This window comes from Candidatus Lokiarchaeum ossiferum (assembly GCA_025839675.1).
Classification (GTDB): Archaea; Asgardarchaeota; Lokiarchaeia; order Sigyniarchaeales; family Promethearchaeaceae; genus Lokiarchaeum; species Lokiarchaeum ossiferum.
Map to the genome: position 1 here is coordinate 2,998,917 of CP104013.1, position 56,473 is coordinate 3,055,389.

The window sequence follows — 56,473 nt, forward strand, 5'->3', positions numbered from 1 at the left end:
CATTGATGCATCTAAATTTTCCCCAAAATCATGGACTTTTTTATATATGGACGAAAGTATTTTAAAGCATCCGAACGTTTACCAAAAGTATGACACTAAATATGCGAAAGACGTTGGATGAGGACAAGACGAAAATGTTAGAACTCTTCCAGTATAGTTACGGTATGGCTCCAACCAATTTGGATCGCACCTTTGATGTTGTAAAGGATGAATATTACTCAATAATTCAAGACGACGAGGTAGTAGCAAATATTCGAGCTATTCCTTTTGAACAAAATATCCGAGGCACCTTTAAAAAGATGGCGGGAATTTGTGATATTGTATGTGATCCTGTTGCACGTCGGAAAGGTTATATTCGGGAAGGTTTAAAGCAAATTTTTGCCGATTTGCATGAAGAAGGAACAGCAACTTCAACTCTCACCCCTTTCAAGGATTCTTTTTATGAAAAAATGGGTTACATTAATTGTGTTCCCTACCGCAATGTAATAGTACAAACTAAATGGCTTCAACACTGGAATCAGCTCCCAAAAGGTTATACTTTCAAAAAGATGCGATTAAAGGATGGATATAAGTTAATAAAAGATTTTCATCGAACTGCGATTTCCAAAATCCATGGAGGTGTTCCCCGAACCGATAAGCGGTGGAAAGAAGCATGGGGTAACAGTGATCGGTGGTTAATAGTTATTTACAACCCTGAAAAAGAAATTGAAGGAATAATGCACTACGCCCATAAAGGCTATGGAGATCGACTCTTTGGAGAAGATAACATCGGCACAATTTCAGTGTTAGATTTTTATCCAATTACCCCGGCAGGTAAGCATGGGTTATTACATGTGTTATATTTGAACTCAGATCAAATAATCCAAGTTAATCTTCCCCTAAATCCCCATGAAGAAAATATATACGCATGGTTTTCTGGTTTTGCAAAGACTAAAACACCACACCATATTGTCAATATGGCCCGAATTGTTGATGCGATTGCTTGCTTGACAGATCTTCCTGTAACGCACCAAACATCAGACATAATTCGGTTTCAACTGACCGATCCCGATTGTGTATGGAACAATCTCCACTTAGCACTTTCTGTTCAGAATGGAAAAATTCATGTTGAGAAGTTGGAGGGAGACACTCCTAACATGAAAATTACAATCCAAGGATTAACCGCAATAGTCTATGGAGTGATGTCTTATCCAGAGTTAATTTATTTCAAGTGGATTCAAGATGCAAGTGCTCAAGATCTTGCTATTTTGAAATTATGGTTTCCTCTCTCTCCAACCTGGTTAGCGGAATTCTTTTAGATTATTTCACTCTTTTTTTGTTTTTGTTTTATTTCTTTTTTATTCCTGATGCAATAATTTCTTAATGAACATCGACGACATTGGACGGCTTTGAATTCTTTGAAGTTGCTTTTGGTGTACATTCATAGATTGCATCCATGTTTGATGAAGTGCACTTAAATACTCTACTCCATCCATAGTTAAATCATAAATGCCATAGGTCGGTTTTTGAATGAGTTTCACACTTGTTAATTGCACTAGATGGTTTGCTAGGGCGGTTTTTTGAAGCTTCGATTGCAATAAAAGAGTTTGAAAGGAAATTGGCCCATCGAGAAGAGTGACCAAAATAGAAAATCGTTTGATATTACCGATAGCTTTGAGAATTGGGAAGAGATCTGCTGTAATATCTTGAAAGGATTTTTTTAATGCTTTTCTAGCCAAACTCATCGTTTTTTCACCGGAATCATCCATTCAATTTCCGAAGCAGGATCTTCTAAACCCTTATACATCGGACCATATTGTTGAATTACATAAGGATAGGATTGGCAATAGTCTGATTTTTCTGATACGAGCCAATCTTGGAAGACATACTCTGTCTTTCGTTCAGCCATAGTGGTAGTAAATTCCACATATTGAGTAAGAGGTAATTGTTTAACCACCATTTCTAATGGGATTTCATCAAAATAATCAATTTCAATTCCTACAAACACGTAATATCTACGTGTTTTCGCATATTCGGAAGGTTCAATATGGATTTCAAAAGCAAAATGGGGCTTTGAATTCAATTTTTCTAGAATAAATTTATATTTCTGAGATAATTGGCCAAATCTTTGCCAGAGTTTTCCTATTTCATTTTCATATGACCATTCCTCACTGTTAAGAAACGGATCGCCATAAAATTCACAGCCTAAGAGACGGAATTGGAGTGGATCGGTAATTTTTGGAGTAAAATCCTGAGAAATTTCATCCATGATTGAATTTAGTAAGGGAAATGAGAAATAAAAAGATTCCTAAATAAAATGAACAAATGCATATTATTTAAATATAAAAAATGAACTAATATTCTTACTGCTGATCCAACAGGTATTTGCAGGTATTAGAACAAATTTATGTTTAATTTTTCATGAAAAATACCATTATAATATTGAAATAGAGAATATTGTTGAGATTTGCACCACATTACAAAAATAAACTCAAGTGTGAAAAAAAAAATGACAGCAAAAAAAGAAGAAATTGTTTTACATCCGATTGGAGAAGTTAAATCTAAAGAAGGAAAAACTTGGATAGAGGTAAAAGAACAATATAGACTTGCCCTAAAAGAATTAGAAAAATTCACCCATGTCAATATCGTTTGGTGGGCACATAAAAATGATACCCCCAAGCGACGAGCGGTATTACTATCAGAAGAATTACCCCCATTTTATGGAAAAGACGCACCTAGTATGGGAGTTTTTGCCAATAGATCGGAATTTCGTCCCAATCCAATATGTGTTTCTGCAACACAGATAATTAAAGTGGACCTGAAAGAAGGGATAATTCAGATCCCATGGACAGATGCGTTTCCAGGAACTCCAATTGTTGATATTAAACCATATCTTCCAATGGCTGACATCATTGAAGGGGCGGATTATCCTAATTATCTCCAACATTGGCCTAAAAGTCAGGAAGCAGCCATGAAATGGTGGGCTGAAATGGAACAAGAGTGATAATTTGAATCACCAAAATAATTCTTTTTTTTTATAAATCTATAAATAACTGAAAAGGATAAGTAATTAATAGGATTCGATTTGTATTCTGTGAATTCATAATTAATCGAATATCTCCAATTTGAAATCAATGAGATTTAAAATATGGTTCAATCTAAAAAATCACAGTTATTTGACATCCTTTTGCATTTAACTAAAATGAATCTAGCGACTCGAAAACAAATCGCGGATTACGCTTTGAATGAAGCGATATCCCTAACTTTTAGCAAGATTTCATTTATTGGGTTCATAAATTCAGAACAAACGATAATGCGAACTCATGCATGGTCCGAATCTGCTTGGAAAAATTGCCAAGTGGAAGATCCTTATATTGATTTTCCAATAAAAAAGGCAGGATTATGGGCAGAAGCAATTCGACAACGAAAATCAATTATTGTTAATGACTTTGAAAAACCAAATCCTTTGAAAAAAGGATTTCCAGAAGGACATTTGGCATTATCTCGCTTTTTATCGGTCCCGATTATTGATGAAGATCATGTAATTGCAATTATTGCAGTAGGCAATAAAAGCACGGACTATTCAAAGCTTGATATTCAAAATCTTCAGATACTTCTATTAACAGCTTGGCGGATGATACAGCGCAGAGATGCATTTGAGGCACTTGAACAAGAACGGATTAGATTTAAATTGATCCTCGATCAGGCGGTTGATTGGGAGATTTGGAGAAAAAATTCGACATATCTCTATATTTCACCTTCATGTCAAGCAATAACCGGGTATAGTGCAGAAGAATTTTATACTAATCCAAATTTAAGGAAAGAAATTATTATAGAAGAAGATCACAAAGTGTGGGACGATCATGAACAGCAGAATTTGAAGGATGAACAGCAGAGCACTATCGAATTCCGAATAAGAAATAAGTCAGGAGATGTGAGATGGATTGAACATCGATGTTCTGTTGTCCCAGAATCAATTTCTCCGTTAGGAGGACGACGAGAAAGCAATCGCGATATCACTTTGCGTAAAATTGCGCAACAAGAAATTAAGAAATTGAAAGGTTTGCTCCCAATTTGCTCATCTTGTAAAAAAATTCGTGATGAAGGGGGTAATTGGCAATTAATAGAATCCTATATTCATGATCATTCAGAAGCGGAGTTCACGCATGGAATGTGTCCAGAATGCATTCAAAAATATTATCCAGATTTAGCTGAAAAGTAAAGAAAGTTTTAATAATAACTTCGGTTTTTCTTTTTGGAAATAAAAATGGCTTCAAAGACCCTATCATATTTCATAATAGGAGAAAGAATTGCTTTTCGACCATTAAAAGAAAAAAATATCCATCTCTATTCCAAATGGGTAAATAATCCGAAGAATAGAGCATTTATTCCATATCACTTTCCAACCACATATGAAATTCGACAGAAGTGGGTTCAAAGGCAACAATTTAATGGTACTACATCGAAAATAATTTTAGAAATTTGGCATTTACATGACAAGCAAGCAATTGGATATGCTCAATTGGATGAAATCTCATGGATCGATAGAAAAGCGACGATGGGATATATTATAGGAGAAAACCAATATTGGAAAAAAGGCTTAGGAACTGAGACAATTCAGTTATTGGAGACTTATGCGTTTGAAGAACTAAATCTCAGAAAATTGAAAGCTTTGGTCATTCGAGATAATTTAGCTTCTGTTAAAGTGTTCGAAAAGTTAAAATATAGATTAGAAGGTGTTTTGGAAGGAGAAAATTTCTATTTAGGCAATTTTCGGGATGTTTTCATCTTTAGCAAATTCAAAAATATTGAATAAATTTTTTTGAAACAATGTTTAGAAAAACGATGAGAATAGGCAACCTCCAACCGTCTGATTTTAATTTATTTTATCTAATTTGTTCTTCTGTAAATATTCTAAAAACTATTTTAAATCATGCAATTAATTTAGCTAGAAATAACAAAAGTGGGTTGAAAAGAAAAGCGGGCCATGAGGGAGTTGAACCCCCGACCAACGGATTAAGAGTCCGCCGCTCTACCTGGCTGAGCCAATGGCCCGTGATTGGTTACCCGAATGGGTAAGAAAAAAAAGGGATAATTATTTATTAAATTATCGGTTTGACTATCTTGTCTTGCGCCCACTTTGTCGAGCGGCAATCATACCAACCTTTCGCCCTGGAGGAGCATTTCGACTTGTGGTAGTTGGTCGACCCGACATTTTCTTGCGCCCACCTCCAAATGGATGTGAACAAGCGTTCATACCACTGGAAGTAATAACTGGCCAATTGGTAGCTTTGGTACGCATTTGATGATATTTATTACCTGCCTTTAAGTAAGGCTTGGTAGTACGACCACCACCGGCAACTACACCGAGAGTAGCTCGAGAATTTTTGTGAATTACTTTTCTTTTTCCGGATGGGAATAAGATTTGAACTCCTTTTTCAGAACGTGTCATTAGAGTGGCAGTTGTCCCACCAGAACGACATAATTTGCCTCCATCACCAGGAAGAATCTCAATATTGTAAATTAAAGACCCTTCTGGGATATATTGGACTTCCATGGTATTGCCTACCATAATTTCGGTTTGAGGACCAATTTGGAATCTATCATGTAAAAAGATACCTTCTGGAGGAAGCCAGAGAGAACGTTTTTTATTGTCGAATTCAATTCGAGCAAGAGGAGTTCCACGTCCACCTTCGTGGATAAATTCAATTACTTCAAAATTCAAAACATCATTATAATTTCTGGGGATGTATTTCACTGCACCACGCTTCCGATGTTTAGGTGATCGGAAGTTTTGGGTACCTTTTCCCCTACGTTGGACTAAGATTCTACGACCCATTATAATCACTTAGAGCGCATCGCGACCTCACTGGGTGAGATTTATCGCACTCTACGAAGAAGTAAAGGTAGCATGGTAATAAAATTTTATCATCAAAAAGACGGATATTTGTGAGTTACGCGTATGGACAAATGTTTAACTTCTTAAGTAAAGAAGACCATAAAATAAATAAAGCAAGACTAAAATGTAGTATATTATCGTGATATTATAGAGATAATATGATCAAATCAATCAAAAAGGGAAAATAATAATGAAAGTCAGATTTACAGCCGATAAAAATGGAATTGAGATCGAAATAGAGGATAATGATAATAATCAAGAATATTTGGAAAAAATCCTTAATCAAATTGATCAAATCGTAGATTCTAAATATAATTTGCTCGAAGTCTTAAGAAAGGAGCCTATTTTGGAAAAAAGCACAAGCAATGAAGGGGAAAATAAGGTAATAAAAGAAATCATAAATACTAATTCAAATACTAATCAGACTGAAAATATTGATACGATAGCTGAGTCTATTGATCAACCCATTAAAGATTTCGCAGCTCAAGTTAAGGTAGATCCATTGAAACTAAGCCAAATCTATGATTTTGGTTATAGCAAATACACAAAAGGAGAGATGGAAGTTCCTCCTATTCTTCCAGATGTATGTTCCGTTTCAAAATCACGTTCAGATACTCAAAGACAGGCACTATTACTATTGTTACTTGCTACAAATGTGTTAAATGGGAATGATTCGTTAAGTTCAAAATCATTAACAATGATCTTAACTGAATCATCAATAGATTCAACTGATTTATCAAAAGTAAAATCCACAGATTTTAATAAATGGATTAAAATAGATGGTAGATCCTATAGAATTTTTCCAGTTGGGGTGATAAAAGCAAAGAAATTCTTGAATGAAAAAATTGCATCATTAGGTGAGTAATATCTCTAAGTTTCAAGATTTATTATCAAAACATATACCAAAGAAATATTCTGAACCAATAATTGACGAATATGCTAATCTTGAAAAGGCTTTTTATGTTTTCGATGCTGTAAACTTAGGAATAGCAGCAGGTCATTTATGTGAATTAATTTCATCATTAATATGTTTTAAAGAACTAAATATTGTGCAAAACTTGAATAGAATTGATTTTAATCCAAATTATCAAAAAATGATACAAGCCCCAAAACCAAATTCTGATGCTGAAATTCTCATGAATATTATTCCAAATATATTAAAGGGAATTTATGCATTCAGAAGTAGAAAAAGAGTAGCACATTTTAAACTAGCTATTCCACAAAAAATCGATATTAAGACAGTAAAACAAAATATAGATTGGGTCATATCACATCTGTTAATGTTATATTGTAATGTTCAAGATCCTTCTTCAATGATGATTCTAAAACCATTTGCAGAGATTGATATTCCATTTGTTGAGGAATTTGAGAATGGTGAAATATTATTCCTAAAAAGAGATGTAAGCAAACCAGATAAATTACTTTATGTTATTGGAAGAAATCGTGATAAAATTCGCATTACAAAAGAAGAAATTATTATTCAGGTTCCAGAGCTAAAGAAAGATTTTGCACAAAATATACGAAGATTGAAGGAAAGGACATTAATCCATATTACTGATAGTGGTTTTACTTTAACAAGAATAGGTAAGCAAAAGCTTTCTACTATCTATGAAAAATTATCTTAAGTTTTCTGAATTTTTTGACTATCCCATTTTTTAAAATTTCGGTCAAGTTCCTCATTAAAAGTGGTGGAAGGATATTTGATAAATTGCATCTCGCCTCCCACCCTGACCCAATACTGATTGTTTGCTTGATTCATACTGTATTTCAGGAAAAACAAAATAAAAAAACTACCGCGGGTGAGAATATATAAAAAATTCTTAAATTGATGATCTAATTTATTATTATGTCAGATACAGTGCCAATACTTGCAATAATTTTTTCATTTCTATCTACTTTAATACTTTTCCTTTCAAACTACCTTAGGGAAACTAAGTTTAAGCAAACTTCTAAAATATATCAAATGAAACTTGACTTTTATTTAGAATTAATGGAAGAAATTACTTCAATAATATATCTCGGTTGTAATATAAAACAAAATATAAATAAATTATACCAAAAAGCTTTGATTTTATCTTCTGATCAGGTAATCAGGGAATATAATTCATTACTTTCAAGATTGGATGAAACAAAATGGGAAATGAAAGAAAATAGTGATATAAAATTAGCACAAAAACTTTTAATTGAATATAGAAAAGATTTAGGATTAAAAACAGCTTTATCCTCCTATGAAATAAAAAAACCATTCAATTAACCAACCTGGATTCATAGAATTATATAAATATAGTTCTCGTAGTAAATACTCATGATAGAATATAAAAAGTTGATAAAATTTATATAAAAAAATTTATCGTAAAACATTACGCATTTGGACTTTTTGCATTTCATTTTTTAAGATACTAATTTCATCTTCTAATTCCTTGATCTTTCGGTAAAAAAATATGTCTGTTTCTTTAAGGATGTTTCTATTTCTTCGATCAAAAGACAATCCAATATTATATTTAATTAAGTCTATTGTAATATTATCCAATTCCTTTATATCATATTGTTCAAGAAGATAATGAACATTGTAATCAATTACATCTTTACTTTCAAAATTTTGATTGCAATTATGACATTTATATACTCCACCAAATAAATTGATTTCTTTCTGACATTTTGGACAAACGGTATACATGATGTATTATAATTGATCTAATTGCTTAAAAATCTTTTAAAAGAAAAAAAAAAAAAAAGATTATGAATAATTTTGCTCTTCTTTCATGAAAGATATTATTTTTTGTTCAATTTCGTTATAAGATTCGACAGTAAATTCGGAACTATAAATTTCGTTTGCGATTAGTTTAATTGTAGTATTGAATGAAAACTTTGATCGAATTTGGCGATAATTACCTGTCCAGAATATATCAGGAAAGAATAATTCGCAAGGTATTGTCAAATTATTTGATTGTGTCATTAAAATACGACCTCTGACAAATATTTACTTATAAAATTATTGTAAATCATTTTCTTATACTTATAGGATAACATAGAATATTTAAATGTTTGGAAATTGACAAAAATCAAGAAAAAAGTTGGAAGAACAACCGAATTCATGAGTAAACATTTAAAATTTGAAGATATCCTGACAAAAAAATCAGACTTTAGATGCAAGATCATCTAAAAATTGCTGATCCGCGTTAGCAGAAATTCCTTGATCTTTCGGTTTTTGACTAATGCGGGCATCGCTAACAGATAATTTGCTCGTTCCACTTGTAAAATCATAGATGGACTTATTCACATAATAATTTGTCATGGAAGCTAAAGTACTAACTTGCGAAGCGAAAGGCGCGTAAAGTAAGCATATCTGTTTTCCAATTTGAATTGGGGGTTTTCCTAAAATCTTAAAGGTGGCTTGAAAGATACTTTGTTCCTTTGCCCCGCCGATTTGTTCTGCCAAATCATCTAAATCACTTTGCACGATGATTTCGGGAAAATGATCACTGTAAACTAATGATCCAAAATTGTTGGTCTTATAGATAGATGAAAGGCGTTGATTAGATGTATCATACCCTCCTGTTAAGTTAACTACACTTACAGATTGTTTCTGGGTTTAGTATCCGAAATCCCACACCGCATCGTTTGTCGTAGTCATATCTACTATTATGGACACGCCCTGGGTAGTAGTCATATCATCTGCGTGAATAAAAAGGTTAGATTCTATTCTAAAGCCCCAATTTTCATATGTACACAAAGTTCGATAAATTTCGTTAATTGTTTTCAGTTGGGCAATTGTGAAAATTGCATCTCGTTTTTTTGCATCACGTTCATCTAAGGTCAGGGATCGATCGGGGGTGAATTTATAATGTTTCAACTTAGGAATAGGATTAAAATAGGCGATATTTTGGGATCGATAGTAGTCCTCTACTTGATCAAAGAAGGAATGTAAAATAGAAAGATTATAGCGTTTAGATGATTCCTTAAAATTATTAGGATGGGTATCTAAATAATTAAGATAATTCTCTGCATCAATACGGTTAATTTGTGTAACATCATAGATATTAATGTATTTTAGGAATCGTGTAATTGCACTTCGATACCCTGATTCAGTCCCTTTCCCTGTTCGCAATTTCTTAGTCAAATAGCTTTGGACAAGTTCCTGACTTTCAATTGGCATTAGACCTTCTAATTCAGTTAAAATCATTCAATTAGCCCCCATTTTTTACTTTTAGGCTTAAATTCAATCCCTTTGCAATTTGAAAGAATATTATTAATCATTTCACTATCTACATCTAATAATTCACGCAATTTTGTTCTCGATTGATCACCAAATATTTCTAAAGTCTTAAGAACTTGTTTTTCATAGTCCGTGGTAGGGATATTGGACATGTTTTTCTTCATTTCCTGCATCATTTCCCCTAGCATCATACGCATGTTGATTTCCATATCATCTATCTTTTGATCCACTTTTTCGATTTCATTTACAAGGGATTCCTGCTTGGTGGTTGTTTGCTGTTCCCCATACACTAATTTGTTCATAGTATTTCGAACAATTTTAGATAAAGGGATGTTGGATTTAGTCGCATAGTCTTTCCATGCAATTAAATCTTTAGGCGATACACGAATGGTATATTTTTCCTTTTTTTCTTGATGAACTAATTTCGGCATTGTATCCTCAAACAGTAATTACCTGCAAAAGTATATAAAAGTATGGACAAATCATATCAATTGACCATACGTTTGATCTTGTTAATAAAATTTTATGAAAAAAAAAAAAATGGATGTTGGTTAATTGGGTTAAATTTGGTTTCAAACGATATTAATCATGAACCGGATATATACAGTAGGGAGTTATGATGTACCGACGGTATAGGTTGGTTTGATAATAATTATTGCTTCGATTCGACATGACTATGACAACTCATTGTATTATGTAATACATAATATTTTTTGTATTACAGTAAATAATAGGAAATTCAAATATATAAAGTAACACATAAATTTTTTCTGTATTACCTTCGTTTATTATATTATGGGAGGAAAGCCCAATCAAAAAACTCCATCGAAAGTATTTACAATTCGAATCGATGAACTGACTCTCGCCGAATTAGAAATGATCAAGAATATTCAATCGGTGAAATCTACGGGCAAGTTAATTAAGCAAGCAATAAATACATATATTGCAATGAATCCCTATAATCCTGAAAGACCAAATCCAAAGCTTATTATGAGCTATAATATTTTTAAGCCTCTTATGGATCTTGCTTCAGATGACGTTTTACGAGAGATGGCCCAAATTTCGTATGACAATGGGGTTTCCGATACAAAAAATATCCAACAAGAGTTATTACGATCTGGATTGAAATATGAACATACATTTAAAGACGAAGTGGAACAGGTGATTCATGTTTTAGATTTTGTTCTAAAACCCCAAGGGCAAAATTGGTTTTACAATGCATCTTACCAGCTAAAAAACGATCAATTTTTTATCAAAGGAGAGCACGCCTTAGGAAAAAATTTTTCTATTTTCATTAAATATCTCCTTCAAAACTATCTCAAGGAGGCAAATATGGAACTAATTCAGGAAGACTATAGTGAAATTCAAAGAATCCAGAAAAACATTAAAGGAATTCCCACAAATACTATAATTAATGGGGTAAGTTTTTTTTTCCAGCAAAAAACGACTCAAAATGCAGAACCTATAGAATAGACTAGAACTTTTATATTCGTTTTAAAAATTTTTATTTTTAGCAAAATCTTGAATTCCTATGTGAGCAATGCTCATTTTCAGATCCTTTATGTGGGAAGTATCATTGTACTAAATAACTAACTGGTATAGAAGGGAAGGGAATTGAAAAAAATGCGAATTATCAGAATTAATCAAGAAATTTGTACCAGATGTGGTCAATGTTTATCTCAATGCTCTTCACGTCTACTATCATTTTCAGAAAAGGAAGAAGGATCTAAAAATTCGACGAAACTGATCTTTAAGGATCCTACCAATTCATGCAGTTTATGCGGACATTGTCTAGCAGTATGTCCCACAGAAGCAATCGAATATGATAAAGGAGATCCATGTTTTACTTCTGCAGCAATTCTGGATCCAAAACACTATTCCTATGATAATATTCTTGAAATCTTACGAGCTCGAAGATCTATCCGACAATATCATGCGAAAGCTGTCTCCCGGGAAGATATAAAAGCAATTTTGGAAGCAATGCGATATGCACCGAGTGCCAGCAACGAGCAAAACTGGGAATATCTCATACTAACGGATTCGAAGCAAATCCAAGAATTTTCCCAGAAAGTTCTGAACATGATCCGACTCACCTATAAATTAGTTTCTAATTCTTTGATCAATACATTGTTTCTCTGGGGACCGACTAGAAAGCTGGCTCGTGATCCTAGCTTCCTCTTTTCCATGAAAAATCTTTTGAACCGAGCAGATCGAGGAGAAGATCCCATATTCTTCAAAGCTCCATGCATAATTTTATTACACTCTCCCATTTATGGAAACTTAGCAGGGAATGATGCAGGAATTGCTTTAACTCATGGAATGCTGGCAGCCCGATCCCTCGGACTTGGAACATGTTGGATCGGAATTGCTCAGGAAACCATGCAAAGGATTGGAAAATTTAATCGCTGGTTAGGAATCCCTAAAGGAAGAACAGTTTGGGGAATGTTTACTTTAGGTCATCCAAAAGAATCATTTCAACGGGCACCTCCTCGTGAACCTCTTAGAATAGTATGGAAATAAGAGAATCAAAAAAAAATGCTAACCATAGGTCTCTATAACACCTATATCTTTTTTTAATCAAATACAGTTATATAGAATAATTGCAGGAATCACTCATGTCTACAAAAACACACCACTCCCAAAAGAAAGCTTTGATCACTGGAGCAAACGGATTTGTCGGGAGTCATCTTACCAAATTCTTGGCCGATCAAGGGATCGATACCTATGCTTATATCCTGAAAGGAACAAATTGCGATTTACTGAAAATTTTACACCCTACCTTAACCAATGTGACAATTATTGAAGGAAATGTGCTAGATCAAGCTTCCCTTGAACAGCACTTCCAGGGAATGGATTATATTTTCCATCTAGCAGGGGTGATTACGGGATATTCACAAAAAGATTTTGATCGCATTAACCTTCAAGGCACACGAAATGTCATTAAAGCATGTATGCAGGTAATTCCTGATCTAGAACGCCTTGTCATCATCTCATCACTCGCCGCTGCAGGTCCTGGAACAGCCGAAGATCCCCAATGTGAGGATAAACCCGCTACACCCATATTGGATGATTATTATGGAGTATCAAAATTCAAAGTTGAATGTGTTGCTAATGCATGTATGGAAGATCTTCCAATTTCGATAGTTCGTCCTTGCACAGTTTTAGGACCAGGAGACCGAGTTTCCTTGGATCTCTTCAAATCAGTAAAATCCTATGTAAAAGCTTATGTTGGAGGAGCTCGTAGAAAATATAGTACGGTGGATGTGGGAGATCTAACAAGAGGGATCTATGCATGTGCCACTAATCCAAAAGCCATTGGAGAAATCTTTTTCTTCTCTAGTAATGGAACAATTACTTGGGACGAATTACATGAAGTCATTAACGCAAAAGTTTTTCATCGAAAATATGGGAGTCTTATCAATATCGCCTTTCCAAAATGGATGTTTAAGATATTAACGGTGGTAATGGAAGCAGTATATAAAATTGCCAAGCAACCCGCGCCCTTCCTAAATCAATCGAAAATGCTTGCCGCATCGGCCCCAGGCCAATGTGTCAGCAATGAAAAAGCCAAACGTCTACTCGGATGGTACCCCCAAGAAACAATTATTTCAACCGTGGTTCGTGAAGGTCTATGGTTTCAAGAACAAGGATGGATTTAAATGACAATACAATTACCAGAAACGGACAATTCGCATGTCCCAGCCCGAGAATTACTTTTATTGGCAATACCCGTCTGTCTTATCTTTGCGGTTTCGGGAATGGATTTTGTGGGTTATTTTATCAATAAATTAGCTGCAGCCGATCCTTACTCGCGGAGTTTATTAAATGTTTTACTCGGATTTCTCTTTACTACCTTGGCACTAGTAGTTCTCCCAATAATCGTGATTAAAAAACGATGGCAAAAACCTCTTTCCTACTTTGGAACCAAGCCGGGTAATAAAAAGTGGGGCATCATTATTTGCCTAGCTTTTATCTTGGCAACCCCCATCTTTTATTTCAGCTCAAATGATGCTAATTTAATTAACACCTATCCATTAACCAAGGACGCCTTATCTTCATGGGGATTTTTTGTCTTCTATGAACTTCTCTATGTAGTATTCTACTATATTCCTTATGAATTCTTCTTCCGAGGAGTCTTACAGTTGGGATTAAGTAAAACATGGAAAAAATGGCAAAGCATTCTTTTTGTCACTATCCTTACAACTTTCCTACATCTGACTAAACCCTTTACTGAGATCATAGCTGCCGCTTTCGCAGGGATTTTATTTGGGATCATTGCGGAAAAAACCGATTCTTGGTATTATGTCTTCCTATTACATATAACAGTTGGGATTCTTACCGATACATTTTGCGGGATGCGCTTTTTAGGAGTGATTTAAAAGATGGTCATTCCAGATGACGTATCAATCCGGCCAAAAGTGCTCATTACAGGTGCCAATGGTTTTGTGGGCAGTAATTTAACCAAGTATTTAAGTCAAGATACCAATCTGGATGTTTATGCAATGGTCCGACCCAATGCACCGGTCAATTTTTTATACGATTTTCAAAAACATCCACAAACGGGTGAAAATCTATTCGAAATCGTGGAAGCCAATCTTTTAGATGAGAGATCCATTGAAAATGCGGTGAAAGGCATGAATATGATTGTACACTTAGCGGGTTTTGTCAGTGATTGGGGAGATCGGTCCCGTTTTTGGGAATTTAATGTCAAAGGAACCAAACGGATCTTACGAGCCGCTTCTAAAGCGAAGGTTTCCCGTATTATTTATCTAAGTTCTCTAACAGTTCACGCGATGAACGGGCATACTTACGCGGATGAAACAACCCCACGGGATGTGAAAAATTTTGCGTATGGAGAGTCAAAAAGAGAAGGGGAGGATCTCGTCACAGAATGGGCAACTACAGCACCTTCCAATGAAAAACGAAAAGTTGCCATAGTACGTCCTGGTTGGATTATTTATGGCCCTTACGATACAAATTCTTATATTACAGCTTTGGATGGCATTGTTACTGGTAAATTTGGTTTCGTGGATAAGGGGAAACATTTGGTTTCTCATGTGTATGTTGAAAATCTCTGTTATGGCATTGGGCTATTACTTCATGCTTCTCATATCCACGGTGCTTACAATATTTTAGATGGTAATATGACATGGAAGAAATGGGTTCACCAATGGGCAAAGGTAGCAGATACGAAAATTCCACGATTAAGTGTTCCATATTGGTGTATGGTGCCTGTTGCTGCGATTCTCGTGGGAATTTATAAACTCTTCCGAATTAAAACCTCACCTATCCTCAATTTTTACCGCATCCGTATTATGCATCGGGATTTAGCGTTCGTGAATACCCGTATCTCTACAGAAGTGGGGTATGAAATGCCTGTGCCTTTTAAAGAAGGAATCGAAAGGACCTTGGCGTTTTATGAAACAGTATATGGAAAAATATAAAAAAAATAGGAAAATTTACTCTTTGATTTTTTCACTTAATTCAGCCTTCTTCTTTTTATCCCTGATATATACGAGTACGTTAGCAAGTATTAACATGAGAACTAAAACTCCGAAAATAATGTAAAAAATCATATTGAACATTCCAGATTTTTGATCTAATTGATCGAGAGTCATTTTTTTAATATCATCACTAGTCATATCTACAAATATGATACTCCCCAAATAAGAAAAAAATAAAGCCCGAGGAACCGATCCGACAGCAGTTGCAATGTAATATTGTTTGGCTTTAATGTTGGATAACCCTGCAGCATAAGAAATAGGATCAAACATGATCACGGGAACTGCACGACCAACAATAATGGCCCAAATTCCCCATTTTTCGATCCATTCATCCATAATTCCAATTATTTTGTCGGCAATACTGAGTTTGTCTCCTGTTGCTTCTAAAATTGATCGACCACCTTTATTTGCTACATAATATGTGATTGCAGCACTGAGCATAGATCCAATCACCCCTAAAACTGTTCCTTTCCAAAATCCAAAAATGATTGAACCGGAAAGAAGAATCAATTCGGAAGGAATGGGTGCTATTAAACTTTGGATCACCATTAGGGCTAAAAATATAAAATAAGCCCAAAATCTCAAATCTATTAAGGGAATAATGAAATATTTCAAAATGGTTTCAAATAGAAAGGTCTCTTCTACAATAGTAAGAATAAATACTCCTACAGAAATTATTGCAATGAGGATAAAGATGATGGCCATGAACGCTTTTTTTTTGGTCCATTCAAATTTGTGTTTATCTTGATTTTCTATCATTATTCTTCAATTTTTTCTTGAATTTCTTGATGCGATTCACGATTATTCTTCTTTTCTCTTATATAGACAAGTAAATTGGCAAGTGCTAGCATCAAAACGAGTACACCGAAGATAATATAGAAGATTGTATTAAATTGCCCAGATACTTCTTCCAACCTTCCTGGAGGCAAATTCCGAATATAATCTGGATCTCGATTATCACCGAAGACTTGATTTCCCAAGAAAGCAAAGAAAAAGGCGCGAGGAATGGAACCAATAAGAGTTGCAATATAATATTGTTTGGCTTTGATATTTGACAATCCCGCTGCATAGGATACTGGATCAAACATAATTAAGGGGACTGCGCGACCAACAATGATAGCCCAAATACCCCAGCTTTCGATCCATTCATCCATAAGTCCAATCATTTTATCAGCAATACTCAACTTATCCCCAGTAGCTTCTAAGATAGCACGTCCACCTTTGTTTGACACATAATAGGTAATTGCAGCACTGAACATAGATCCAATTACGCCTAGTACAGTTCCCCACCAAAAACCAAAAATTAAGGATCCGGAAAGAAGAATTAATTCAGAAGGTATCGGAGCAATTAAGCTTTGGATCACCATAAGAAATAGAAAAACAAAAACAGCCCAAAAACCGATTTCCAGTAAAGGTACTATAAAATAATCCCTTATTATAGTAAATAGGAAGGTTTCATCCATAATGGTAAGAATAAAAACCCCTACAGAAATAATAACGATAATTATAAAAATAATGGCCATAATAACTTTTTTTTTTGTCCATTCAAACTTGCGTTTTTTGTGATTTTCTGACATTGACGTAGGGGAAATAATATAGGTTTTTTAAATATTTTTTTGAATCAAATAATGTCGGATTGGAAAGGGGAAAAAAAAAAGAAAAATACCACTCATAAGCATATTGTCATTGGACCATTATTCTTTTTTCTCAATGACATAGACTAAAAATTCTTGAATCTTTTGAAAACCTACTTTTTCGGCGAGTTTGACAGATGCAGTGTTATTTTGGAAACAATACCAATGAGGAGTTAAGTTCTTTTTATATGACAGAGAGATCATTTGATTCGCAACATGTGTGGCTAAACCCTTTCTCCAGTATTCTTCCACGGTATCAATGCCCAATTCTGCACAGGATCGGGCAATATTGCCAATGATCGCCCATGAAGCGAGTGAATTGGTATTTTCATCAATCACACAATATCCATACCCTCCAGATAGAAATTTTTCGAGTGACCCCCAATCCGATTCAATCTCTTCTTGCAAATCGAGAATATATTTTAAGCCCGAGTTCTTAAAAAGCTTAGAATCCATCGGATGCCCCACAAATGGTGCAGGCAGCGATTCCGAAGACTTCATTGGATCCGAGAGAGTATGAGGACGTTCATAAAAACAAGCCACTTCGGGCTTAATTGTCCATTTAGATGTAAAAAATGAAATTATAGATTTATTCCACTGCTCAGAAGAGGTATATATTACAAATACGGGTGATTTCGATCGTTTTTCTGCATCTGGAATAATTTCGTCTTGGAACAGCTTTTGAATCATTTCGCACAATGGCTCAGAAAATTCTTTACTAACTAAATACACCCCATCTGCAAAGTCCCATAACAATGCAATTGTTGGGAGTGTAGGATCATCTATCCATAACGCACCTTCTGAAGTACCGTCAAGTAAGGCTTCTACTGCAATAGTGAATTCTAAGGGTTTGAAGAATGTTAAGAGAGTTTTCTTATCAAACTCTGTAATTCTTTGTAAGGTCATTAGGGAAAAGTAAATTATTGCATTTGAAAAACTCTTGGAAAAAAAAGTTAGACATTTTCATAAGGGAAAAAACAAAAAATGAACTTATTCTAAATTTACCAAACTTTAACGGTGCCTTCGGCGAGTTCTTTTCGGAGGGTCAAATAATCGTCCAATTCTGCTTGTAAAATCTCTTTAGCTCGTTTTGACACCACATCAAAGTTTACATTAGCAGCCGGAATTAATTCGATGTCACCCATCCATGGTTGATTTATTGGGTGCCCAATTTGGCTGACAATTCGGATTTGGCATTCAACAACATCACCTTTCAATTCCTTGATAATGCTGCGAGCGGCCCGATTAGACATGAGCGAATAGAGTTTTCCAATATGATTGTTACTATTTTTTCCTGCGGCGGCTTCAAGAGTTTGAACACGTCCAGGGGTAATTAAACCATTTGCACGATTTCCACGCCCTACTTGTCCATCATCTCCCGCTTCTGCGGAAGTTCCTGTGATGGTTAAGAACATTATATCTTTTTCAATAATATCTCCAGTATTCACGCTAACCTTAACACTATGATCTTCCTTTAAGCCATCACACACTTTCAATGCAGCTTCTTGGACTTGAGCTACTGCGTTAATGTATTCAGATCTATCATTTACATATTTAGACACCATGGCATTACAAAGAGTTATTTCAATATCCTTGCCATTACGTAAGCCCATAACTTTGATATCTTCTCCAGAAGCTGGACAAAGATCTTTGAATTTACTGGAGTTCAAATAAGTTTCAACATCATAGACCATTTGATCAGTCGATGAGAATGGTGCAAACCCAACTCCAAAACTGGTATCATTGGCTAAGGGAATATGATCTTGCCCGTTTCGTTCTTGATTATATAAGCCAGTTAAATCAATTGATCCACTCTTAGTTCGAGCGTCAATAATAACATGCTTTTCTAAATCAATGTTACGGAAAGTATATTTGAATACATCTTGAATCGCAGATCGACAAATGGTTCTGACGGGAATAGGAACTAATTTCCCCCCAACGATGGCTTGATCAATTGCCCTTCCAATTATTTCAAATTCTTGAGGTTGAAGAATTTTACCCCCACCAAACTCTGGAGCGGCTTGTCCAGCGACGTAAGCGGCTTTATCTACATTATGATGGAAATAAGTATCAAAATTTTCAATATAATATTTTGTCAAAGCACGGGAACATGCTTCGGCACATTCATCAGCTACACTATCAGGATGCCCTTTTCCTTTTCGTTCTACCATTTCTGGAAAATCAGCTAGACCAACAGGGACACGGTTGGATTTTGTAATATGTATCATATTTGCTGTCCTCGAATATTCCTAAACAGAATTTCTTAATATGATAAGGAAAGGATCTTTTATTAATTTTTTTTTCTAAAACTTACAAAGGGTAATTAATGTTAATTATTTCAAAAGTGGAATGCTACTTTTTCACGATCTATTCCATGATTTGTATTTTTTGTTAAAGAAATTTTGTTAACATCGTGAGAACTTAACTTTTTTTACTCCAAGAAATTTTGAAAAAAAATAAATCATCCTTTTTTTATAAACTAAGAATTGAGTATTTAAACAAAAATAAAAAAAAGAAGACTACTGAAAGAAATTTAAAGCGCATGAATTTTACTTTGTCATTTAAGAAGCTTGTGAAGGTGGATTTTGAACTTCCAAGTAATAATAAACAATTTATATTTGAATATAAAACTTCACAAATTGATTCTGAATGATATGAAATTGAGGGTTTTTGATCACTAATCACATCACGATATCATGCACATCCTAGCCAAATATCACTAACTGAAAGAAAATCTAATAAATCCACACTCTTTCTCCTTTTATATGAGTTTGATGACGATAAAGAATTAAGTCGAAATTATTCGATATATAGTAAGGTGAAAACATGGCTGAATCAAAATTGATGTGGATGAAGCAAAATGAATCGCGCTATTTAAGCCCCCAAAAACCAGGAAAGTATAAACGTCCTTCTCGAGGGAACGCAAGATTGCGCCATTTGTCAGTTCCTCAGCAGAAAGAGAACTCTCCCCAAACTACCATGGATAGCTTCTTAGGAACAAAAAAATCTGAAATATTTGATGAAGAATTTTCCAAAGCCGATTTTCAATTACTCACGGCTCGATGGAAAAAAAAATTTTTAGAAGAAGTGCCTGCAAATTAATTTTTTCTTGCTTCTTGCGTTTTCCTTTAGATATCATATACTATTTTAATTTCTGTTTTTTGTTCTGCTTCTTTGATTTCAAGATAAGAATAGGTAATTGCCTTAACCTCAGTATCGGGAATATATTTCTGAGAATCAAAAATATCACCATAACCTGTTCCTTTTAGCATAAAATGACCATTCTCTAAAGGAACGATTGCTTCAAGAGCCACTCGATGAAAAATTAAACCTTCCGTATCAAACAAAAATAGAAATTCTGTAAGAAACGCAATTAACAGCGAACCTTTTGTTTCTTCAATAATTTCAAACTGATAGGTTTCATTTTCTTCGATAGAGTGATAATTTTCAATCATTGTCTCCATCAACCCATACACACATTGTTCAAAGGCTTGTTCCAAAGCGGGACCCCATGCATGCACCCATACATCTGCCGTATGATCCAAGTATTCAAACCCCGCTGTGGAGGAAGAAACATCTGATCGACTCATATGTTCTTGAATTGAAGAAAAGTGATAAATTTTTTCTTTTCTTAGGGTTTTTCATAGACAAGTGATTATTTTGAAAAATCGAATAATATTTACTTTAAATCCCTCTCAATCACGTCGATTAATTGCTAAGGGAATCGTCGCCCTTCCAGAAATACAGCATGCATTGGAAGATGGAAAAATCTTTGTATCTCGAGGATCAACGAATGCTTATGTCCTAGAAGAACTCTATGCCTTGAAAAATATTCAAGAAAATTTTAATAAAGGAGATTACAATGCGGGGCAAATTGTTCCTCGAGAAAATACGATGAGTCTCTGGGTTAATAAGGGAGAGCGCAAACAAGAAGTTATGTTTTCCAAAGGGGAAAAAATTGATGTAGAAGATCATGTAAAAACCATCGAAAAATTCAACCAAAATGACATCTTTATTAAAGGGGCTAATGCACTTGATATAAAGGGCGTCCCTGCAGTTTTAGCAGCAGGAAGGGGCGGAGGTACAATTGGAAGAGCACAGGGTACCCTTCAAGCCAAAGGAATAGAGGTTATTTGCCCCATTGGACTCGAGAAAATGATTTTGGGGAATGTTTTAGAACTTCAGCAATTGATGGGAGTCAACAATCTAGATAAACCAGCCCAAGGTTTGCCTTGTGGACTAATTCCTATGCCTTTCGCATCCACGTTCACCGAAATTGATGCTTTTGAAACCCTTTTTGAATGTGAAGCCTATCATGTAGCTTCAGGAGGGGTAGGTGGTGCGGAAGGAAGTGTGAGTATTTTGGTGGATGTCTTTGATGATGCTGAAATGAAAGCGGTTAATCAATTGATGGACAAAATTATGCAGGAACCGGTCTACAAGCCGAATTTGGATTAAAGAGCAAAAAAAGATTTAACAAATTTGCTATGTTTTTATTCGAAATCTTCAATGGAATCCTTTAAAGCAGCCCACATTGCATTAACTTCGGCTCGCTCTTCAACCAATTGTTCCCATTTCTTTTCCATTTCTTTTTTACTGCGTTCAAATTCTCTTTCAGTATCTTTTAAAGCATCTTCAGTTTTAGAAAGGGAGTCAGCGGCTACCATTTTATTTTTTTCTTTTTCAATTCGTAAGCCGATTTCTACAATTCTTTTTCTAATTTTCGCGTTATTCACAACAAGTTTGTTGTATTCTTCCATTCGTTTAACCATACCTTTCTTTTGAAGGGCCAAATCCTTGGTACGATCGTAATATCCTTCTAAAGCTTTAATCTGATCAGTTACTTCTGCCACGCGCTGTTTATAGGCTTTAACATCGGCATCATCAACGCCAGAATTTTCTTCACGGGCTAAAACTTCCATCTGCTTCGATTTATCCTTCATCTTTCGAACATAATTACTAAGATCTTTTGTATAACTTTGATAAAGTTCTCCCATCTTTTTTTCCGCAGATGCAATAGTTTCGATTTTCTTGGCGATTTTTCCAAAATCCGATGCTACTTCAACATCGATTTTTGCAAGTTCGATTAAGTCTTGGTGTGTTATAATTGGCATTTTTCTTTCTACCTTCTTAAAATAAAATTTCTTATAATACTATATTTGGATACGAGATAAATAAACTTAGTGGGCGAATTCCAATTCTATAATTCAGAGGTTAAATGAATAGTTTTTTCCACAATATGAGCAAATTGAATTAAAGAATTGATAGTGGCACGAAAAGCAGTAGCATCTTCAGCATGAATATGAAATTGAATAACAGAGGATTCAGATTTGGGAGGATTTACTTGCCAATGAGATCGTTTTAATGGCATATCATTGAACTCTGGTAAAAATGAAGCATAAAAAATCTGAGCGTCTTCGGGGGAATCAAATTGAAAAGAGATTTGCGTAGATATCTTCACGATTACTCACTGTCTCAGATTTTGGTTAAATTAAGAATAGATTAAAAAGATGGAGATTGAAAAAATAAAGCAGAATGAAAATTAATGAAATTAATTAAGTACTAACATTTATTTTTTTTCAACTTCAGCAGCTTCCCGACTTAATCGAGAGGCAATACGAATCGCTTCTTTTCCACGTGGGGTAGCACTTTCCCAAGCTCCACCGGTCCAAGTAGCATCACATTTTTTACAGTGCCAGACACCAACAGATTCTCGCATATTTCGAACTTTTGTTTCACAACGTGGGCATTTTACTATACCTTTCTGTTTCTCTGCAATAACATTCCATTGCTTACGGGTTTTGGCACCATATCGAGTTCCAAACTTTCCGGAAATGCCAACTTTTTTTGTTTTAGCCATCTAAATCATTTTTCCCCATGCTTAGCATGATCTATAAATCGAATATAAATTGAATAAAGAAGCAAATAAAAAAAGTTTTACTAATTTCCACCGAATTAATCAAGTTAAGGGTGAAAAAAAGGGAAGATTTTGAAGTCTTCTTATTTAGCTTTTGGAACGTATTGTCGTAAATTCAATTTTTGTCGTAAACTATCGCCAATTTCAATTGCTTTCTTAGAGAGAGTTATAATTTCTTCAACGGTCCACACGGCGGAACCGTATTTCTGAATAGAAGTGACTTGTTTCTTTTCATCGACTGCAAAGGCAATGCTTCCATCTAGACAAAGTTCTTCCGCAATGATGGGATCTACAAAAGTGACACCATCAATTTTTCCAAAAGTAATGCTTAAAGGAATTTCTTTGATTGGAAGAGGAGCATACGTGCCGTCCCATTCGGGATCTCCAGACTCACCTACTTTTGCACCAGGTAAATTTGTACTTAACAAGGCAGCAATAGCGGCAATAGCGGAAGCATCGGTTAAATTTCCAAAGTAATCCATCATATAACAATCCACAAATAGAATGTAAACATGCTCGTAAGGAACGATGCACAAAGCTTCATAATCGATACAATCCGTATGTCGAATTCCACGATCAACCACACGTGCTAACTGAATAGAATCTTCTCCAGGTCGTCCAGGTTCAAACATGGAACTCGCAATTGGAACAAATTCACTCATCACAGTACACACTCCTTTATCAGGATTATCTCCAAAAGGTCGACCAATATCATACTTTACACCGCACATGACTCGGGTTTCGCCAAGAAATACATCAGCGGAGCCTTCAGCTTTAGGGACAAAATTAGTTGTAATTTTAACTTCACGGAACTCAAACAACTCTCGCCCATCAATACGTTTTCCTTGTCGGAGTAATTTGGAAATATATTTTTTTTCTAAGGAACTAACTACTCTATGAACATCCATCTTAATTGTCATCTCCCTGTTTTGGGGCTTCAGGAGCCGGAGTTTCAGGAGCAGATGCTTCGGAAACAGGTGTTTCTGGAACTTTTTCAGATGATTCTCCTTGTTTCTCGGCAGGAACATCTACAGGTGCTTTAGGTGTAGCAGGAACTGCTTCAGAAGATGCTTCTTTAGTTTCTGGTACAGCAGAAGTATGTTTTGCAACTTCTACATTCTCGATCTTGACTTCATCAGAGATTTGCATATATTTACTCTTTAAAGCTTCTAATTGTTTTTGATAAATATCTTCGGCACCTTTCAGAATGTATTTGAACCCTAATTCCATCTCTTCTGCGGTCATCTCTCCATCAAATTGTAATAAGGAAATCGTTTTATCTTTCATTACTACCACAGCAGGAACATCAGCTTGGCCAACTTTATCTTCTTTATCTCCAAGATCTAAAATAACTTTATCTTGGGCTTTTCCAGCAGCTACTCCTACCACGAGCGATTTCATCGGAATCCCTGCATCTGCGAGTGCGAGTGAAGCAGCTGTTGTTGATGCACATCGAGTGCCCCCGTCTGCAGCTACCACTTCAATATAAATTTCAATTTGGGAATCAGGATAAGCTTCTAAGAAGAGCACAGGCTCTAGGGCTTCACGAATTACTTTTGAAATTTCATTTTCCCGGCGATTTGGAGCCGGACTTTTGCGTTCATGCACAGAGAAAGTACACATTCGATAATAAACTCGTAGGATTCCTCTGTCTGGTTTCGCCATATGGCGTGGATGAACTTCTCGGGGCCCATAGACCGCGGCGTAAATTTGATTTCCACCATGGCGAACTAATGCTGAGCCTTGGGCGTTCTTAATAACGCCGACTTCACAACTAAACGAACGAATCTCATCAAGAGCTCGTCCATCTAACCTCGACCCATCTTCTTTGAAACAAACTGGATCATGTGGTTCTTCAGTACCTTTTAAAATTGGCATTTTATTCAATACCTCGTTTTTTCTTTTCTTCAGTAATATAATATTTTATTCGATCGGTTAATCCCGATGTGTGAGCTTCCCGTTCGATTTTATGAATCGCATCAATTAATAAACGTTCATGTTCAAAAGTCTTACCTTTAATCCAAATCCTTCCATTTTGGGCGACGAATACTTTACTATGTAATAAACTTTTTAGTAAAGCAATCATACTACCTTTCTTTCCGATCACTCGGGGGATTTTGGTTGCAGGAATGCTAATTACCATCCCTGATTCGATAATTCCCAAATCTTGGCCGAGAGCGGTTAGATCTGGTTCAGAAATGCGAGAGCCTGAGAGGACTTTACAAATTATTTGATCACCCATCTTCAATTTCTGCATATCTCCTTCTTCCTTTACCCTGTAAGTTCCAGCTTGTCTGCCGCCGTAACCTCGCCCACGATTGCTCCGTTTAAAAGCATCCATAGGCTTTAAAATTCCAAGATATTTTGAGTTAATATCCATCAAGAATTTTACAGGTGTTTTTCCTATTACACGAGCGATAACTTTATCGCCCATTTGTGGATTATACAATCCATTTAAGGGCACCACATTCATATATTTACCTCGGGTTTCCTTAAATCCGACAAATAGTGAAATAATTTCACCGGCTTCAGTGCGTATTGCTCCCCGTCCAGGTATTAAACTCGGATCAGTTGACAAAGTCATTCCGGGGGTTACAATCTCACGAGAGGTAGTCGGAGTTGTGTTTTCTGGTGTTTCCATAATATTCACTTTTTTTGTTTTGCTATTAATAATTAATTTTAGTTCTTAGCGGTTTGAGGACTAGTTCTGAAGCAATTTGCTTTGCATTCGTCCATGGGTTAATTTGTTCAATTTCTCAAGCATTTCCATCTGGAGTCCTGCAGGAAGAGAGACCATCCCAACCCACGACCCATCAGTTTGCCATTCAGATTTTTTCACTTGGGCATATTTTTCAACGGTATTATACGCTTTAGCTGCATATATTGCCGGAATTTTAACCGCCATTTCAACCGATTCCATGCGAATAGGAATAATTAATTGAATTTTCTTTAAGATTGTTTCAATTTGCTCTTCCGCAGTTTTGTCTAAATCAATGGACACACGTGCTTCTTCCATAGCTTTTTCAATACGTTTGGGAGGATGTGGTTTTTTGCTTTGTGGATTCACACAATTCCGAGCAAGGATAGTTATAATTTGTTTTTTCTTTTTCTCTACCCATTTCTGACGTTGTGCTTGGGTCCACAAAAATTCCCCATCCAAAACAAATTCCGCTGCGACTTCGCGTTCATTCGTTGTCTCAAATGCTTCTTGCAAATCTTCTGAAGTACATCGATCGGCTTTTTTTACATTTGTGAAGATATCATAAGTGGGAAAAATATTTGTTAGATCCAGATCAGGGTGATGTAAAAGATCCTCCCGAGTGAGAGCCTGATCTTGATTTTCTTTTTTGCGGTATTCGGCTAAAATCTTTTTGGCTTTCCACGCTTCTTCTGGATCGCTCACCATTTCAAAATTAGTTTTGCCTTTCCGTAATTTTACAATAATATATTTCCCTAGATCAAAATTCCCCTTTGGACTACCACGGTTTTGACTCAATATTTTCCACCTTAATTTTTAGATGACAGAATTCGTTCCGTAAGATGGATATGCAAATAAGATGGTATACAAAAACGGTGAATACTCTTCATAAAGAAAAGCCATTCTTTTCGAAATCCCATGCGTTTCGAACTCGATCTCTAAACAACAATATCTATAAAGCAAAGAACTAAAAAAAGTTTCGTGAAAAAAGTTATTTACCGCAAGTGGAATGAAGAGATCAAAATGGTTTTGATTTGACATGATCGAAATTTTTATATGTTGTTTTGTCGAGATCTAGACAGAACTAGAAGGTGCTAAAATGGTAACAATATTTAACATAGAAATCGATTTACTTAGCTTGCTTCCAGGTTTATTCGCTGCAATATTGTCGATATATAACTGGTTTCAAATGCGCAAACCTGCGAATATAAAGATTGGTAGAATAGTTAATTATGGATTCATATCATCGAGTTATGAAAATGCATTATTTTTCTGTTTTCCGATGGTCTTTGAAAACATAAGCCCAAACAATGGGATCATTACAGAAATAAAAATCGGATTTCAATATGGTGGTGAAACAAAGTATATTGATACCGATGCCCGAGTACGACTTAATGAATTCAGTGGCGCATCGATGCCTCAAATGAATTATGAGAAATTTACCGATGATGGATATCGTATTCTCTTACCGACCTATCCGATCCCAGTTGAAGGTTTTTCTTCAGAAAAAGTGACGATCATCTCAACAGTGTCGTTAGAAGATAAAATATTGTTGGCGGGGCAAGAAGGGAAAATGATAGTTGAAGTGTACTTTGGGGCAAACAAAGTCAATAAAACCACTTATGACTACTTTTTGTCGCAGGAATCCCTAGAATCAGACAATATTTTGATCTGGTTAAAAATGGTGGATAAATAAAAATATCAAAAAATAGACGCAAAAATTTATCCTTTTTTCATTTTCATTTATTTTCCGAATTTCATTCCTATATCTACAAGACGTATAGTTTTAAAGTATTACAAACTTCGTGCTCGAATTTTAACTTTGGCTTAAATTTTTTCGATATTAGTAAAGATGCAAAAAGGTGATCGTGAGATGAATTTCGATGAACATATCACAAAAAGAAAATAATTTTTTGAGAAAGGGAAAAAAGAGAATATAATCGGTGAATTATTCTTCAAGCGAATCAAGAAGTGCTTGATTTTCTTCAACACTTAATAATTTCCAGAGTTTGTCTTCAGTGCTGATCATGGCAATTTCGAATCGATCTGTCTCAAAATCGCCTTCCACCACTTCTTTCAACGTGTTAATGGTCAATTTCTTCAATTCTTCTAAGGACATATCTGGATTGTATTCTTTTGAGAGATATTCGCGAGCCGCGGGTGAACCGTTGCCGATGGCGCAAGCGTGATAACCCCAAAATGCCCCTGATGGGTCGGTCAAAAACAATTTGGTCCCATTATCAGGATCGACTCCCCCTACTAAGAGAGATACACCAAAGGGACGAACTCCTGCATTTTGAGTATATAATTGCATTTGGTCACATAAGTCGCGAGTAGTTTCTAAAATGCTTACTTTTTCGTTGTAGCTCAAAACGTTCACTTGCGCATGCACCCGTGCTTGATCAACCAAAGTGCGAGCATCTGCGGTAAGTCCTGCAATAGCGACACCAACGTGATCGTCGATCTTGAATAATTTTTCGCTACCAATGTATTCCTGAAGTGGTAATCGGCGTTTTTCTACTGCAAAAATGACTCCGTCTTTGCTCTTAACTCCAATTGCTGTGGTCCCTTGTCTGACTGCTTCGATTGCGTATTCTACTTGAAATAACCGTCCGTCTGGTGAAAATATCGTTATGGCTCTGTCATAGCCCATGCCTGGTTGTGAGAAGATGTTTTTTTCAGCTCCGATTTAATGATTTTATAGAAAAACTCTATATCTATTTGTAATTTAAATTGCTTTAAATTTTTTAGTAAGATGGATCTTAGGTCATGTTCAGAAAAAAGTTATTAAAAAAAAATTCGCTGATTCTACTCTGGGATTTGATCTGAAATCATGTTTGGAGGACGAGTTTCTTTTCTAATGTAGTTAAATCCAATAATTTGTAATATAATTCCGCAGCCTACTCCAAAAATAACGAATATAATTCCCCCAACTAAATAATGTGAAGTAATAACTGCACCACCTATAAGCGTTCCAGGGATGCTAAACAATAAGATAAGTGTCGGTAAAAGGGAATATACGGAATTGCGAATTTCATTTGGCACCAAATCAAACATAACTTTAGAATAATATAGATAAACTAGCCGGTAAGGGATTCCTAAAGAAATCCCAATCAGAATTAGACCAATGAACTTGCTGATTTGAAAAGTGGGGCTTGCAGGAACAATAACAATGTATCCCAGAATAACCATCAATCCACATATTATACCGATTTCGGCTACCACAAACCCGAGTTTTGGTTTTTTGGATTTTGAAGGGAACCTTTGAAGAAAGCTAATAAGAATTATATCAATAATTAATGAAATCCAACGTAACAATCCCAAATTAGCATCGGTAATGGCATAGGATTTATAGAAAGGAATAAAAATGAGTTTAGTCCAGACTTGATTTAAGAAAGTTTCAAAAAACGCAATTCCGATGAAAATAAAAAACATGTCTCTACGCTTAAAGATAAAAGCGAGGCCGTTTCTAAATTGATCAAAATAAGCTTGAATCGAGAGATTCTTACTTTCTGGATTTTTTTTATGTTCAATTTTCCAGATCACCAAGAGCATTATTACAAAATAAAAAAACATCTCGATAAAAAATAGGAACCGGCGAGAGATATTTTGAGCAATAAGACCACTTAAGAAGCAAGTTAAGGCTGCAATTAGGATATAGACAATGTAAAGTCTTGCTTGAAACATGGTATAGATTTCGCGATTGGCATCAATCCCGCAGCTTAAATCTCGATATTTATTATCAAACCAAGAATCTAAAGCCCCTGAGAGTTGAGAATTGCCCAACCCAGAAAGTATTCCATACAGAATAAAATATAAAAAAGAAGGATTGATTACTAAAAAGACCAAGGACAGAATTTTTAGAGAAAAAGCGAGAATCAAGACCAATTTTTGACCAAGCCAGTCACCTAGCACACCAGTGGGATAGTCAAAAAGTATCTGGGTAATAATTTGAATTGAGAAGATTAAACTGACTTCCTGATAAGTCCATTGGTCTAAGAAGAAAAGCAACAAGAACGTATCTGTGCTACTATAGGCAATTGAGTATAAACACCAAATAACCAAATAGAAAAATGAAATTTGCTGAAGTGGCCGAGGAAGAGAATGAAGTGAGAAAAATCTTGCCAAAAACGATGATGTTGTAGTGTTATCTCCAGATGGTGTTTCAGAATTCATAAAAGGGTGAAATAAAAATGCCTTAATAAACTTTAAGTCAGATTACCATTACAAAAGTGCTAGATAAAATGGATGAAGCTTAAAAAACCCAGCCCGATTTGACATCGACCCGTTTGCGTTCCAATGTATTATTTTTCAATATAAAAGCAAATCCAAGAGTTTTAAATGCCTCATCGACGATGTCTTTGTTCAATGCGCACGTTTCCAAATATTGTACGTTAAGTTTTCTCGCGAGAGATTCGGCTTCTCCAGAAGAGATTTGTCGCTGTCCTTCTAAGTCTATTTTATTCCCCACCAAAATCAGGAGAGTATCTGGTTCCACAGTAATTATCTCATCATACCAATCTTGAATGTGTTCAAAAGATTCTTTGTTTGTCACATCAAATACTAAAAAACCAACGTTGGCTCCGAAATAGTACCCTTTGCGAATTTGTTTATAGATGGATTGACCACCTAAATCATAAATGGAATATTCGATGTTGCATTTCCAACGTGGATACTTCACGCCTTTGCTCATGATATTAATCCCAAGGGTGCTTTTATAGTCGCCTTCGAATTTGTCATGAATGAAATGTTCAACGAGTGTGGTTTTTCCAACACCAGAATCTCCGCCTAAAACAGCTTTGATGACATAATCCCCTTCTTCTTTCATTTCAAACCGATGAGGCCCTGAAATTAACCCATTATCATTAGATTGAAATTTAATTTTAGGAATGACGTAACTTATATTACGTCCCAGCCCAATTCGAGCAATTTTTTCAGTGCAGAGATACACATATGGGAGAAATTGAGCAGTATTTTCCTTTACAGAACTGATAAATATTGCGATGTAATCATCTCCAGCTACCGATACGATTACATTAATGGATAGGGTGTTGAAAGAAAATGTGCTATGTTCTTGACGAATATTATCAAAGAAATAATCAAACATGCGAGAATAGAAGAAGTTAGAAATATCGGCTTTAGTCATTTCCGATAAATTTTCTTGTTCAATTTGGGTAACGATTTGTTTATCTGGATCCATAAGGCCAACAAATAGCAAATTTTCGCCCAAGGTCGAAAGCATTGATTGAAATAGAAGATCTACTTTCGGAATATCCATCGCTACCATTATAATTTATTATATACGCCACCTTAATTTAAATTAATGACATTGGATGAAAAAAACTCCAAGGAAAATTTAATTCACGACATTCATGTATTACAGACGAAATTAAAACAATACATCGATATTCGTACCCCATTTAAACTAACTGAGGATCACCCAGAGAATTTTGATTTTGAGCGGTATCAAAAAATGAATCGACGATCCTTGGAATTAATCTTACAATCCTTGCAAGAACAGATCAAATTTTATGAAGAGGCAGATGCAAATCCTATTGATATTAAAAAACCGAAGAATATGCCTGTAAATGTATTTTTTGATATTTTTCTTAATTCAGGAATGGCCACTATCATTGAAAATGATCTCAGCCAAACCATTTTGATCAATCAACAAGCGTGTAATCTCTTTGGTTATTCTGCCCAAGAATTGTTATCACTTCATCCAACGGATCTACAACATATAACCCAAGAAAAATCATTAGTACCTATCTATACTGATGGTAAATTAAACCGGTTCACAACTTATGAAACCAATTTTAAACGGAAAGATGGTAGTATTTTTCCAGGGGAATTACGATTAATTCGATTAGAATATAATGTCTCAGTGTACGTAGTTGCAATGATCACTGATATTTCTAAACGAAAACGAGCAGAAGCAAAACAACAAGCCCTAATTGTAGAATTGCAAGAAGCATTATCAAAAATTCAGCAATTGCAAAAATTAGTCCCTGTATGTGGGATGTGTAAAAAAATTCGTAACGATCAAGGGTATTGGAATCAGCTTGATACTTTTGTGCAAGAAGTTGCAGATGTCTCTTTCAGCTATGAACTCTGCCCAGACTGCAAAAAAAAGAACTGGCGCTTGATTTTAAGTTATTTTGATGCGTTCTTTGGACCAATAATACTGCATTTCACACCAAAAGATGAAAAAATGGAAGAATTTCAAGACTTACCACTATTGTTAGATTACGAAAAAGAGGGCTATTTTGAAATGACTTTGGGGCAAGCTCGTATTCTAAATTTGCAATATAAACTTTCAAGTATGCAAGCTCGCGGTCAACATGAATTGATCATGATATCATTTGCCGTGTTTGATGGAAATATCAATGAAGAAATCGGAAAAGAAATTATTGAGGATATCTTAGATCGAATGCTTAAAATCGAAAATGTGGAAATTGTTTTTAACAATCAATCCCAAAAAACCCCCGAAGGTATGGCAAAATTTAAAGAAATTGAAGAAATTTTCCAAGAAGTATATAATTCCATCGAAAATAAGCTAAAAGCACATTTATATTAGGTTGTTTTGCCATGAGAAATAAACCGACGATCCAAATAATATTTTTTTCCCCAACTGGCAATACTCGAAAAATATGTGCCACGATAGCCAACGGAACTCAATTACCGCTGGCATCTCCCCCCTTTTTAAATATTTCATCAATTAATCTCCGTGACAAAAATAAGATTAACATTGCAGGAGATATTATCATTTTGGGATCACCCGTATATGTTGAAACGATGCCCAAGACGGTTTTTGAAGTTATTCAAAAACTGGAGGGACAAGGGAAGTGGATCATTCCGGTGGCCGTAAATGGCAATGTGTCTTTTGGCAGATGTTTAGAAGAATTAATTGGGTTATTGCGTAACAGAGGTTTTAAAATTCTTGCGGGAGCGAAGTTTGTAGGTCGTAATTCTCTTTCAAATGAGACCCTTCTTTTAGGAGAAAATCGCCCTGATGCAACAGATATTAAACGAGCCACCAAATTTGGCCAAAATCTCTGGAAAAAATGGCAAGAAGGCCCCGAAGAAATCACCATTAAAGGAAGTATTCCTGACTTTATTCAGGGGCATCCTGAAATTCGGGCCCGAAGAATGGTCAAAATCCCGCAAATAGATCTTATATTGTGCACCAAATGTCGTGAATGTTGGGCAGCTTGTCCGGTTGAGGCAATTGATTTTGATTGCTTCACCCAGATGGATTTTGATCTGGTAATTGACAAAGAGAAATGCATTCGATGTTTTGCATGTGTGCAAAGTTGTCCCTTTGGAGCATTAACCAAAGAATTGACTATGCCACCAGAGATGAAAGCAGATTTCGACCAATATACGGAAATTTATCAAAAACCTGAGATTTTTCTTTAATACTTCAGTTCATTGAAATTTCATTTTTCTCTAAAAACTCAAGGTGAATCTTTAATTTCTTTTTCAGCATTTGTATAACCATAATGATTACTTCAGAATTACTTGACGAAACAGTCAATCTTCTTTCAAAACTTATTCAAAATCGGTGTGTAAACCCGCCAGGAACGGAACTGGTAAATATCAAGACGATCGGGGAATATTTATCTACGAAAGGGGTTGAATATCAAATCTTTGAATCAGCTCCAAACAGAGGTAATTTATGGGCAAAACTCTCGGGAACAAGCGATGCACCTTCGATGATGTTCGGTCCTTCCCATGTAGATGTAGTGCCGATTGCCAAACCTAAAGCATGGACTGTTGACCCATTTGCAGGCGAAATAAAAGATGGTTTTGTCTGGGGCCGAGGGGCGATGGACATGCTATTCATTGTTGCCACCCAAACCGTCGCTTTTGCCCAACTGCATCAAGAGAAATTTCAACCAAAAGGAGATTTAATCCTATTCATCGTAGCCGATGAAGAAGCGGGGGGAACCTTTGGGGTGAACTGGATGCTTGAACATCACCCCGATTTATTGAAAGTTGATTTTTGTGTTTCAGAAATGGGAGGTGCAGCCTTAGATGAAGGAAAAGTTGTGTTTATGCTGGGTGAAAAAGGGGGAGCTTGGAAAAAAATTACTTTTACGGGCACTCCAGGGCATGGATCTATGCCGTATGCAAGCGATAATGCCGCAGTTAAAGCAGCCAAAGCCATATTGCGAATTCGAAAGTATGGTGACTCACAAATACCATTAACTACCGAATATTTAACGTATCTTGCTGATGGATTAGGAATGGGGAAGCTTCAAAAATTTATGATTACGACTCCCCTCTTATTGCCTATGACGCTCAAGCTTCTTAATAAAAAAGACCCTAATACTGCAAAAATTGTTCATAGTTTAAGTCGGATGACGATGTCACCCAATATGGTGTCAGGAGGAGTTAAAGCGAACGTCATTCCTGCTGAAACTTCAATTGTCGTTGATATTCGAACTTTACCAGGGCAAGATGATGTATATGTTATGAAACACTTGCAAAAGGCGTTGGGAGATCTCGCTCTAAAGGCAAGAATTGAGGCAATTTCTGAAGAAGATGGGGGAATTGCATCTAGTGGAAATGCAAGTGTGCCTCAATCTAACTTTGTATCAGCTATGCAAGAAGCTGTAAATCAAGAAATCCCTGGATCGACGTTAGTTCCCTTCCTGATGCCTGGTGTCACAGATATGCGCTATTTTCGCGACCGCGGAGCCCAATGTTATGGATTTTCACTATTAGATCCAAAAACGAGCACCAAAGATATGGCAGGATTACCTCATGGTGTAGATGAACGAATTCGGATTCGAACCGTGGAATTGACTCTCAAAGTCTACTACAATCTTGCTCAAATATTTCTAAAATAGTTTTTTTTTCTTTTGTTGCTATTTATGATTTTTCTGTGACCAAAGTAGACCATGGAACTTGTTTTACAGTCGGACGTAAAAAATGATCGTCTTCAACTACGTTAAAGGTAAGATGAGGAAATATAGAAATAGATTTTTGGCGTACAATATTTATGGATACAACTTGATCTTGTTGACCGTGATATATGGTAGTGGGAACAGATAAAGATGGAATATCCATATTTTGGGGCATATACGGAGGAATTAAGGCCGGGGCAAATAAAATGAGTTGATCTACCTTTTCAGGAAATTTACTCGCGTATTTAACAGACATCAATCCACCAAAACTGGACCCAATTAATATCCAATCATCATGCGGAGCTAAAATTGGAATTAATTGTTCCATACGTTCTTCAAGTTCTCCCGTAAAATTAGGAGTTAGAATGTGCGGAAAGATTGTTTTAAGATAGGTTCCTTTATATCCTTGACCAGAACTCTCATAACCATGAATGAAAATGATATTTTTTCGGTAAATGGGAGTTGTTTGCTTTTCCATAATTAGAGATACTCATAGCGAAACAAAAACTTTTTCAAGGAAACACTCTAGTTTTCCGTAAGATGCAAATCGAACCCATGTGTTTTGAAGACCTTGAATTTGCCTTGAAGTTAATAGATATCGAAAAATGGGGACAAGGGCGGGAGGAAGTGGAGGATTTATTTGAGTTATCCCCAGACACTATTTTTATTGCAAAAGTTGAAGGGACCCCCGTTGGAATGGCGTTTGGAGTAAAATATGATAAATATGCATTTTTAGCAGATGTAATTGTGTGTGAAGAAGAGCGCGGGAAAGGATATGGAAAAAAATTAGTCCAACATACCCTTGCTACCCTTAATCAACAGGGAATTGAAAATATTTATTTAGATGGTGTACCCAAGATCACTCCGTTATATGCTGCTGAAGGATTTAAACCTATGTGTAAATCGTTTCGACTATATGGACAAATTCCTTTTCAATCTTCAGATCGGATACGTCAAATGGAAGAATCTGATTTAGATGAAATATGTGCGATGGATTTCAAATATTTTCAAAGTGATCGTTCTTTATTGTTGATAACTCTATTTCAAAAACATCCAGATTTATGCAAAGTCTACATTGAAGAGAACCAAATCCAAGGATATATCATGGCAGCCCCCAGGGAAAATTGCATTAAAGTGGGACCATGGGTGGTCAATAATCCCAAAAAAAGCGTGAAATGCATGCTGACAAGTTTCGGTTCACCTTCAGAAACCCCCCAACTCTTTATAGGTATCTTAGAATCTCAACAACAAGCACTTCAAATTGCTACAGATTTGGGATTTGAGTCACATTATTTCTCTATCCGCATGCATCGCGGACCAAATCCAATTTCAACCCCCCATATTTTCGCCATTATGGGTCCCGATCGCGGATAAAAAATTTTCAACCAAATCTATAAAACTATTTTCCAACAATATTTATCCATGACATTTTCAATTGTTGCATATGATCCCAATACGGGAGATTTTGGGGTTGCAGTTCAGAGTAAATTTATCTGTGTTGGACCAGTTGTACCGTTTGCCCAAGCAAATGTAGGAGCAGTTGCCACTCAGGCACATTGTAATACGTCTTTTGGCCCGAGAGGATTAGAACTGATGGGTTCAGGTATGAAAGCAGATGATGCATTAAAAAAAATACTTGCTAATGATGAACTTAAGGATCATCGACAAGTAGGACTGATAGATTCCTATGGAAATGCGACAGCTTTCACTGGAAAGGAATGTTTTCATTGGGCGGGACATATTATTGGAGATCATTTTACTTGTCAAGGAAATATATTAATCAGCGCAGACACAGTCGAAGGAATGGCAAAGGCATATGAAACGACGAAGGGAGATCTTCCCACCCGATTACTCGCTGCACTTCATTCAGCGGATCAAGAAGGTCGAGGAGATGCGCGAGGTCAACAATCTGCTTCTTTACTGGTAGTTCGCGAGAAGGGGGGATATGGAGGGTTTACCGATCGATGGGTAGACATCAGGGTTGATGAACATCCACATCCAATCAAAGAATTGCATCGTATCTTTCAAATTTATGATATGACCATGCTGGAACGAGAAAATCCTGCTAGGTTACTGCCTCTTGATAAAAATCGTATTGAAAATATAATTGCTGTTCTTGAAGAATTGGGATATCTTTCATCAAATCATGGGGGACCTCGTGATAGTTGGACCACCGAATATGCTAAAGCTTTTGAAAATTGGATTGGCATTAATAATTTCGAGAATAAATGGCGAAATGATGGCAAAATTTGGCAATCCATCTATGATTATATGCTGAAGGAAAAAGGAACCCCCTTTGTGTCCTTGAAAAAAATGTCCGAAATATAAACGTAATGAAAAAACTTAGGGAAAAAAAGAGAAGAAATTATTCTTTTCGATAGGCGATGTTTCCATCAACCATAGTCAGAAGATTCTCGGCATAAAAGTTTTTTACAGGATGGGCCGACCAAACTACTAAATCGGCATCCTTTCCTTCTTCGATAGATCCGATTCGATCTCCCACACCACACATTTTAGCAGCATCTATGGTAACTGCACGTAATGCTGTTACAACAGGTAATCCATACTTAACTGCCATACATGGAAGCAGTTGAAAGTATAAGGGACGGGGCACCATATCAGATTGGATAGATATCATCACTCCTGCTTTGTGTAAAATACTGGGGGTATCAAAAGTTATGTGACGTAATTCACTTTTATGGAAACCGACAAGCGAAGGTCCCACAGAAACTGGGATGTTTTTAGAGGCAATAAAATCGGCAATTTTGTGCCCTTCCGTCCCGTGGACAATCATCAAATCTAAATTAAATTCCTCAGCCAGCCGGATCGCGGTCACTATATCATTATGTTGGTGACAGTGAATATGTATGGGAATTTCGCGTTTTAAAACCTTCAATAATAATTCTTTATCATTATCAAGATCAGGACAAGAAGGGATCTTATCTAACTCGTTTTTCTCTTCAGCATCATGTTTCTTTTTGGAATACTCTTCCCATTTCCGGCCGTAAGTTTGAGCTTCTACAAATGCTTTTCGAAAGATTGCAGCAATCCCCATTCGAGTTTTGGCTCGATTAGGAGTAAAAGTAAATTTGCAATTCTCTCCCAATGCTGCTTTCATTGCAGAAGGTGCTTTTAAGATATAATCTTCCACTTGGTTCGATTTGGCGTAGGTTTTAACGAGAGCAAATTGACCACCAATAACATTTGCCGAACCAGGACCAGTATTAATAGTGGTAACACCTCCTTTCGCACTTTCCTTAAATGCGGGCCCTTCAATATTGATTGCATCAATTACACGCAGCATAGGGGTGGTGGGAAAGGAAGCTTCATTACCATCAACACCCATTTCCCCTACAGTTCCATCAAAGATGCCTTCGTGTGTGTGACTATTCACAAAACCTGGAACAATGCATTTTCCTTGGACATCGATGACTTCAACGTCTGTTGGAATTTGATCAGAATTTGGTAAAATTTTTTCAATTTTCCCGTGGCGAATAATGATAGTGCCTGATTCAATAACTTCATCGGTTGAATTGCAAGTATAAATCTTTCCGTTTGTAAGTGCGTATGTCATTTCCATTCCTTCATTACTCTTTCTTATATGCGATTTCCCCAGAAACAAATGTCATCTCATTTTCAGCATAAAAATTGGCTACTGGATGATCTGACCAAATTATCAAATCAGCATCTTTTCCTACTTCCAAAGATCCCACACGATCTCCAATCCCACACATTTCAGCAGCATCAATAGTAACAGCCCGAAGTGCTGCATTGATTGGCAATCCATTTTTAACTGCCATACATGGAAGTATCTGGAAGTATAATAATCTTGGAAATGTATCTGATTGAATTGAAAATTTCACTCCAGCTTTGTGCAATATTCCTGGAGTTTCAAAAGAAATATCGCGTAACTCACTTTTTTCATAACCAACAATTGAAGGTCCAACAGACACAGGAATTTTCTTTTCCGCTAAAAATTCAGCGATTTTATGGCCTTCTGTACAATGAACAATCATTAAATCAAGATTAAATTCTTCCGCCAATCGAACAGCAGTAGTAATATCATTATGCTGATGACAATGAATATGAATCGGAATCTCCCGTTTGAGCACTTTCAAAAGAATCTCTTTATCTAAATCCCGATCGGGCTCGGAAGGTATTTTATCAATTTCTTGCTTTTCTTCAGCTTGCTTTTTCTTTGTATAATATTCATCCCATTTGTTACCGTAAGCTTGAGCATCAATGAAAGCTTTTCGGAAAACAGCTGCAATCCCCATTCGAGTCATGGGCATTTTCTTATCTCGTCCATAAACTCGTTTTGGATTTTCTCCTAAAGCCGCTTTCATAGCGGAGGGAGCTTTGATAATGTAATCTTCAACCATTTTTGTTTTAGCAAAGGTTTTGATTAGAGCAAATTGGCCCCCAATGACATTAGCTGAACCTGGACCGGTGTTAATTGTGGTAACTCCACCTTTGACAGCTTCCATTAAAGCAGGGTCCTCGGTATTAATAGCATCCATCACTCGCACCATAGGTGTGACTGGATTTACCATTTCATTCACATCAAAGCCCATTTCTCCGACTGTACCGTTGTATACACCTTCATGTGTATGGGAATTTACGAATCCTGGCGTAATAATCTTCCCTTGAGCGTCGATTATTTCGAATCCAGCAGGAATTGTTTCCCCTTCAGCAAGAATTGATTTAATTTTACCATCTGCAATTAAAATCGTACCATTTTCAATTATTGAATCTTTGTGATCACAGGAATAAATTTTTCCATTTTTTATCGCGTAGGTCATATTAAAGAAATCAAAAACCACATCGCATAAAAAATATCTAGATTAAACATTTGAAAAAGGGAGAAAAAAACAAACATATTTAAACATTTAAATCTCTAACTTTAAAGAAGATTCCATGCCCATCGATTAAGATTAATGGCTGCAATGGTTGGTGGGAATCGACTGGTCGCATTTAAATGAGCTACCACATAATTATCTTTCTTTGTTTTAGTACCCACGAGCGCCCCTTGTCCTTTCACATTCCGTGCAGCAAATTGTAAGATTTCGTGACTTAAAATGGGATAGCGAACTTCGCCGATTACAACTGCAGATTGTTTAGTCAACCATGCTTCCATTAAAGATTTTGCTTCAATTTCCGTGATATAATTCGGATTAAGTGAAAATAGGAGATCCCCTTTCTCTGAAAATATCATCAATTCTTCAAACCCATTGTTTGCATCTTGAAATTCTTTGTATTTTTCAATAATTTGTTCTGTTTCCATCATTTTTTGCTCTCCAATTTGATGTGTTATCAACAATTCACAAATTTTTATTAATATGGTATATTTAACTTCATAATTATTAAATTATAGATTTCGATTCTTGAACTTAAATCCATCTATTTTTTATGATCTACAGGTTCACCGCCATCGGTTCGTGAACAAATAAAACCAATTATTACATTTGGTGAGAACTACAATGCATATTGCAAAATACAATTATATTACTAGCTTCCAATATTATCAATGGGGCGAAAAAACAGCCCAAGCTCGTACGCAATTTTTACAAACATTTCGTCGAGTGCTTGAAGAACGGATTCCCGAAGATATGGATGTGACATTAGCTAATTTAGAATTTCGAGTTGATGATCGATTATTAGTGGAACTTGAGGGAAAGAAGAAGGACGATTTGAAATTTGTTTCCAATATTTTGAAAGAAATTACTGGAGAAACTTTTGATTCCAACAATGTGCCCAAACGTCGTGGACTTTTTGGGACACTAAGGGCAGTAGGAAAAGTAGGATTTGGAGTATTTGTTGATATTGGAATTGAATCTCCTGCCAAAGAAGTGCTAATTCCACTCCATCGTTTAAGAACTCAATTAGCAGGAGGAAAGGATCTCTCCACCCGCGAAATCTGCAAAAAATATGGATTCATGAATCAATTTCCTGTTGAAATCGAAGTGGAAAAAATGCTCTTTGAAAAAGGTGGGAAACCTAAATATGAAGGTAAATTTACAGATGATTTTTTAGAGCAAATTGAAGAATATGTTAAATCGGGTTTAGATATTGTTTTTACAACCGGAGTTTCGCGCCAAATGATCAAAAAGACAATTGCAAAACGAGGCCATACTATTGATGTCCCCCAAATCATTCGAATTGGTCCGCTTGAATGTGCTTGTGTTTGTGCCAAAGGAACTAATGCTCCTGGAATTATTTCCCATATAGGCCCATTTCTCTCTAACTGTCGATTTTCTATGATTCGCCCTGCCCAAGTAACTCGTTATTGGCAGTAAACCAATTAATAAGAAAAAATCCTCCAAATATTCATTTTTTCATTCTTTGTTCAGATTTAAACATTTATAAGTTCATACATTACCATATCACTATGGGTCCAATAATTTATCGGATTGATAAGGGAAACCTTAAAAAAATCGCTCGACCAGTCTTTACGACCGGTGATTCCTATGTTATTGTAGATAAACTCCATGAAAAAATTTATATCTGGTTAGGATCGAAATGTTCTGCCGATGAAAAGGGAGCTGCAGCCGTTCAAGCCCGTGGTATTGATGAAGGAGATGAGTTTAATGGAGGTGCAAAGATTCTTACATACGATGAGGGAGATGAACCAGCAGAATTAGTAACCTTTTTAGGAGGATTAAAAGTTCTGGACAAAAATTTAGCAACATCCATGCTCAAGGATGTCTCCACGGGTGAGTTTGCTTGGGAGTCAGATCATGTGAATGCATTATATAAAATCTCATCAGAAGAATTTGATGGAATTAATGCCATCAAAGCAGTGCAAGTTCCCTTTGAAAAAAGTTCTCTTGACAGTGATGACGTAATGATAGCAGATTTAGGAGTAGATATTTGGGTTTGGCAAGGAAAATCATGTAATGTAAAAGAAAAAGTCAAAGGAATTCAGATTGCCAGAGAATTTGACATTGATCGTGCAGGAGCGCAACGTCCTAAAGTATTTATTGAAGGAGATATAGATGAGGATGAATTTTTAGGAATTTTTGAAGGAAAACTTCCTCAATCAGAATCACGAGTACAAGATTTAAAATTAGAAACCTTCGATCAAAAGCCTCAGAAAATCCCTCTAAAGAAAGAAAAGAAGAGTGGATTATGCATAATAGTTATGGGAAGTATGTTTGTTGCTATCATGCTTCTTCAAGCATTTAAAATATGGATTTAAATCGATCTTCATGTTTCAACGCTAACGCCTGAAAAAGTTTTTCAAGGCGGGAGTTAAATTTCTGAAATTTTTTCGGTTTTTCATTTTTTATTGCATAAATACTAAATCGATTTATAAATTGAGTAATTGCTTCTTCCATGATTTTCTTAATCTGTTTGTGATTAGAATCTTTATCGATAATGCAGTAAATGCCTAAAGGAGGATTCATTTTTCGGTCAATGACTTTATTTTCTTCATCAACATCATCATCATCTCCTATCAGATCCTTCAAAATCACTAAAATCGTATACCCACCTATGGAGAAATTTTGGATTTCATCATCAAACGCCGTAGTTACTAGATTAACTACCGCACTAAGTAATCCATTCCGGGTTTCATGACTCAAAAATTCATCAGATGAGTAAAATTGAACTTCACTCAAAGGTTTATCTTTATAAAGAATTGCAGTTTCTAAGATTGCCATATTAAAAACTTACTCCGAAGTTACAAGTTATTGATTACATTTGGGAATAGATATCATTGGAATATTAACATTCAATAAATATAGTATGGTAACTATGTATATTAAAAAATAATATAAAGCTTTTTAGAAAAACTCACGAATCCTACAAAATTGTTTTAAACCTATCGACTAAAATTTTTCCAACAATTTTCTCTTCAGTCATTATTTCTATCTGGGGATTCCAATACATGTTTTGAACTTCACAATCATGGCGAAAAATGTCGAAATCGGTGTGATAGTAATGAAGAAATTCAAAATATTCTTGCATAGCAATATTTTGCCATTTTGCAAATAGGGCAACCCGTATTCTTTGACCTTTAAATTTTATATCATAAACACAGGTGGGAACGAATTTATGTTCTATCAACTTTTGAATGATGCAATTGTTTGCTATCATGGAGTCTTGTGTCGAAAAATCGGAAATCTGGAGTGTTATATTAACAGATTTCATAGAATCAACATTAATATCCGTAAGAAAGTCAAGAGATGATACAGACTCAATTGCTACGGCCATATTGTTAAGATCAGGAGCGGCATAAAGAGAAAAGGTAAATTTGGAATTTTTACTAGAATTGATTCGCTTTTTCGTTTTTAAATTTCCATATATTTTAGTAAATTGCTTTAAATGATTCCAATCGTAAGTTTTTTCTTTAATAACGATATTTTTCTCCGAAAAAATCGAAACATTTTGATATTTAGGATTTAAATCCTTATGAAATTCAGAATTAAAGATATGGAAGCCTAAATCTTGGACAATAGAGGGAAGATATACTGTCTTTTCAACGATTTGCCCCAAAGTTGGCCAAGCATCATAAAATAAGCCAAATTCTAATAAATAATTCCCTTTTTTATTCTTATTTGCAATATAAAATGGAACAAATCCTTTTGGATAAGCCACATTCACAATTTTTCCAGTTGTATCTGGAAGTTGACCTCTATGAACTTGTAATTGAGTCGCAGCTGATGCCATTCGCGCAGATATGTAAAATGGATTACCTTGTTTGAGAAAGAAAAAAGCATATTCTCGAATTCGACGAGCTTCAACGGATTGGAATCCTTTTTTTCTATATTTCTTTGATATAAGTGACAATCCCACTTCAATATATTCAACGTTTCTTTTACTAAACTGATAAAGTGCTATAGTTCCTACTATATCCTTCTTCTTTTTATGATAAAAAGCGCAAAAAATTGTACCTTGATCAAATTTAATATGACCACCAAAAGAATCATAAGTTTCCTTAATTAAGTTTTCAATATCTTTTTGGATTTTCTCATTCGCCTCTTGCTCAGTTTCAAAGATCGAGTCGAAATCAAATATCTTTCCGTTAATAATGTCAATAATGTGTATGTTTTTATGCTTCTCTTCGTGAGATTGTCGAATTCGATGGAGCTCATCAATTGACCAATGGATCATCAGTTAATATTATATCAACTCGGGATAAAATAATTTCCTATTTTTCTTAGGATTTAAATGAAAATACAGAATTGTATCAGTGACCATGCTATGTAATAAAATAATAAAGAAAAAGAAAAATGGAGTATTATGGAAAAAAATTAGTTTTCAGGTTCCTTCTTCAATCCAAAATACAATAGAAATGCCCCAGGAAGAATAAAGATCAATTGAAATATTAATCCAATCAATCGCATCGGAGAATCAGTACTATCTCCACCAAATGTATGCGCGAGGTATGCGCCGATCAATTGTAAATCGAAACATAAGATACCGACTATACTTCGCATGAACTTTGTACTATACTTATTAGCGCCCATTTTAGTTTTTATTTTCATTGCATAATAAATTATAAAGACGAAGATTATTTGGGAACAAATCAATCCATAAAAACCAAAAGAAAACTCGTAAATGGGCACACCAGCAATAGGACCCCAACTAACCTGATCAAAAATGATCCCAATTATTGGTAACCCTAAAAGAGCAACAGCATAAATTATTGTATATATCAATTGTCGTTTCAAAGTGTGAATTTGAGATGAAAAATACAAATTTAACACAAAATTAAGCAGTTGTACTCCTGCTAAAGTGGTGAAATATATGGTAAAAATATTAAGAACAATATTTACTGTCTCTTCATCAATTGCCCGATAAATAATATTCAGAATCAACCCCACTGAAATTGTTAAGAAATATAAAGTGAGGGACATGGAAAGGCGATTTCTATTACGTTTAAGGAGAAAATAACTAAAAATAACGAATAAAATAATTATGATTCCGTTAAAAACAAAAGTTTGGATTTGTGGATTAGTTAATTGTTGAATCATATGTTTATTTCTGCATGAATTATATATAAATTGTAACTTTTACAAGAATTTTTCTAAATATTACAATTTTCAAGAATAATTTTTTCTTTTAATTAAATGAAAAGTTTTGGTTTGAAATATATCATTTTTCATCCTTGAGTAAATCTCCGTACAATCGTTCAGCACATTCTGGGCAAATACTATGGGAAAATTCCGCTTCGGAATGATTTCTAATATACTGTTCAATTTGGGTCCATGATCCTCGGTCATCTCTAATTTTTTTACATTCAGAACATATTGGCAGATATCCTGTTAGTTCCTTCACTTGGGCTTTTGTGTGTTGTAATTCTTGATGTAATGCGGCGATTGTTGATCGAGGGCTTATCATTTTTTGAAGAGCAGGCCCATCAAGAATTTCATAGTCGGATTGCCCAGGATCAATTTGGTTTATTAAATCGTAGATCTTTAATTGCAGGTTTAAATTTTTTTGGTCCAGTTCGGTGCATGCTGTTGCTAAGTTTTGATTTTGAGAAGATAGTTCTTCCGCTTGTACTGTAATCTCCTTAAAAGCATGATACTCCATCCTTTCTGTCATAGAAGCGTAAATACATATTGGATTATATTGATCATCATAAACAATATTAGAAACGCAGTGTAAAATGTTAATCACGCCCATCTCACCGCACACTTCCATTTCTCCAATCCAATAACCATCTTCCTTCAAGTACTTAAACAGATGGTCAAAACCTTTTTCAGATTTAAGAATATTCTGAATTTTAGTCACTGAAAAATCATAAATATCTGGAAATCCAGTCATCATACGAAAATTCCGATTTGTATAGAGAATAGTTCCGTCAAAATGGAATAAAGCAACCCCCCCAAATGCATGTTCTAAAGCCATCTTCTGAATATGATCAATTGAATGTTCTGATGTTTTATAGGAATCGAAAAAAGAGGATTTTTCGAATGGGGTTTGTTTCACATAGAACTAAGGGGAACTTAAGTATTTGTGATAAATCTCTCCAAAGGTTTATAGAAAAGATTTCAAAATTTTTTTCACAATCTAATTTTATCTACTAACACGCATTTTTGAAGAATAATGTATCTTAAAATATTTGGAGGATTTTCATGGCTGACACACCAATTGTAATCATCATTCTCGCGCTGATCTACATATCAAGTCTTTTATTAATAGGGATATTTCTATTTTACAGAAGTATTAGAACTAAACTCCTTAACTTACGTGTTTTAGGGTTTGCTTTCATTGGTTTTGTAGTAGATTTTATTCTTATTTTTCTCAAAGCACCTTCTTTCTTAATAAATATTGTCGTGAATACTTGTTTTATTCTAATGACAATATTTACCTATACAACATTTTATAAAGGTCGCAAGAGATTGGGTACTATTTTTATAGGTGCAGTTATACTATTACGTTTAATAGACTGTATTGCACGGTGGAATTATAATTTCACCACACCACTTGCTTCTCCACTGACAGATGAGAGTAGAATCTATTATTATATCTTTCAATTCGCGGTTCGGGGAGAATTTACAATAGGTACCGGATGGCTTGCCTATTCATCACTCTCAACTTATTCCAATCAGAGAAAAATGGAAGACATTGAACCCTGGATCCAGAAACGTTATTTCATTTTAGGGATAGGAGCCCTAGTTTTTCTCTTGCAAGATCTATTTGTTTTTCTGTTACCGATGGATGGGACAGGATACACAAGTCCACAAGGTATAATTGTAGGCATTTTACTGTTAATTGTCAGTATATTTTTTGGAGCCACTCAGCTAATTGGTTGGATCATGCCTCCCAAGTTGAAAGCCTATTTCAATCGCGATTTTCAACCCAAAAATAGTAACCAAAATGTTGATGAAGATCTTACTGAAGAAGAACTAATGAAGCAACTCATGGAGGATGTTTAACCCATTGAATTTGATTGTTCATTTTGGTAATTTTTTAGCTCAGCAATTAGGTAAACCAGAAAAAAGTGGCGCTATCTGCGGTTTCTTACGTTTAGCCTTAAAAAAAGAATATGGGACCGAGGGGGTTGATAATCTCACACCAGATAAACTTAAACAAGTTTTACAAGGAGAATTACAACAAAAACTAATGATTTTAAAGGTGACCACATTATCTGACGCCATCACTGCTACAATGAAGGAGGTTACCCGCAACCAATCTTTATTTACCATGAATCAAGCTTAAAGGGAGTTAGGTGGAAAGTTTTTTTTTTTCAAAATCTCATTTTGGATTAAATACAAAGTATTGAATCGAAAAAAATAAAATGGATATTTCATTGATATCAATTGTATTTTAAAGGGCTGTTGGTTTAGTGGTTATAACGCCACGCTTACACCGTGGAAGTCCCCGGTTCAATCCCGGGACGGCCCACCATTTTTCTTTAAAATTTTTAGAATTAGGACTTTTTCAAAAAAAAATCGACTTTTAAAAAGTTCAGGAAGAACTATCATTTGATAGTGATGGAACTAACAGATTTGCAATGTGATTTATCCGAATGTCATTGTATCCAAACACTCCAAAATGATCCTGAAGCAGTAAATTTCTTACAAAAGTTGCACGTTCCCAAGGATATAATTGCAAATCTCTACTTATTTACTATTCCGTCTAAGAAAGATAATCTCTATCGTTTGCACTATGGTTATTTACAAGAACAAAACCCCTATCGCGAATTGGATTTTTCTTATGATGATTGGTTGCTGGCATATTTAGCTGCAGAAAATCGCGGTTGGGGGGTAATTTCACGGGACTATCACTTAACCTATGGGATTCACCAATATCTCGATTATGCTGCATTTTTACCTGAAGATGTACATGACCTACCAGCAGATAGCATGCTGTTATTAGACACGAACATAGTATTGCATTTTATGGAACAACGACAACATGATCAAAAAGAAATTATGCAAATGTTTTCTTTAAATCCATCAATTACATTTTTACTATCAGAAAACATACTCCGAGAACTCGGGAGAGTATATCAGAAAAAGTTCAGAACCCCGGATAAGTGGAATAAAAGAAAACCGAATCAAAACCTGAAAATGGATTTTCAAGAAATCCAAGAAGAAGAGATATACCAATTTGTGGATAATTTTACTCGTTTCGAATCAGGAAAACAGCGTCGATTGCGAAAACAGCAAAAAAAACAAAAGAATTACGCAAAATATAGATCGAAATGGACTCGGTGTTTGAATTAAGTAAATTTTGATAAAGAATTAGAGTAAAAAAAGGTGAAAGAAAAAAAATTAGATATTGGCTTTCTTCAATTTGGTTAATAAATATATCACTAACATAGAGATACCTGCAATTTCATAAACACCGGGGATTATTTGCCTGATATAGCTAACTTGGGCAGGATTTCTTCCTTCACCTCGAGCTGTATTTACAATGGAAAGCCCCCCTTTACCTAAGATTAATACATCATCCCCAAATGGAAGAATTGAGCGCATACCTCGTCGATCAACGAAGTCACACTGTTCAATAACACTCGGAAGATTGCTAATATCCAGAGTTTTCAACCCAGCGAAATAGTCGGCGATATAAAGAGTGGAATCTTCCATTAAAACAGATCGAGGAATACTATTTGAAAATACACTAATTCTGTATATATTGGTTAAATCGCTAATATTAAAAATAACCATCCCATGAATTCCATCCGAAACAAACATCAAATCATTTGAAACAGATACGGTACGAGCTTCATCAATTATACTTATATAACCATAATCATCCACTTGCGAGACTAATTGAGGAGAAGTTGGATCTTCGACATCATAAATAACTACACCTTGCCCATAGCTGGCTAAAAATACAATTCCATCTTGATATGCAATTCCACGTTCATTTTGATCAATTAATAGGATTGGTGTTTCTGATAGCTTTTGAATATGTGAAGGGTCGCTCACATTCAAAATGAGAAATGACTCCCGAGTATTTAAATATGCAATTCCCTCGTTAACATATATCCCACAGATCATGCTTTCCCGGTCATAATGACCAATTTCTACAATATTAATGGGATCAGTAACATCATAGATCGAAAGATTTTTGTAATTAAGAAGATAATATGTATGATTCACCAGAAAATGATCAGTTACATACGTATTGGGGACATTTACCTGATTAATCAGTTCGGGATTATTTGAATCACTAAAATTATAGACCTTAAATCCATACAATTCATATGAAATGAAGGCAATATCATTATGAAGCGAAACTTTGACCCCATCATCACGACCAACATCTAAATACATTTCTTCGGTTGTGTCGTACCATATCCGAGTAGTAGAAATCTGAAAATAAATCCCTAATCCTCCAGAGAGGAGGACTAAGACGATTGAAAAAGTGATTAATAATTTTTTTTTATAAGCTTCCATGCTAGCACTTCCTTATTCTTACAATAGTCATGGATTTTTCATTTATAAATATTTTTCATTTCTTCTGAATTTTAGTCCATAATTTTTGATATATTTATTCTCGCTTCTAGAAATTTTTTACTGAGTTTAAGGGAGTAAAATGATCAAAGAGCAAAATTTTAGCAAAATTCATTGATTCCATTTTTCTGAAGAATCACTTAACGATTTGTTTATATTAAAAGGAAGATTAAATTTGAAAAGCAAAAGCAAGACCAAACTCATTTTTCAATTTATGGAAAATAATCAAGAAAGCACTAGACCGTTTATTTTCTTTTTGCAAAAAATAGAAAAAGAAAATATTTATATAGTCGGAGTTTTTAAATAAAAATAAGACCCTTGCAAAAAATGGAAAAAGCAAGAAAATGTTTCAATGGTCTCAATTCTAATAATGATTCAAATTTATCAAAATCAGTGATATAAAGGAAGAAAACTAATGGCAAACCCAAAAATATCGAGAAAAGTTTATCGAAATTTGCTTATTTTCATGTTTTGCACAGCAATCTTCGATTTAATTGTAGGTTTAATATCGGGACCGAATTATTTTTTAATTTTAATGGCAGGATCGTTGATTGTATCCTCATCGGGCATTTCAGCATTAATAATCAAACAATCAACCGAAATCCTTGATGTAACTAACCTTGGAGAAGAGCAAAATGGAATCTAAAAATGATACTAGTGTAGTGACACTCGAGACTATTTGGGATAAGGATGGTCGGGAAGATATTCGTATCTCCAAAAAAAGTAATCCCATTTGGTTGACACTTCTTATAACTGTGATTGTGGCAGGCATTTTTTTAGTTATTCAAAATTTAACCTATGACCCAGTAGTGAATTGGCTTGGAATGACGGGATTTACGCTGCTTACGGGTTTTACTGCATTGGTAGTCTGGGGTGGAGGTTTGATAGCTTTTGGAATCATGACAAAACGACTGACTTGGGAAGATGTTAAAGCAAAACCTGTCCAATTTGGCGGGATAAAGTGGATCGCTAGAACGTTTGGAATTGCAATTTTGTCATATATTGCCTCCATTATTATCTCTGTAGTGATGGTAAGTATTTTACCCGTTCAACCCAATGAAGTTCGAGCAGAAATTGTGATGGGGGGAGGAAATCTTGCGATTGGAGTTCTTACAGCATCAATTCTAGTACCCATCGCTGAAGAACTATTTTTCCGGGGATATCTATTTACATCCCTACGAAAACGTAGTAGTTTCTGGATTGCAGCCATAATTAGTTCGGCCTGCTTTGGATTAATACATGGAGATCCTATAGCTATAGTTTATGCATTCATGTTAGGACTAATTATCGCAGGAGTATATGAAAAAAGCAAATCAATTTACATTTCAATTTTACTTCACATGTTAATTAATTTTATTTCCACCATGGTAGGGATGTTAATTCAAACCTACTTGATGTGATTTTTTTTATTGAGAAAAAATAAAAGCAACGTAGGAAAAATAAAATGGCCACAAACGAAGAGGTACTCTTAAAAGTTGATCATTTATCAAAATCTTTTGAAAATGTTCACGCTGTTGATGGATTGTCACTTGAAATTAAACGAGGAAAAATTTTTGGATTATTAGGTCCAAATGGAGCGGGAAAGACAACAACGGTTAAAATGCTGTTAGGACTCTTGGAACCTGATGAGGGAGAAATCTCAATTTTAGGATTACACCCCGAACGAGATGAGATTGAACTGAAAAATCGTATTGGTTATGTATCTGAAGAACCATTAATTTATAAATCTCTAACACCTAAAGAATTATTCAACTTCATCGCTTCTATCCGAAAATTAGATGGAGAAAAAGTTACCCAAAAATTGGCGGAATATTTGGAAGGATTGAGTGCAATCGAGTATTATGAGCGACTAATTTCTACCTTATCCCGAGGAAATAAACAAAAAATTCAAATAATTGCCGCTTTAATGCATGATCCTGCTCTATTGATCATGGATGAGCCGTTATCAGGTTTAGATGCGAAATCAGTAAAAGTTGTGAAGGAAATTTTAGAATTACATACACAACGGGGAGGATCAGTTTTATTTTCAACCCACATCATGGAAATTGCAGAAGACTTATGTGATGAAATAGCGATAATAAACAAGGGTCAAGTTGTAGCTCAAGGAACTGTTGCAGAGTTACGACAACGTGCAAACATGTTAGACGAAAAGATGGATTTGGAAGATATTTTCTTGAAATTAACTGATCAAGATGAATCCATAAATCATATCGTTGAAAAATTACGCGCAACTATATATTAATAGAAGAGTGAAAATCAGAATGAATAACAAACAGCTCTATCAAATCTCGAAATATTCTTACAATGAAGCCTATTTACAAAGCCAATTGAATATGGCAGGGGCAAATTTGAATACTATAATGGAGAAGATGGAAAAAAATAAAAATTATTTGAAAACCATGAATATTATAACCAAAATAATCATGGTTGTATATGTATCCCTTCTTATTTTTCTCCCAATCACAGTTTTTATGAATATTAACACAGCCATCGATTTGGGTTATGATTCATGGGCCTATTTCTTGGGAAGTACAGTTATGGGAGCTTATTTCTTGGTTCAAGTATTATATATGTTGATGTTTGGTCTCTTTTATATAACTGGATTATTCTCCGGAGATGTTTTCAAATGGCTTTCAACCTTACCAGTTAAGAAGGATGAGATGGGAAAAATCTGTATATGGACATTCTTCCGTGGAGTTGATGCTCCACTAATAGCCTTAATGTTAGTATTTCCAATCGCAACAATTATTGTGACTCAAAACATATTAGTATTTATTGCGAGTATTTTTATTTCTGGATTAAACACCTTGTTTGCTTTTTCGATGTTGATCATCTTAGGTAAAAAATTTACTAATCTGGTAAAAAGTGCAGATGCCAATTCTAAAAAGAATCGAACTATTCAAATAGCCTACTATATAATATACATGGTGGTTACTTTCATTGCGGTCTTAGGATTTCAGAATATCATGCCAGCAATAGAACCACTGTTTGAAAAAGAAATTGTAAATATGGAAATTGTTCTTTCATTGAATCAAATCATTTCATGGATACCATTTCCACTAAGTGGCGGTTCATTATTAACTGGAGCATTAATAGGATTTAGCAAAATACCGACAATCTCAATTATTTCATCATTTCTAGGATTAGGAGTATTTTTACTATTAGACATCTATTTAGTCAAAAAAGCCTCAAAAGTTCTCACAGATATAGTTTATGCCAAAGAAACCCGAAAAGGAGAAGAATTAAAGGAAAGTACTGTAAAAGATGTTCAACTAACAATAATTTCTCCGTTGCAATCTTATCGATCGAAAGATATCCAAATGGTAGGGCGGGATTTTCAATCTTTGATGATGCTATTAATGCCAGCAATTTTACCGACTCTTGGGTACATAGTAGGATTAACAATGAATGATGAATCAGGAGATTCATTTTCAGCATTTAGTACAATATTCATCCTTTATGGAATGATGGGTGCATTTATGCAAACTGTTGGTTTATTTAACCTCGAAAATTCGGGAGCAACTATTACAGCAACCTTACCAATAATTCCACGAGATCAAGCGAAGGGAAAATTGCAAATAATGTTTACTGTCTGTATATTTTCAGTTATAATTCCTGGAATCTTCCTCATTTTCACAAACCCAGTGGAAAATTGGTACTTTATTTACTTTGCAATTCTACCTATTCCATTATTGAGTATTGTTTTGGTTTTCCTTTTGAGAGTTCGCTTTTTTGGAAAATTGAAATATAAATATGTATTAGAAGAAGTACATTTGGAGAATAAAGCAAGTAAAATGATTGGAATAGGGGCGATTTGTTTAGTTTTTGGAGTGTTTATTTCTATTCTAGTTGGAGTATTTATCTCTGAAGTGGATCTCTGGATCTTTGTTTCGACTCTATTATCTTCTGAAATAGTAATTGGAGCAATTTTCTATTATATCTTTAATAGGATGTTCCCTCGCGCAAAAATCTTTCAATAGACAAACAAGTTTATTTGAAAATATACCTTTTTTAAATTTATTCAAACTTTGGTGTGTAAATGACGACGGAAAAAAATGCTTCGGGAAAAGAAAATAAATTAGCAAATTTAGACCCGTCCACACCCTTTATTCCCGCATCTGAATTAGTTATCGATAATTTAGAAGCGATTTCATTAATCAAACATGATAAAAAGAAGTTACTTTTGGAATTACTATTACATGAAGAAAAAACAATAATGGACATGAGCAAAGAAACAGGATGGAATCCTGGCACGGTGAAACGTCATTTGAGTGATCTTGTGGAAGGGGGATTGGTAACTCCATCCAAAATTGTGGTTAATGAATTTCGAATCAAGTTGAAATATTATCGTGCTACTGCCCGTCAATTTCGATTTCAATTCATTTGGCCCCCTCAGGAAAAATAGAAATTTATCTTAAAAGAATATTTATAATAAAATATACAAGGTTAAAATTTATGAGTACAACTCCATTACCCAATTCGATAATTCCAAACCAAACGGAAAACCCTTCAGTGACCGATATTAAGGTTAGCTGGCGATCATTGAAACAAAATATTAAAGCGTTCTTAGGAATTGCATCTTTTTCCCTTGGAGCGACCTTCTTATGTATGATTTTTGTTACAGTAATTGTTTTGATTGTCCTTTTAAATATGTATGATAGTTCCATAGTATATGATGAGCTATATACTACCCTAATCACCTATTTTATGTTACCTATCGAATTAATCATTCTTTGGGGATTTTTCGGGTCAGGTTATGGATTGGCTTACGATATTATGTCTTCGGGGGATGGATTTGCGGAAGCAAAAAGTGGATTTCTCTATTTCCAAAAATTTTGGTGGCAATACATTGTTTTAGCTTTAATTTCGAATATAAGTGTATTTTTGACCATTTTTCCGGCTATTCCAATTTCAAATATGAGCTTGCTTCAACAGTTTCTGTATTTTTTCAGTGTCCATCTTTTGACTTTCGCTACCAATACTATTTTCTTTCTGACATTTCCTTCACTAACCGCCCAAGGTTCTTTTATTAAATGCTTTAAAGAGAACTTTGCAATATTGCGCAATCACTTTAAACGGGTCGTTTCTTCAATGGGACTTATCTATCTGATCTTAAATTTACCGATTGGAATCTTAAGTTCGGTGTATTTTTCAAATCTTAATTATTTCGATGGCTCTCCAACCATAATTACTACAGTATTTATGATATTAGCAACTTTATTTGGATACTCAATAGTAAATCCTATGTGGAACTTAGTGGCTACACGGGTTTACAACAGTTTTACCGAAATGGATGACGGAATTACAATTAAAACTCTCTTTTAAACACTTTTTTTTGATTTTAAATCTAAAAACTTTTTATCGGTTGGATATTCGCCTAACTAGAGATATTTTTAGAAAGTGATTATTATGCAAAACTTGCATTACAAACTACATTTAGAACCAAATTTAGAAACTTTCATCTTTCAAGGAACTACAACCATCAGTTTTACTTCGGAGAAAGAATTGAATGAAATTTCGCTCAATGCGAAAGAGCTGGGTATTTTTTCATGCAAACTATTAAAGAAGGAAAAAAAAGAAAAATGCTCCTTTATGCTAAATCCAGAAAAAGACCAGTTAATGATCAATTTCAAGGAACCTAAACAAGGAGAAATCCAAATTGAAATCAATTACCATGGTATTATTAACGCCAATATGCTGGGATTTTATCGGAGTCGATATGAAACAAAAGATGGTGTCAAATATAATGCAGTGACTCAATTTGAAGAACGAGAAGCTCGACAAGCTTTCCCTGGATTTGATCACCCATCAAAAAAAGCAACTTTTGATATAGAATTTGTGATCGATGAAAATCTAAAAGGTATTGCAAATACACCCATTAAAGAAGAAAAATCACTAGAAAATGGGAAGAAATTAATTATTTTCGAGCAAACACCAAGAATGAGCACCTACCTTTTATTTTTTGGAGTGGGAGATTATAGTTTTATCGAAGATAATTCAAAATTACCACATATTCGCGCAGTAGCAGTTCCAGATAAAATAGAATATGGGCAATTTGGGTTGGAATTTGGAAGAAAATCAATGGATTGGTTAGAGGATTACACGGGAATCCCTTTTCCTATTAAAAAATGTGATTACATTGCTGTTTCCGACTTTGCTTTTGGAGCGATGGAAAACTATGGAGCCATAACCTTCCGAGAAAATGCTCTTTTAGTATATCCAGGAAAAACATCTATACCGCAACTTAGCAGAATAGCAGACGTGATTGCCCATGAAACAGCCCATATGTGGTTTGGAGATTTAGTAAGCCCAAAAGATTGGAAATACATATGGTTAAATGAATCCTTTGCATCTTATTTCACAGTTGCAGTTCCGAATGCTTATTATCCTGAATGGAAATTATGGGATCAATTTACCCTCAGCTCCACCCTCGATGGACTCGAACGAGATTCATTAGTTGACACCATTCCTGTAGAATTACCAGGAGATGAAGAAGCAAATATTGATTTTTCCACAGCACCGATCATTTACAACAAAGGAGCTGCCATTATTCGTATGCTCGTGGGATATTTAGGTGCAGAGAAATTTAAAACCGGTGTGAATTACTTCTTGAAGAAATATGAATTTGAATGTGCAAATTCTGAGGAATATTGGGAGGCTTTTGAAAAAGCGACACAAGAACCAATTAAAGAATTTGCAGATTCATGGGTTCATCAACGTGGGTTCCCAATGATTACCGTGGAACGCAATGAAAAAGAATGTACTTTAACTCAAGAACGCTTTACATATTTACCAAATGAGGAAAATTCAAAATGGTTAATTCCACTGAATATCCAATATTATAATGAATTGGGAGAAATTCAGCGGGAGAAAGTCATTTTGGATGAGAAAACAAAAAAAATTACACTTCCTGAAGGAATTCATGCACTGAAATTGAATGCAGATCAAGATAGTTTCTATCGAGTCAAATATTCAGATAGTATTTTAGAATTGCAAGGAAAACAAATTTCTTCTAAAAAAATGCCTCATATGGATCGCTTCGGGATTGAAAATGATTTATTTGCCTTCGTTAAGAAGGGTGACTATACAATTGCACAGTATTTAGATATTTTAGAGAAATATTTCGGAACAGAAGAAGATGATTTGGTCTTAATTGACATCGCGCGAAATCTTGGTACACTCTATAACATCAAGGAAGAGTTTGTTGAAAGAATTAAGAAATTTGGAATCTCACTATTTGAACGAAAACTTGAATTATTAGGATATGAGCCGAAAATAGATGATTCACTCCAAGGAG

General features: G+C 35.0%; 64 protein-coding genes, 2 tRNA genes and 1 pseudogene (1 of these 67 running past the window's edge). 33 read left to right on the plus strand and 34 right to left on the minus strand.

Annotation, left to right across the window (positions count from 1 at the left end):
- Positions 1 to 89: 89 nt before the first annotated feature.
- Entirely contained in the window at positions 90 to 1,298 is a 1,209-nt protein-coding gene (locus NEF87_RS12575) for a GNAT family N-acetyltransferase (RefSeq protein ID WP_457920085.1), read from the plus strand.
- 39 nt (positions 1,299 to 1,337) lie between these two features.
- On the opposite strand, the gene NEF87_RS12580 is transcribed toward NEF87_RS12575, so the two are convergent.
- The gene (locus NEF87_RS12580; RefSeq protein ID WP_457920086.1) at positions 1,338 to 1,724 is read right to left on the minus strand and encodes a hypothetical protein; all 387 of its coding nucleotides are present in this window, start codon (positions 1,722 to 1,724) and stop codon (positions 1,338 to 1,340) included.
- Positions 1,721 to 2,248: a GyrI-like domain-containing protein gene (locus NEF87_RS12585; RefSeq protein WP_457920087.1), complete on the minus strand. Its 528-nt coding sequence runs from the start codon at positions 2,246 to 2,248 to the stop codon at positions 1,721 to 1,723. Before NEF87_RS12585 ends, NEF87_RS12580 begins: the two co-directional genes overlap by 4 nt.
- Positions 2,249 to 2,488: 240 nt before the next feature.
- On the opposite strand from NEF87_RS12585, the gene NEF87_RS12590 reads away from it, so the two are divergent.
- The 3 genes from NEF87_RS12590 to NEF87_RS12600 all read left to right on the plus strand — a co-directional run bounded on the left by NEF87_RS12590 (position 2,489) and on the right by NEF87_RS12600 (position 4,795).
- Positions 2,489 to 2,983, plus strand: a complete 495-nt coding sequence (locus tag NEF87_RS12590) for an SAM-dependent methyltransferase (protein ID WP_457920088.1) — start codon at positions 2,489 to 2,491, stop codon at positions 2,981 to 2,983.
- Positions 2,984 to 3,127: 144 nt separating this feature from the next.
- Positions 3,128 to 4,201, plus strand: coding sequence for a GAF domain-containing protein (locus tag NEF87_RS12595; protein WP_457920089.1), 1,074 nt, complete (start codon positions 3,128 to 3,130; stop codon positions 4,199 to 4,201).
- A gap of 45 nt (positions 4,202 to 4,246) precedes the next feature.
- Positions 4,247 to 4,795, plus strand: a complete 549-nt coding sequence (locus tag NEF87_RS12600; protein WP_457920090.1) for a GNAT family N-acetyltransferase — start codon at positions 4,247 to 4,249, stop codon at positions 4,793 to 4,795.
- Positions 4,796 to 4,960: 165 nt separating this feature from the next.
- Here NEF87_RS12600 and NEF87_RS12605 read toward each other — a convergent pair.
- Together NEF87_RS12605 and NEF87_RS12610 are read right to left on the minus strand one after the other, a co-directional pair.
- Positions 4,961 to 5,034 (minus strand) — tRNA-Lys (locus NEF87_RS12605).
- A 64-nt stretch (positions 5,035 to 5,098) separates the two neighbouring features.
- Positions 5,099 to 5,818: a 50S ribosomal protein L2 gene (locus NEF87_RS12610; RefSeq protein WP_457920091.1), complete on the minus strand. Its 720-nt coding sequence runs from the start codon at positions 5,816 to 5,818 to the stop codon at positions 5,099 to 5,101.
- Positions 5,819 to 6,068: 250 nt separating this feature from the next.
- On the opposite strand from NEF87_RS12610, the gene NEF87_RS12615 reads away from it, so the two are divergent.
- Together NEF87_RS12615 and NEF87_RS12620 are read left to right on the plus strand one after the other, a co-directional pair.
- Positions 6,069 to 6,743 carry a hypothetical protein gene (locus NEF87_RS12615; protein ID WP_457920092.1) on the plus strand — a complete coding sequence of 225 codons (675 nt, stop codon included), beginning with the start codon at positions 6,069 to 6,071 and terminating at the stop codon, positions 6,741 to 6,743.
- Positions 6,736 to 7,503 carry a hypothetical protein gene (locus NEF87_RS12620; RefSeq protein WP_457920093.1) on the plus strand — a complete coding sequence of 256 codons (768 nt, stop codon included), beginning with the start codon at positions 6,736 to 6,738 and terminating at the stop codon, positions 7,501 to 7,503. Before NEF87_RS12615 ends, NEF87_RS12620 begins: the two co-directional genes overlap by 8 nt.
- Here NEF87_RS12620 and NEF87_RS12625 read toward each other — a convergent pair.
- Positions 7,500 to 7,637, minus strand: a complete 138-nt coding sequence (locus tag NEF87_RS12625; protein ID WP_457920094.1) for a hypothetical protein — start codon at positions 7,635 to 7,637, stop codon at positions 7,500 to 7,502. The genes NEF87_RS12620 and NEF87_RS12625 overlap by 4 nt on opposite strands.
- A gap of 87 nt (positions 7,638 to 7,724) precedes the next feature.
- Between NEF87_RS12625 and NEF87_RS12630 the strand changes: the two genes are divergently transcribed.
- Positions 7,725 to 8,132 carry a hypothetical protein gene (locus tag NEF87_RS12630; RefSeq protein ID WP_457920095.1) on the plus strand — a complete coding sequence of 136 codons (408 nt, stop codon included), beginning with the start codon at positions 7,725 to 7,727 and terminating at the stop codon, positions 8,130 to 8,132.
- Between the two features lie 93 nt (positions 8,133 to 8,225).
- On the opposite strand, the gene NEF87_RS12635 is transcribed toward NEF87_RS12630, so the two are convergent.
- From NEF87_RS12635 to NEF87_RS12655, 5 genes are all read right to left on the minus strand, one after another.
- The gene (locus NEF87_RS12635; protein WP_457920096.1) at positions 8,226 to 8,555 is read right to left on the minus strand and encodes a hypothetical protein; all 330 of its coding nucleotides are present in this window, start codon (positions 8,553 to 8,555) and stop codon (positions 8,226 to 8,228) included.
- A 60-nt stretch (positions 8,556 to 8,615) separates the two neighbouring features.
- Positions 8,616 to 8,834: a hypothetical protein gene (locus NEF87_RS12640; RefSeq protein ID WP_457920097.1), complete on the minus strand. Its 219-nt coding sequence runs from the start codon at positions 8,832 to 8,834 to the stop codon at positions 8,616 to 8,618.
- Between the two features lie 180 nt (positions 8,835 to 9,014).
- Positions 9,015 to 9,317 (minus strand): hypothetical protein, encoded by a 303-nt coding sequence (locus NEF87_RS12645; RefSeq protein WP_457920098.1) that lies wholly within the window; start codon positions 9,315 to 9,317, stop codon positions 9,015 to 9,017.
- 153 nt (positions 9,318 to 9,470) lie between these two features.
- A complete protein-coding gene (locus tag NEF87_RS12650) occupies positions 9,471 to 10,061 on the minus strand; it encodes a phage integrase N-terminal SAM-like domain-containing protein (RefSeq protein ID WP_457920099.1) in 591 nt (196 codons plus the stop codon).
- Complete coding sequence (locus NEF87_RS12655; protein WP_457920100.1) at positions 10,058 to 10,525, minus strand: hypothetical protein; 468 nt, start codon at positions 10,523 to 10,525, stop codon at positions 10,058 to 10,060. The genes NEF87_RS12650 and NEF87_RS12655 overlap by 4 nt, the downstream gene beginning before the upstream one ends.
- A 364-nt stretch (positions 10,526 to 10,889) precedes the next feature.
- On the opposite strand from NEF87_RS12655, the gene NEF87_RS12660 reads away from it, so the two are divergent.
- From NEF87_RS12660 to NEF87_RS12680, 5 genes are all read left to right on the plus strand, one after another.
- Positions 10,890 to 11,567 carry a hypothetical protein gene (locus NEF87_RS12660; protein ID WP_457920101.1) on the plus strand — a complete coding sequence of 226 codons (678 nt, stop codon included), beginning with the start codon at positions 10,890 to 10,892 and terminating at the stop codon, positions 11,565 to 11,567.
- 150 nt (positions 11,568 to 11,717) lie between these two features.
- On the plus strand, positions 11,718 to 12,614 hold the full coding sequence (locus tag NEF87_RS12665) for a nitroreductase family protein (protein WP_457920102.1): 897 nt from the start codon (positions 11,718 to 11,720) through the stop codon (positions 12,612 to 12,614).
- Between the two features lie 95 nt (positions 12,615 to 12,709).
- Entirely contained in the window at positions 12,710 to 13,753 is a 1,044-nt protein-coding gene (locus NEF87_RS12670; RefSeq protein WP_457920103.1) for an NAD-dependent epimerase/dehydratase family protein, read from the plus strand.
- On the plus strand, positions 13,754 to 14,473 hold the full coding sequence (locus NEF87_RS12675) for a CPBP family intramembrane glutamic endopeptidase (protein WP_457920104.1): 720 nt from the start codon (positions 13,754 to 13,756) through the stop codon (positions 14,471 to 14,473).
- A gap of 3 nt (positions 14,474 to 14,476) precedes the next feature.
- Positions 14,477 to 15,538, plus strand: a complete 1,062-nt coding sequence (locus NEF87_RS12680; RefSeq protein ID WP_457920105.1) for an NAD-dependent epimerase/dehydratase family protein — start codon at positions 14,477 to 14,479, stop codon at positions 15,536 to 15,538.
- 15 nt (positions 15,539 to 15,553) lie between these two features.
- Here the strand turns inward: NEF87_RS12680 and NEF87_RS12685 are convergent, their stop codons facing one another.
- The 4 genes from NEF87_RS12685 to NEF87_RS12700 form a co-directional block, all read right to left on the minus strand.
- A complete protein-coding gene (locus NEF87_RS12685; RefSeq protein WP_457920106.1) occupies positions 15,554 to 16,357 on the minus strand; it encodes a TVP38/TMEM64 family protein in 804 nt (267 codons plus the stop codon).
- Positions 16,357 to 17,175, minus strand: coding sequence for a TVP38/TMEM64 family protein (locus NEF87_RS12690; RefSeq protein ID WP_457920107.1), 819 nt, complete (start codon positions 17,173 to 17,175; stop codon positions 16,357 to 16,359). The genes NEF87_RS12685 and NEF87_RS12690 overlap by 1 nt, the downstream gene beginning before the upstream one ends.
- 117 nt (positions 17,176 to 17,292) lie before the next feature.
- Entirely contained in the window at positions 17,293 to 18,138 is an 846-nt protein-coding gene (locus NEF87_RS12695) for a GNAT family N-acetyltransferase (protein WP_457920108.1), read from the minus strand.
- 95 nt (positions 18,139 to 18,233) lie between these two features.
- Positions 18,234 to 19,460 (minus strand): methionine adenosyltransferase, encoded by a 1,227-nt coding sequence (locus NEF87_RS12700; protein WP_371801815.1) that lies wholly within the window; start codon positions 19,458 to 19,460, stop codon positions 18,234 to 18,236.
- 598 nt (positions 19,461 to 20,058) lie between these two features.
- On the opposite strand from NEF87_RS12700, the gene NEF87_RS12705 reads away from it, so the two are divergent.
- Positions 20,059 to 20,334, plus strand: a complete 276-nt coding sequence (locus tag NEF87_RS12705) for a hypothetical protein (protein WP_457916118.1) — start codon at positions 20,059 to 20,061, stop codon at positions 20,332 to 20,334.
- A 26-nt stretch (positions 20,335 to 20,360) separates the two neighbouring features.
- On the opposite strand, the gene NEF87_RS12710 is transcribed toward NEF87_RS12705, so the two are convergent.
- A complete protein-coding gene (locus tag NEF87_RS12710; protein ID WP_457916119.1) occupies positions 20,361 to 20,822 on the minus strand; it encodes an archease in 462 nt (153 codons plus the stop codon).
- A gap of 70 nt (positions 20,823 to 20,892) precedes the next feature.
- Here NEF87_RS12710 and NEF87_RS12715 point away from each other — a divergent pair, with 70 nt between their 5' ends.
- Positions 20,893 to 21,690, plus strand: coding sequence for a hypothetical protein (locus NEF87_RS12715; protein ID WP_457916120.1), 798 nt, complete (start codon positions 20,893 to 20,895; stop codon positions 21,688 to 21,690).
- A gap of 35 nt (positions 21,691 to 21,725) precedes the next feature.
- Here NEF87_RS12715 and NEF87_RS12720 read toward each other — a convergent pair whose 3' ends face one another.
- The 7 genes and pseudogenes from NEF87_RS12720 to NEF87_RS12750 form a co-directional block, all read right to left on the minus strand.
- Complete coding sequence (locus NEF87_RS12720) at positions 21,726 to 22,346, minus strand: hypothetical protein (protein ID WP_457916121.1); 621 nt, start codon at positions 22,344 to 22,346, stop codon at positions 21,726 to 21,728.
- An 86-nt stretch (positions 22,347 to 22,432) separates the two neighbouring features.
- Positions 22,433 to 22,693: a KEOPS complex subunit Pcc1 gene (locus tag NEF87_RS12725; protein WP_457916122.1), complete on the minus strand. Its 261-nt coding sequence runs from the start codon at positions 22,691 to 22,693 to the stop codon at positions 22,433 to 22,435.
- Positions 22,694 to 22,801: 108 nt separating this feature from the next.
- Positions 22,802 to 23,092, minus strand: a complete 291-nt coding sequence (locus tag NEF87_RS12730) for a 50S ribosomal protein L37ae (RefSeq protein ID WP_371801821.1) — start codon at positions 23,090 to 23,092, stop codon at positions 22,802 to 22,804.
- Positions 23,093 to 23,232: 140 nt separating this feature from the next.
- Positions 23,233 to 24,057 (minus strand): exosome complex protein Rrp42, encoded by an 825-nt coding sequence (gene rrp42 / locus NEF87_RS12735; protein WP_371801822.1) that lies wholly within the window; start codon positions 24,055 to 24,057, stop codon positions 23,233 to 23,235.
- A 217-nt stretch (positions 24,058 to 24,274) separates the two neighbouring features.
- Positions 24,275 to 25,027: pseudogene (locus NEF87_RS12740) on the minus strand (exosome complex exonuclease Rrp41); the annotation flags it as partial.
- Between the two features lies 1 nt (position 25,028).
- A complete protein-coding gene (locus NEF87_RS12745; RefSeq protein WP_371801823.1) occupies positions 25,029 to 25,790 on the minus strand; it encodes an exosome complex protein Rrp4 in 762 nt (253 codons plus the stop codon).
- A 60-nt stretch (positions 25,791 to 25,850) separates the two neighbouring features.
- Complete coding sequence (locus tag NEF87_RS12750) at positions 25,851 to 26,645, minus strand: ribosome assembly factor SBDS (RefSeq protein ID WP_457916123.1); 795 nt, start codon at positions 26,643 to 26,645, stop codon at positions 25,851 to 25,853.
- Between the two features lie 301 nt (positions 26,646 to 26,946).
- Between NEF87_RS12750 and NEF87_RS12755 the strand changes: the two genes are divergently transcribed.
- A complete protein-coding gene (locus NEF87_RS12755) occupies positions 26,947 to 27,543 on the plus strand; it encodes a hypothetical protein (RefSeq protein ID WP_371801825.1) in 597 nt (198 codons plus the stop codon).
- 252 nt (positions 27,544 to 27,795) lie between these two features.
- Here the strand turns inward: NEF87_RS12755 and NEF87_RS12760 are convergent, their stop codons facing one another.
- The 3 genes from NEF87_RS12760 to NEF87_RS12770 form a co-directional block, all read right to left on the minus strand.
- Positions 27,796 to 28,500 (minus strand): archaeal proteasome endopeptidase complex subunit alpha, encoded by a 705-nt coding sequence (locus NEF87_RS12760; protein WP_371801826.1) that lies wholly within the window; start codon positions 28,498 to 28,500, stop codon positions 27,796 to 27,798.
- A gap of 155 nt (positions 28,501 to 28,655) precedes the next feature.
- Positions 28,656 to 30,023 carry an MFS transporter gene (locus tag NEF87_RS12765; RefSeq protein WP_457916124.1) on the minus strand — a complete coding sequence of 456 codons (1,368 nt, stop codon included), beginning with the start codon at positions 30,021 to 30,023 and terminating at the stop codon, positions 28,656 to 28,658.
- Between the two features lie 79 nt (positions 30,024 to 30,102).
- Complete coding sequence (locus tag NEF87_RS12770) at positions 30,103 to 31,125, minus strand: Rab family GTPase (RefSeq protein WP_457916125.1); 1,023 nt, start codon at positions 31,123 to 31,125, stop codon at positions 30,103 to 30,105.
- A gap of 45 nt (positions 31,126 to 31,170) precedes the next feature.
- On the opposite strand from NEF87_RS12770, the gene NEF87_RS12775 reads away from it, so the two are divergent.
- The 3 genes from NEF87_RS12775 to NEF87_RS12785 all read left to right on the plus strand — a co-directional run bounded on the left by NEF87_RS12775 (position 31,171) and on the right by NEF87_RS12785 (position 34,702).
- Positions 31,171 to 32,424, plus strand: a complete 1,254-nt coding sequence (locus NEF87_RS12775) for a PAS domain-containing protein (protein WP_457916126.1) — start codon at positions 31,171 to 31,173, stop codon at positions 32,422 to 32,424.
- Positions 32,425 to 32,435: 11 nt separating this feature from the next.
- Positions 32,436 to 33,266 carry a 4Fe-4S binding protein gene (locus tag NEF87_RS12780; RefSeq protein ID WP_457916127.1) on the plus strand — a complete coding sequence of 277 codons (831 nt, stop codon included), beginning with the start codon at positions 32,436 to 32,438 and terminating at the stop codon, positions 33,264 to 33,266.
- 83 nt (positions 33,267 to 33,349) lie between these two features.
- Positions 33,350 to 34,702 (plus strand): M20/M25/M40 family metallo-hydrolase, encoded by a 1,353-nt coding sequence (locus tag NEF87_RS12785; protein ID WP_371801831.1) that lies wholly within the window; start codon positions 33,350 to 33,352, stop codon positions 34,700 to 34,702.
- 22 nt (positions 34,703 to 34,724) lie between these two features.
- On the opposite strand, the gene NEF87_RS12790 is transcribed toward NEF87_RS12785, so the two are convergent.
- A complete protein-coding gene (locus tag NEF87_RS12790) occupies positions 34,725 to 35,237 on the minus strand; it encodes an alpha/beta hydrolase (RefSeq protein ID WP_457916128.1) in 513 nt (170 codons plus the stop codon).
- 62 nt (positions 35,238 to 35,299) lie between these two features.
- Here NEF87_RS12790 and NEF87_RS12795 point away from each other — a divergent pair, with 62 nt between their 5' ends.
- On the plus strand, positions 35,300 to 36,133 hold the full coding sequence (locus NEF87_RS12795; protein ID WP_371801833.1) for a GNAT family N-acetyltransferase: 834 nt from the start codon (positions 35,300 to 35,302) through the stop codon (positions 36,131 to 36,133).
- Positions 36,134 to 36,181: 48 nt separating this feature from the next.
- Complete coding sequence (locus tag NEF87_RS12800; RefSeq protein WP_371801834.1) at positions 36,182 to 37,087, plus strand: DUF1028 domain-containing protein; 906 nt, start codon at positions 36,182 to 36,184, stop codon at positions 37,085 to 37,087.
- A gap of 37 nt (positions 37,088 to 37,124) precedes the next feature.
- Here the strand turns inward: NEF87_RS12800 and NEF87_RS12805 are convergent, their stop codons facing one another.
- The 3 genes from NEF87_RS12805 to NEF87_RS12815 form a co-directional block, all read right to left on the minus strand.
- A complete protein-coding gene (locus tag NEF87_RS12805; RefSeq protein WP_457916129.1) occupies positions 37,125 to 38,333 on the minus strand; it encodes an amidohydrolase family protein in 1,209 nt (402 codons plus the stop codon).
- 13 nt (positions 38,334 to 38,346) lie between these two features.
- On the minus strand, positions 38,347 to 39,561 hold the full coding sequence (locus NEF87_RS12810; protein WP_457916130.1) for an amidohydrolase: 1,215 nt from the start codon (positions 39,559 to 39,561) through the stop codon (positions 38,347 to 38,349).
- 101 nt (positions 39,562 to 39,662) lie between these two features.
- Complete coding sequence (locus NEF87_RS12815; RefSeq protein ID WP_457916131.1) at positions 39,663 to 40,046, minus strand: hypothetical protein; 384 nt, start codon at positions 40,044 to 40,046, stop codon at positions 39,663 to 39,665.
- Positions 40,047 to 40,239: 193 nt separating this feature from the next.
- On the opposite strand from NEF87_RS12815, the gene NEF87_RS12820 reads away from it, so the two are divergent.
- Both NEF87_RS12820 and NEF87_RS12825 read left to right on the plus strand, forming a co-directional pair.
- Positions 40,240 to 41,055 (plus strand): DUF2110 family protein, encoded by an 816-nt coding sequence (locus NEF87_RS12820; protein WP_371801838.1) that lies wholly within the window; start codon positions 40,240 to 40,242, stop codon positions 41,053 to 41,055.
- 92 nt (positions 41,056 to 41,147) lie between these two features.
- Complete coding sequence (locus NEF87_RS12825) at positions 41,148 to 41,957, plus strand: hypothetical protein (RefSeq protein WP_457916132.1); 810 nt, start codon at positions 41,148 to 41,150, stop codon at positions 41,955 to 41,957.
- On the opposite strand, the gene NEF87_RS12830 is transcribed toward NEF87_RS12825, so the two are convergent.
- The 4 genes from NEF87_RS12830 to NEF87_RS12845 form a co-directional block, all read right to left on the minus strand.
- Complete coding sequence (locus NEF87_RS12830) at positions 41,941 to 42,420, minus strand: hypothetical protein (RefSeq protein ID WP_457916133.1); 480 nt, start codon at positions 42,418 to 42,420, stop codon at positions 41,941 to 41,943. The two genes, NEF87_RS12825 and NEF87_RS12830, sit on opposite strands and share 17 nt — an antisense overlap.
- Before the next feature lie 142 nt (positions 42,421 to 42,562).
- Positions 42,563 to 43,873, minus strand: a complete 1,311-nt coding sequence (locus NEF87_RS12835) for a hypothetical protein (protein WP_457916134.1) — start codon at positions 43,871 to 43,873, stop codon at positions 42,563 to 42,565.
- Between the two features lie 140 nt (positions 43,874 to 44,013).
- Positions 44,014 to 44,736, minus strand: a complete 723-nt coding sequence (locus tag NEF87_RS12840) for a hypothetical protein (RefSeq protein WP_457916135.1) — start codon at positions 44,734 to 44,736, stop codon at positions 44,014 to 44,016.
- Between the two features lie 121 nt (positions 44,737 to 44,857).
- A complete protein-coding gene (locus NEF87_RS12845) occupies positions 44,858 to 45,697 on the minus strand; it encodes a hypothetical protein (protein WP_457916136.1) in 840 nt (279 codons plus the stop codon).
- Between the two features lie 146 nt (positions 45,698 to 45,843).
- Here NEF87_RS12845 and NEF87_RS12850 point away from each other — a divergent pair, with 146 nt between their 5' ends.
- The 4 genes from NEF87_RS12850 to NEF87_RS12865 all read left to right on the plus strand — a co-directional run bounded on the left by NEF87_RS12850 (position 45,844) and on the right by NEF87_RS12865 (position 47,940).
- Entirely contained in the window at positions 45,844 to 46,647 is an 804-nt protein-coding gene (locus tag NEF87_RS12850; RefSeq protein ID WP_457916137.1) for a hypothetical protein, read from the plus strand.
- A complete protein-coding gene (locus NEF87_RS12855) occupies positions 46,640 to 46,930 on the plus strand; it encodes a hypothetical protein (RefSeq protein WP_457916138.1) in 291 nt (96 codons plus the stop codon). The genes NEF87_RS12850 and NEF87_RS12855 overlap by 8 nt, the downstream gene beginning before the upstream one ends.
- A 113-nt stretch (positions 46,931 to 47,043) precedes the next feature.
- Positions 47,044 to 47,119: transfer RNA gene (locus NEF87_RS12860), tRNA-Val, on the plus strand.
- Between the two features lie 86 nt (positions 47,120 to 47,205).
- The gene (locus tag NEF87_RS12865; protein ID WP_457916139.1) at positions 47,206 to 47,940 is read left to right on the plus strand and encodes a hypothetical protein; all 735 of its coding nucleotides are present in this window, start codon (positions 47,206 to 47,208) and stop codon (positions 47,938 to 47,940) included.
- Between the two features lie 48 nt (positions 47,941 to 47,988).
- On the opposite strand, the gene NEF87_RS12870 is transcribed toward NEF87_RS12865, so the two are convergent.
- Positions 47,989 to 49,119, minus strand: a complete 1,131-nt coding sequence (locus NEF87_RS12870) for an LVIVD repeat-containing protein (protein ID WP_457916140.1) — start codon at positions 49,117 to 49,119, stop codon at positions 47,989 to 47,991.
- Between the two features lie 472 nt (positions 49,120 to 49,591).
- On the opposite strand from NEF87_RS12870, the gene NEF87_RS12875 reads away from it, so the two are divergent.
- From NEF87_RS12875 to NEF87_RS12905, 7 genes are all read left to right on the plus strand, one after another.
- Positions 49,592 to 49,822 carry a hypothetical protein gene (locus NEF87_RS12875; RefSeq protein WP_457916141.1) on the plus strand — a complete coding sequence of 77 codons (231 nt, stop codon included), beginning with the start codon at positions 49,592 to 49,594 and terminating at the stop codon, positions 49,820 to 49,822.
- Positions 49,812 to 50,576 carry a CPBP family intramembrane glutamic endopeptidase gene (locus tag NEF87_RS12880; RefSeq protein WP_457916142.1) on the plus strand — a complete coding sequence of 255 codons (765 nt, stop codon included), beginning with the start codon at positions 49,812 to 49,814 and terminating at the stop codon, positions 50,574 to 50,576. Before NEF87_RS12875 ends, NEF87_RS12880 begins: the two co-directional genes overlap by 11 nt.
- A gap of 44 nt (positions 50,577 to 50,620) precedes the next feature.
- A complete protein-coding gene (locus tag NEF87_RS12885) occupies positions 50,621 to 51,418 on the plus strand; it encodes an ABC transporter ATP-binding protein (protein WP_457916143.1) in 798 nt (265 codons plus the stop codon).
- A gap of 19 nt (positions 51,419 to 51,437) precedes the next feature.
- Positions 51,438 to 53,156: a hypothetical protein gene (locus tag NEF87_RS12890; protein WP_457916144.1), complete on the plus strand. Its 1,719-nt coding sequence runs from the start codon at positions 51,438 to 51,440 to the stop codon at positions 53,154 to 53,156.
- Between the two features lie 59 nt (positions 53,157 to 53,215).
- Entirely contained in the window at positions 53,216 to 53,581 is a 366-nt protein-coding gene (locus NEF87_RS12895; protein WP_457916145.1) for an ArsR family transcriptional regulator, read from the plus strand.
- A gap of 50 nt (positions 53,582 to 53,631) precedes the next feature.
- Positions 53,632 to 54,501 (plus strand): hypothetical protein, encoded by an 870-nt coding sequence (locus NEF87_RS12900; RefSeq protein WP_457916146.1) that lies wholly within the window; start codon positions 53,632 to 53,634, stop codon positions 54,499 to 54,501.
- An 84-nt stretch (positions 54,502 to 54,585) separates the two neighbouring features.
- Positions 54,586 to 56,473: the 5' portion of a M1 family metallopeptidase gene (locus tag NEF87_RS12905; RefSeq protein ID WP_457916147.1), read on the plus strand. The gene runs 581 nt beyond the window's last position; 1,888 of the gene's 2,469 nt are visible here — the first part of the coding sequence; the start codon lies at positions 54,586 to 54,588; its stop codon lies off the right edge, out of view.

Excerpts from the sequence above, each read along its gene's own strand:
- NEF87_RS12575 (WP_457920085.1), top strand. The coding sequence starts at position 90 with ATGACACTAAATATGCGAAAGACGTTGGATGAGGACAAGACGAAAATG.
- NEF87_RS12580 (WP_457920086.1), bottom strand. The coding sequence starts at position 1,724 with ATGAGTTTGGCTAGAAAAGCATTAAAAAAATCCTTTCAAGATATTACA.
- NEF87_RS12585 (WP_457920087.1), bottom strand. The coding sequence starts at position 2,248 with ATGGATGAAATTTCTCAGGATTTTACTCCAAAAATTACCGATCCACTC.
- NEF87_RS12590 (WP_457920088.1), top strand. The coding sequence starts at position 2,489 with ATGACAGCAAAAAAAGAAGAAATTGTTTTACATCCGATTGGAGAAGTT.
- NEF87_RS12595 (WP_457920089.1), top strand. The coding sequence starts at position 3,128 with ATGGTTCAATCTAAAAAATCACAGTTATTTGACATCCTTTTGCATTTA.
- NEF87_RS12600 (WP_457920090.1), top strand. The coding sequence starts at position 4,247 with ATGGCTTCAAAGACCCTATCATATTTCATAATAGGAGAAAGAATTGCT.
- NEF87_RS12610 (WP_457920091.1), bottom strand. The coding sequence starts at position 5,818 with ATGGGTCGTAGAATCTTAGTCCAACGTAGGGGAAAAGGTACCCAAAAC.
- NEF87_RS12615 (WP_457920092.1), top strand. The coding sequence starts at position 6,069 with ATGAAAGTCAGATTTACAGCCGATAAAAATGGAATTGAGATCGAAATA.
- NEF87_RS12625 (WP_457920094.1), bottom strand. The coding sequence starts at position 7,637 with ATGAATCAAGCAAACAATCAGTATTGGGTCAGGGTGGGAGGCGAGATG.
- NEF87_RS12630 (WP_457920095.1), top strand. The coding sequence starts at position 7,725 with ATGTCAGATACAGTGCCAATACTTGCAATAATTTTTTCATTTCTATCT.
- NEF87_RS12635 (WP_457920096.1), bottom strand. The coding sequence starts at position 8,555 with ATGTATACCGTTTGTCCAAAATGTCAGAAAGAAATCAATTTATTTGGT.
- NEF87_RS12640 (WP_457920097.1), bottom strand. The coding sequence starts at position 8,834 with ATGACACAATCAAATAATTTGACAATACCTTGCGAATTATTCTTTCCT.
- NEF87_RS12650 (WP_457920099.1), bottom strand. The coding sequence starts at position 10,061 with ATGATTTTAACTGAATTAGAAGGTCTAATGCCAATTGAAAGTCAGGAA.
- NEF87_RS12655 (WP_457920100.1), bottom strand. The coding sequence starts at position 10,525 with ATGCCGAAATTAGTTCATCAAGAAAAAAAGGAAAAATATACCATTCGT.
- NEF87_RS12660 (WP_457920101.1), top strand. The coding sequence starts at position 10,890 with ATGGGAGGAAAGCCCAATCAAAAAACTCCATCGAAAGTATTTACAATT.
- NEF87_RS12665 (WP_457920102.1), top strand. The coding sequence starts at position 11,718 with ATGCGAATTATCAGAATTAATCAAGAAATTTGTACCAGATGTGGTCAA.
- NEF87_RS12670 (WP_457920103.1), top strand. The coding sequence starts at position 12,710 with ATGTCTACAAAAACACACCACTCCCAAAAGAAAGCTTTGATCACTGGA.
- NEF87_RS12675 (WP_457920104.1), top strand. The coding sequence starts at position 13,754 with ATGACAATACAATTACCAGAAACGGACAATTCGCATGTCCCAGCCCGA.
- NEF87_RS12680 (WP_457920105.1), top strand. The coding sequence starts at position 14,477 with ATGGTCATTCCAGATGACGTATCAATCCGGCCAAAAGTGCTCATTACA.
- NEF87_RS12685 (WP_457920106.1), bottom strand. The coding sequence starts at position 16,357 with ATGATAGAAAATCAAGATAAACACAAATTTGAATGGACCAAAAAAAAA.
- NEF87_RS12690 (WP_457920107.1), bottom strand. The coding sequence starts at position 17,175 with ATGTCAGAAAATCACAAAAAACGCAAGTTTGAATGGACAAAAAAAAAA.
- NEF87_RS12695 (WP_457920108.1), bottom strand. The coding sequence starts at position 18,138 with ATGACCTTACAAAGAATTACAGAGTTTGATAAGAAAACTCTCTTAACA.
- NEF87_RS12700 (WP_371801815.1), bottom strand. The coding sequence starts at position 19,460 with ATGATACATATTACAAAATCCAACCGTGTCCCTGTTGGTCTAGCTGAT.
- NEF87_RS12705 (WP_457916118.1), top strand. The coding sequence starts at position 20,059 with ATGGCTGAATCAAAATTGATGTGGATGAAGCAAAATGAATCGCGCTAT.
- NEF87_RS12710 (WP_457916119.1), bottom strand. The coding sequence starts at position 20,822 with ATGAGTCGATCAGATGTTTCTTCCTCCACAGCGGGGTTTGAATACTTG.
- NEF87_RS12720 (WP_457916121.1), bottom strand. The coding sequence starts at position 22,346 with ATGCCAATTATAACACACCAAGACTTAATCGAACTTGCAAAAATCGAT.
- NEF87_RS12730 (WP_371801821.1), bottom strand. The coding sequence starts at position 23,092 with ATGGCTAAAACAAAAAAAGTTGGCATTTCCGGAAAGTTTGGAACTCGA.
- rrp42 (WP_371801822.1), bottom strand. The coding sequence starts at position 24,057 with ATGGATGTTCATAGAGTAGTTAGTTCCTTAGAAAAAAAATATATTTCC.
- NEF87_RS12745 (WP_371801823.1), bottom strand. The coding sequence starts at position 25,790 with ATGGAAACACCAGAAAACACAACTCCGACTACCTCTCGTGAGATTGTA.
- NEF87_RS12755 (WP_371801825.1), top strand. The coding sequence starts at position 26,947 with ATGGTAACAATATTTAACATAGAAATCGATTTACTTAGCTTGCTTCCA.
- NEF87_RS12760 (WP_371801826.1), bottom strand. The coding sequence starts at position 28,500 with ATGGGCTATGACAGAGCCATAACGATATTTTCACCAGACGGACGGTTA.
- NEF87_RS12765 (WP_457916124.1), bottom strand. The coding sequence starts at position 30,023 with ATGAATTCTGAAACACCATCTGGAGATAACACTACAACATCATCGTTT.
- NEF87_RS12770 (WP_457916125.1), bottom strand. The coding sequence starts at position 31,125 with ATGGATATTCCGAAAGTAGATCTTCTATTTCAATCAATGCTTTCGACC.
- NEF87_RS12775 (WP_457916126.1), top strand. The coding sequence starts at position 31,171 with ATGACATTGGATGAAAAAAACTCCAAGGAAAATTTAATTCACGACATT.
- NEF87_RS12780 (WP_457916127.1), top strand. The coding sequence starts at position 32,436 with ATGAGAAATAAACCGACGATCCAAATAATATTTTTTTCCCCAACTGGC.
- NEF87_RS12785 (WP_371801831.1), top strand. The coding sequence starts at position 33,350 with ATGATTACTTCAGAATTACTTGACGAAACAGTCAATCTTCTTTCAAAA.
- NEF87_RS12790 (WP_457916128.1), bottom strand. The coding sequence starts at position 35,237 with ATGGAAAAGCAAACAACTCCCATTTACCGAAAAAATATCATTTTCATT.
- NEF87_RS12795 (WP_371801833.1), top strand. The coding sequence starts at position 35,300 with ATGCAAATCGAACCCATGTGTTTTGAAGACCTTGAATTTGCCTTGAAG.
- NEF87_RS12800 (WP_371801834.1), top strand. The coding sequence starts at position 36,182 with ATGACATTTTCAATTGTTGCATATGATCCCAATACGGGAGATTTTGGG.
- NEF87_RS12805 (WP_457916129.1), bottom strand. The coding sequence starts at position 38,333 with ATGACATACGCACTTACAAACGGAAAGATTTATACTTGCAATTCAACC.
- NEF87_RS12810 (WP_457916130.1), bottom strand. The coding sequence starts at position 39,561 with ATGACCTACGCGATAAAAAATGGAAAAATTTATTCCTGTGATCACAAA.
- NEF87_RS12815 (WP_457916131.1), bottom strand. The coding sequence starts at position 40,046 with ATGATGGAAACAGAACAAATTATTGAAAAATACAAAGAATTTCAAGAT.
- NEF87_RS12820 (WP_371801838.1), top strand. The coding sequence starts at position 40,240 with ATGCATATTGCAAAATACAATTATATTACTAGCTTCCAATATTATCAA.
- NEF87_RS12825 (WP_457916132.1), top strand. The coding sequence starts at position 41,148 with ATGGGTCCAATAATTTATCGGATTGATAAGGGAAACCTTAAAAAAATC.
- NEF87_RS12830 (WP_457916133.1), bottom strand. The coding sequence starts at position 42,420 with ATGGCAATCTTAGAAACTGCAATTCTTTATAAAGATAAACCTTTGAGT.
- NEF87_RS12835 (WP_457916134.1), bottom strand. The coding sequence starts at position 43,873 with ATGATCCATTGGTCAATTGATGAGCTCCATCGAATTCGACAATCTCAC.
- NEF87_RS12840 (WP_457916135.1), bottom strand. The coding sequence starts at position 44,736 with ATGATTCAACAATTAACTAATCCACAAATCCAAACTTTTGTTTTTAAC.
- NEF87_RS12850 (WP_457916137.1), top strand. The coding sequence starts at position 45,844 with ATGGCTGACACACCAATTGTAATCATCATTCTCGCGCTGATCTACATA.
- NEF87_RS12855 (WP_457916138.1), top strand. The coding sequence starts at position 46,640 with ATGTTTAACCCATTGAATTTGATTGTTCATTTTGGTAATTTTTTAGCT.
- NEF87_RS12865 (WP_457916139.1), top strand. The coding sequence starts at position 47,206 with ATGGAACTAACAGATTTGCAATGTGATTTATCCGAATGTCATTGTATC.
- NEF87_RS12870 (WP_457916140.1), bottom strand. The coding sequence starts at position 49,119 with ATGGAAGCTTATAAAAAAAAATTATTAATCACTTTTTCAATCGTCTTA.
- NEF87_RS12875 (WP_457916141.1), top strand. The coding sequence starts at position 49,592 with ATGGCAAACCCAAAAATATCGAGAAAAGTTTATCGAAATTTGCTTATT.
- NEF87_RS12880 (WP_457916142.1), top strand. The coding sequence starts at position 49,812 with ATGGAATCTAAAAATGATACTAGTGTAGTGACACTCGAGACTATTTGG.
- NEF87_RS12885 (WP_457916143.1), top strand. The coding sequence starts at position 50,621 with ATGGCCACAAACGAAGAGGTACTCTTAAAAGTTGATCATTTATCAAAA.
- NEF87_RS12890 (WP_457916144.1), top strand. The coding sequence starts at position 51,438 with ATGAATAACAAACAGCTCTATCAAATCTCGAAATATTCTTACAATGAA.
- NEF87_RS12895 (WP_457916145.1), top strand. The coding sequence starts at position 53,216 with ATGACGACGGAAAAAAATGCTTCGGGAAAAGAAAATAAATTAGCAAAT.
- NEF87_RS12900 (WP_457916146.1), top strand. The coding sequence starts at position 53,632 with ATGAGTACAACTCCATTACCCAATTCGATAATTCCAAACCAAACGGAA.